This window comes from Candidatus Avelusimicrobium sp. (assembly GCF_051874775.1).
Classification (GTDB): Bacteria; Elusimicrobiota; Elusimicrobia; order Elusimicrobiales; family Elusimicrobiaceae; genus Avelusimicrobium.
The window spans coordinates 1-55,061 of sequence record NZ_JBJEGE010000028.1 but is presented as its reverse complement, the minus strand read 5'-3'; the positions used below and the strand labels follow the sequence as shown (position 1 = coordinate 55,061).

Genomic DNA, 55,061 nt, shown 5'->3' with positions numbered 1-55,061 from the left:
CAAATCCATGGGGGTACAGGACCCCTCGCTTGAAATTGAGCAAGAAAAAGAAATTGAGGAAGTATCCATACCCATTGCTACCGATCCGAGAACCCAGCCCGGCGACATTTGGCAACTCGGAAAACACCGTTTGATTTGCGGGGACAGCACAAAGCCCGAAACATTAAAACGCCTTATGGGCGACACTTTGGCCGATTTATTGCTTACTGACCCGCCATACAATGTGGACTACGAAGGGTCCAACGGCAAGAAAATTAAAAACGACAAAATGAGCCCGGAACAATTCGCGGCCTTTTTGCAAGAAGCGTTCAACACTGCGGCCGGACAACTCAAAGCCGGTGGCTCTTTTTACATTTGGCACGCCGACACCGAAACGGTAGCGTTTCGGTTGGCCTGCCGTGGCGCGGGGCTCTCCGTGCGCCAGTGCTTAAATTTGGAACAAAAACTCCCTCGTTTTGGGGCGGCAAGATTACAAATGGAAACACGAGCCGTGCCTTTACGGTTGGAAAGAAGGCGCCGCACACTATTTTGCCAAAGATTTCACTCAAACCACGGTCCAAGAACCTGTGGAGCCGAAAGACATCGCCAAAATGACCAAAGACGAAATGCGCGCGCTTTTAGAGCAACTATTGAGCCAGCCGAGCACGGTCATCGATGCCGATAAGCCCACCAGAAACGAGGACCACCCAACGATGAAACCGCTCAAACTTATTGCGCGCCTTATTCGCAATTCTTCAAAGAAAGATGAAAAAGTGCTCGACACTTTTGGCGGTAGCGGATCCACCCTTATTGCTTGCGAGCAAATGGACCGCTCCTGCTACACCTGCGAATTGGACCCGGTATATTGTGATGTTATTTTAACCCGGTGGGAAAATTTAACCGGCAAAAAAGCCGTTCGTTTGACGGGGGGTAAAAATGGCCTGTAAGCCCACAAAAAGTGGTGGCTACAAACTAACCACCGCGGTAATAAACCGGCTCCATGAAGGGTTTTTATGCGGGCTTACGATTACGCAGGCGTGCATTTATGCAGGTATATGCCGCGACACCTACTACGAGTGGATGAAGAAACGCCCCGACTTGGCAAAGAAGATGGAACTGGCACAACTAAACCCGTTTCTCGCGGCCAAGCGGACCATTATGCAGAACATGGGAAACCCCGATGTGGCTAAATGGTACCTCGAACGGAAAAGCCCGGATGAATTTTCCACCAAACAGGAAGTGGACCATACATTTAAAAACGCGCCCGTGATTATTGACGATATTCCCGTGGCGGAAAAGGGGAAATAACCCGCCGGAGGACAGCCAATGGCGGTAAAACTAACAGATTTAATCGGCCCTGCCTTTTACGAGGTATGGCAAGCGATAAAAGCCAAAACATATGTTCATTATTGGCTTAACGGTGGGCGGTCCAGTGGCAAAAGTTCTTTTATTTCGCTCGCTATTGTTCTTTTAATTATGCAGGATCCGGAAGCAAATGCAATTTGCTTCAGAAAGGTAGGCGACACCTTGCGCGACAGCGTGTACGAGCAAATCATTTGGGCCATTTCCCAGTTGGGAGTGTCGGACGAATTCTCGGCCACGGTTTCGCCCATGCAAATTACTTACAAGCGCACGGGGCAAAAAATACTGTTCCGCGGGCTTGATAAAGCAGAAAAAACCAAGTCTATTAAACTGCGGCGCGGATATTTTAAAATCGCCTGGTTTGAAGAATTGGCCGAATTTGCAGGGATAGAAGAAGTCCGCAAGGCAACACAGTCCGTTATGCGCGGGGGCAAAGATTATGTTTATTTTTATTCTTACAACCCGCCGATAACGACGGCCAACTGGGTAAACGTGGAAGCCGGACGCAGCCCTTCAAACAGGCTCGTCCACCATAGCACTTACCTGCAAATGCCAGCGGCGTGGATTGGCGAAGCGCAACTGTTGGAAGCGGAGCATTTGAAAAAAATCAATCCGCGCGCTTATCAGCACGAGTACCTAGGGGAAGCCACCGGAACAGGCGGAAGTGTTTTCCCAAACGTCAGAGCCCTAAAAATGACGGACCAACTGATTGCGACGTTTAGCAATATTCGTCAAGGCATTGACTGGGGATACGTGGCTGACCCGTTTGCTTACGTCAAACTGCACTACGACAAAACGCGGCGCAGCATTTATATTTTTGACGAAATATACGGCCTGGGGCTGACAAACCCAAAAGCCATACCGCTTGTAAAAGCAAAAGCGGATATCGGCGGATATATATACGCCGACAGCGCCGAGCCCAAGAGTGTGCAGGAATTCTGGGACGCCGGACTTTATGTTGCCGGCGCAAAAAAAGGCCCCGGAAGCGTAGAGTACGGGATTAAGTTTTTGCAGGGGATGGACAACATTTTTATTGACCCAGAGCGTTGCCCAAATGCGTGGCGGGAGTTTTCCTGTTACGAGTTGGAAAAAGATAAAAGTGGCGAGTGGAAAAGCCGACCGCCAGATAAGAACAATCATACCGTCGATGCAACATCTTATAGTCTTAACGACGACAAAGGGATATATGTTTAACAAACTAAAAAATAAATTTATGGCGAATTTGGCGGGACATTTGGCGCCGTTTTTGGCCCCAAAGTCAGAGGCTCCTGTTGTTTTGGAAGCCGACGTCACGCACGGACGACAAACCATCAATTGCGCGGATTACAGCGCGATGAACAAAGCAAGCCTGCTCACCCCGCAGGAAGCGCAAAACTTGCTGGCCCTTTCGTTCCAACGCACGCCGAAAGATTTTAAAGTAACCCTCCCGTCCGGCGCGTCTTACGCTATGGACGAAATGGACGGCGGGTGTAACCTTGCCACAAAAAGTATGTTCGGCATTGATGGCGTAGCCAACGCCATCGTTTATACATTTTTCGCCAAGCACGGGTTCATCGGGTGGCAATTATGCTCCATGCTTGCCCAACATTGGCTGATTAACCGCGCGTGCCGCATTCCGAACGAAGACGCGCTATCCTCCGGGTGGCAGTTGGAATGGCAAAAGGAATCCGACGAGGAAGTCCCTGCCGAAGAAAAAGCCAAACAGGACAAAATTCTTTTACAAGCAGTAGAAACGGCGAACCAAAAGTTCCACGTAACCGAAAAAGCCCTCCAATTTGGCGTCAACCGCTCCATTTACGGGCAGGCATTGGCGTACTTTGAAATTGAAGGCGATGACCCCGAAACGCCGCTAAACATTGACGGTATCAAACCCGGGTCATTTAAAGGGATTTCAATTGTGGAACCTTACTGGGCGTTCCCGGACTGGGGAGAAAACTCCATGACCCCCGGCACGCTTAATTTTTATCAGCCGGAATTTTACACCATTGGCGGAAAGAGAATCCACAAAAGCCGTCTGGTTACTAAACCCTTTGTGGCCGTGCCTGACATTTTAAAACCGTCGTATTACTTTGGCGGCATTCCGCTTACGCAAATGATTTATGAGCGCGTCTACGCGGCCGAAAAGACCGCCAACGAAGTGCCGGAACTGGCCCTCACAAAACGCATGCTAGTGGTGGACGCCAACATTAACGACATGATCGCGCGGCCGGACGCTTTCATCAGCAAAGCCAACATGCTGTGGCGCGAACGCAATAATAAAGGCGTGTTTTACAAAAACCCGCAGGAAAATGTCTCGCAGGTGGACACGAACCTGTCCGACTTGGACAATAACGTGTGGACGCAATACCAACTGGTGGCGGCCGTTTCTTCTATGCCGGCAGACAGACTGCTTGGCACTTCCCCTAAAGGGTTCCAAAGCACGGGCGAATACGAGCGGCGCACTTACGCGCAGACGCTCAAATCTTCGTACCAAGAAATCTGCTACCGCGAATTTTTGGAAAAAGCCCACGCCATCGTTTTAAAAAGCGAATTTAATGTGGCGGACCCGTTCTTGCTCAATTTTAACCCGATAGATACCCCGACGCAGGCCGAAAAAGCTCAAACGCAACTGACGCAAGCCAACCGCGACATCGCCCTCGTATCTGCGGGTATCATCAGCCCGGACGAAGCGCGGCAAGCGCTCGCGTCGGACAAAGAAAGCGGATATAGCAACCTGTCGCCCGAAGCGCCCGAGCCGGAAATGCCCGATTTGGACGCGTTATTGAAAGACGGGAACGATGAGCCCCAAGGTGAGGAAAAACCGAAAGATGACGGGGAAATGGGCAACGGCGAAGCCTCTGCCGCGGACGAGTGGAATGAAGCCGACCACCCGCGCAAGGATAACGGGCAGTTTGGCACCGGCAGCGGTGGGACGGAAGGTATTTCCAAAACGGAAACAGTTAAAAAAACGCAGGAAAAAGAAACAAACCAGCAAACCAATTTCTGGGACAATGAACAGAAAAAAGAAGATGCTAGTTCTCTTTTGGAAAAAGAAAGCACGCAAAAAAATATTGATGATATTCCATCTGTTAATTATAGAGAAGTTGCGCAAAAAGAAGCCGACAGATTATACTCTGCTACTGGGCTTGATTTGGCGGGTTTTGTACACCAATTAACTGCTGGGGGAATACGTCATATTTTTAAGTCTCACGGAGATGAACATACTGAAAAAGCACGTGGACAACTGCCCGTAACAAAAGAAGATATTTTACTTATTCCCAATATTACAGGGGATTTTGATGAAGTTGCATTGGCAAAAGAAAAATCCGAAGGGCGTGCTGTTCTTATTTACAAAAAAAAGATAGGGGATATGTATTTTTATTATGAGACTGTGGGCGGAAAGAAAAATAAGACTTTGCAACCTAAGACGATGTACAAACGAAAAGCAAAGTGAACGGATTTGATGACTGTTTATCAGTCCCCGGTATCCCTAACGCCCTAGGCGATTCACTTTGCTCATAAATAGTATAGCGAAAAAAGGCTTATTTTTCAAGGGGTTTTATGAAGCGCAGACAGGAAAAAAGAAACGTTATCGTAGGAACTGCCGTCCGGCCGAACGCCGGTATTCGCGCGTGGTACCGCGAAAAACTGCTCGCGCTTACCAAAGAAATGACAGACACCGTCCGCCGCAAAATGGCGCGGGTTTACGGCAAATATGAGGAGCAAATCCTACCCGCCAAAGCCGCCCAGGACGCCAACATCTCAAGCCGTGCCGCAGCCGAACTGCGCAAGCTGCAGAACGAGATAACAAAGCTATACGCCGAAAAGGCGGACCAGATAGCTAAAGGATTTGTAAGTAAGACCGAGCAGTACGCCAACCGCACCGTGCGCGAAAGCGTAAAGGGAATGGTAAAGCAGAACCCGTGGGTTGGCATAAGCGTAAATGGTAGCAAAATGACGCCCAGTATGGCGGCGGTAATGAAAGCGGAAATTTACAACAACGTAAATTACATCAAAAGCATTCCGGCCGAGTATTTCCAAAAGATAGCCGGCGCAGTATTCCGCAATATCGCCGAAGGCAAGAGCGCGGACGAAATAGAAAAAGCCCTGCGTTATACGGGCAAAATAGCCCAGCGTCGGGCCGAACTTATCGCCCGCGACCAGAGCCAAAAAGCATTTGAGTCCCTATCCCGCGAACATATGAAAGCGGCAGGGATTACACACTTTGAATGGGTGGCAACAGGCGGCGGATTGTATCCGCGCAAACTCCACCACACGCATTATACGCAGGGGGGGCTAAACCACGGGATTTTTTCGTTTGACGACCCGCCCGTTATAGATGAAGGATACACGCCGAAAACGCCGAGGGGAACGGCACGGCCGCCGCAAAGAGGGTTCCCCGGGGATTTACCCTACTGCCAATGTATCAAACGGCCGGTGTTGGTGTTGGAGAAAGGTCAAATTTTAGCATAAGGAGCAACCATGGGAAAGGAAATTGATAGAAGTAACTTCTGGCTTGTAAGGAACAACCCGATTATTAAAACGGGCGTGTTCCCTTATTTGGGCCGCCAAATTGGGCCGGAGTGCGAACCTGAAAAGATTTACAACGTCCTGCGCCCGGAAGAAGAACTGTTCAGCGATACCGCAATTTCTTCTTTTAATTTAATCCCCATTACGGTCGGGCATGCCCTCTTGGGCAGCAGAACGGAAGGATTTGTTCCGCCCGAAGAAAAAGGGGTGGACGGGACTACCGGCGAAAATTCCAAACGCCAAGGGGATAAAGTTATCAATGATATCAAACTTTATTCCGAACGCATTAAAGACGAAATCCAAAACGGAAAGAAAGAACTGTCCGCCGGATATTTCTGCGATTTCGTTCCGGAAAGCGGCGTATGGAACGGCCGGCATTACGACTTTGTGCAGCGCAACATTGCGGGCAACCATATCGCCCTTGTGGAAAAGGGGCGCAACGGCGCCGATGTGCGCGTAATGGACAGCGCAGAGGGCCTGCCGCGCGGAAACCGCCAGTTCGTCTGCGACGCTATGGACATTGAGGGAAAAATTGAACAACACGAGGGAGATATGAACAAACACGCAAACGATGCCGATTTAAGCAGTGAAACTAACGGGGATGGCGGTAAACACGCCGCCCCCAACAAGGAGAACGAAATGGATAAGAGAGAAGTCATCCGCGAGATTATGGCCATTTCCGCCAAACCCGTAACCGAATTTGAGGGCGGGGAAGAAGAAAAGGTGGAAGCCATCGCTAAACTCGCAGAAAAACTGGCTTACAACCCCAGTGAAGCGGGCGCCAATGACGCCTGCCCCGGCTCCAATCCGAAAGACGAGCCGAAAGGTAACGCATCTGACGAGGACGACCCGAAAGACGAACCCAAAGATGAACCGAAAGAAGACAAAAAAGCGGCGTCTTTGGACGAAATGGAAAAAGAACTCCTCGCCCGTATGGGTCGCAAAACCGAACTGGTTAAACGCTTGACCCCGATTATCGGCGCGTTTGACAGCGCGGCTATGACCGAAAAAGAAGTTGCCGCCTATGCGTGCGAAAAACTCGGCAAAAAAGTAGCCATGGACGAAGCCGTCAACTACTTAAACGGCTACTTGGACGCCTACAAACCCGCTTCTGCCCGCGTAACTTTGGGTGCTGCACCCAAATCTGCCGCGCAGGATGAAGCGCTGGAAAAATTTATGAAGGGAGAATAAACAATGTCCATTCAGAAAACTGTAAATAAAGAACTGGCGCTTGGCGTCCCCGGTAGCTTTTACGATGTTACCCCGCGGCGCGTTAGCGCATTTGTAACCTCCGCCAATGGTGAAGCGTTGCCCACCTTTGGGTACGTGGCCACCGCTGACGGAGAAAAAGCGAAAGTGGGCGGCACCGGCGCCGTTTTGGGCGTATTTGCGGACCCGCACAGTGCCCCCTTGTTCGGCGGCCTTGATGCGAGCCTTGCCGTTCGTGCCGGTTCCATTTTGCCGGTGGCGAGCTTCGGCCATATCCTCGTTGAAACGGAAGCGTCCGTAACGCACGACTCCTCGCTCCCCGTGTACAACACCACGACGGGTGCAATCAGCGCGGTAGCCGCCGGTTCTCCCTCTGCGGGGGACGGTTACGCGTTTATTCCGAACGCGAAATTCGTGTTTTTTGATGCCGATGCCGGCGGGGTTGCCGTCTTGGAATTAAACGGCTTTGCCAACGCCCCAGCGGCTTCTAAGTAAGGAGAACTAAAAGATGAAACCTACTGAAATTAGATTTGCACTGAAACCGGGCCAGTTCCGCCCTGGAAATGCTTTTGCGACCGACTCTTCTATTTCCATGGATACGCTCGCAAAAATCGGCGTCAGCGCCGACGCTGAAGCCTTAAGCCAGCTGATGGCTATCAACGGCAAAGGCTCCGCTATGGATGCCGCACCGGATATGATTACCACAGCCTCTACGATGACCCCTGTGCAGTTCCTGCAGTATTGGATGCCCAAAGCCATCGTGGCCGCTACCACCAAGCGCGACATTGACGATTTAATCGGCCGCGCTTCCGCCGGTTCTTTTGCCGATGCTGAAGTCGTGCAACAGATCGTGGAACTGACGGGTAAACCCCGCGGTTATGGCGACAGAGTCGCCGGTGCGTTGGCTGACTTTAACGTCAACTATGAAGCCCGCACCATTGTCCGCCACGAACTGGACATGGAAGTCGGCAAACTGGAAGAAGAACAGGCTGCTCGCTCCCGCCTGTCGGCCGCTGCTCTTAAACGTGAAGCGGTTCGCGTGGGCTTGGAAATTGAACGCAACTTAATCGGCTTTTACGGGTTTAACGAAGGCGTCAACAAAACCTACGGTATTTTGAACGACCCGAACTTGCCGGCTTACGTTACCGTTCCGACCGCTTCCGGCGGCACGACCACGTGGGCATCTAAAACGTATGACGAAATCACGGCGGACTGGCTGCTTGCGGCTTCCACCTTGCGTACGCAATCCGGTATGAACGTGGATCCGAACAAAGACGCTATCCGCGCGTTCGTATCTGCGGACGCGGTGCAGTATTTGGATAAACCGAATGCCTACGGTAAAACCGTCAAACAATGGCTCAAGGAAACCTTCCCGGGTCTGGAAGTTGTGCCTTCCGCTTGGCTCAACGACGCTAACGGCGGGCAAGACGTGTTCTACTTGTGCGCGGAATCCGTCAACGGTTCCCCCGTTGTCATTCAGCCCACGCAGGACATCATTCGCCTCATGGGTGTTTACCAGAAAGGTAAAACCTACGAAGAACAGTACGCCAACGCGACCGCCGGCGCTTTCGTCTTGCAGCCGATTGGCATCGTCCGCTACTCGGGCATTTAATCAAAGGGCGCGGAGCATTCCCCGCGCCAAGGAGTTTTTGATATGAAAACGATTGTATCTACGCTGTCTAACGACCAGAAATACACCATTTACAAAGCCCTTCCGGGCGGCGGTTTTGATATCGCCGGACAGGTGCTTATTAAAGGCGGCGCCAACGTGGCCGACAAAGTAACCCTGCGCGCTCCGGACGGGGGCGTGTTTACCCAGGTAACCGACGCAGAATACGCCATTTTGGAACGTTGCCCGCAGTTCTTGGCTCACAAAAAAGACGGCTACGTTTATGTAACGGCTGCTAGCGAAGAAGTCGCGGCGACCAAAGAAGCCAAAAAAGCCGTTAAGAACTTAAAAGCCAAAGACGAATCGGCCCAAATGACGCCGGAAGATTTCAAAAAGAACGGTAAGAAAGCCCCGACGTCAAAAGCGGAAGGAAAATAATATGAGCAAAGCCACCGTAACCCCGCAGGATATGAGAACCCGCCTGCCGGCATTTGCAGACCCCGAGAAATACCCGGACGGACTTCTGCAAACTATGCTGGACACGGCCACCTGCTACATCAGCGAGTACAATTGTGGACCGTTGCGGGATAACTGCCGCGTGCAGGCCATTTGCTTAATGGCCGCACACCTTCTCACTCTGCGCGAAAGAATGGCGCAGGGAGGGGAAAACGGCACTGTGGGAGCGGTGGCTTCTTCTTCGGTTGGCAACGTGTCCGTGTCTATGGTCCCGCCGCCGAATAAAGACCAGTACGACTACTGGATGAACCTCACGGGCTACGGCGCCGAACTTATGCGCTTGCTGGCTATTTTTGCAAACGGCGGCTTTTATGTCGGCGGGAGTTTTGAAACCGTGTTGAGGTAGAAAATGAAAATGCACGTCAAACGCACCGTAAACAAAGAGGCTTTAAAAAACCTCCTGGAAACCGTCAAAAAAGCCCGCGTTCAGGTGGGCTGGTCGGGCGAGTTGGCGCGCATTGTTTACATCCAAGAATACGGGGCCAATTTGCCCGGTGGACAGCCTTACACCATTGACGCAAAAGGCTATATGACATTTATACGCAAAGACTCGGAACTTGGACAAAAAGCCCTCAAAGCAAAACGCAGTGGAACGAGCGGAAATGTTAAACTCCGCCGCAAAAACCGCTATAACCCCAAACAGGGTATCGTGGGTCTGGGCGTAACCAAGCCCGCGCGTATTCCGGCGCGCCACTTGCTGGATAACACATCGGAAAACAACCGCAAAGGTTGGGCCGAGTTTTATGCGGAAATGGGCAAAAAAGTGGCAAAGGGGCAGGCAACCGCACTAGCGGCCATAAACGCCCTAGGCGTGCGCGTGAAAGCCGATATTCAGGCCGCAATCAGCGCAGGACAGCCGCCCAAGAACACGACCCTCACGGAAATGCGCAAAGGGTTCAATCACCCACTGCAAAGCAATAAAAACCAACTGGGCCGCGAAATACACGTGGACGCGGAGGTGGGCAAATGACCGTACCGTATAACTTGCTAGGAATCGCGCTCGGTGCTATCGGCCGGCAGACGTTCCACCTTTTGAAATGGAAAGGACGCACCGCCAACGCCGCAGGCCTTGCGCAGGATGAATACGAAGCGCCCGTGGCGTGCAGCGGGAGCATTCAAAGCGTACCGCAGGACGCATACGAACGATTGGGGCTTAATTGGGAAACCAACACCCGCCTTGTTTGGAGCGAAACATCTATGCGCGCAGAAAGCGGACAACAGGGGCCGGATTTGCTCGTTTTTGAAGGCAAGGTATGGTTCTGCCGCTCCAACACCCCGTGGGACAAATATAACGGCTGGAATCAAGTTATTGTGGTGGAAGCACCGCAGAGCCAACAGCACTACGCGGAGGGGTTATGATTAAAACGCAGAACCAAATTTTTACAGATTTAAAAGCCATTATTGAATCCGCCCTTGCCACGGCCGAAATTACCGGCTGGCTGGTGGCACAAAACTATAACCCCACGCAGGGCCACTGGAATCAGCCCTCCATAATTATGCACCGCGTCCGTACCGAGCAATATGGCGCCGTGGGCCAGCAGTATCGCAAAGAGGAAGACAAATTAGTTTTAGACGTTGTGGAAAGCAAGGAAGTAACCCTGCAAATTGACGCCATTTGCCCGCGCGATTTAACAGGAACGAACCAATGGGAAGCAGCAGACATTATCAATTTTTTACGCCGTTATTTTAGCGGCCCGTTTGGGGTAGCGGCGCTTAAAGAAAAGGGCTACGCCCTTGCGGAAAAAATCCGCGTGGTGGAGGAGCCCACCTTCCAAGACGAACACGACGTCATGGAGTACAACCCAAACTTGCAAATCAAATTGTTTTATACGGACATTCAAACACAAGAAGTACCCGCGCTGACCGCGGTGGAATTCAAAGGAATTAAAGGAGTGTAACATGGAAACCAATGGCAACATCAGCCAAAGCCAGTATGTAGCAATTACCTCCGGCGTAGGCGGAGCGTCCGCCGCAACGGAGAAAGAACTCATCGCGCGTCTTGTTTCCGCCAACCCCAAAGTACCGACCAATACGGTGCTTGAATTTGGCGACATTGACACGTTCGGTGCGTTTTTCGGAACGGACAGCCCGGAGTACGCCTTCGCCGCGCGTTATTTTGGATTTATTTCTAAATCCATCCGCAAACCGAGCAAAATCAGCGTTTTTAGAAACACGCTCCAGTCGGTGGCGCCGTTCATTTACCCGAGCCAAAAAGTAGCCGCGCTCGGACAGTTAAAAGACATTACGGACGGGGCCTTCATTCTATCCATGGGCGGCCTTACGTATACCGTAAGCGGTCTGGATTTCTCCACGGTGGCGGATTATGCGTCCGTCGCGTCTATCATCCAAACCGCCGTCCGCGCCAACACGGGAGGCGGGGAACTTTGGACCGGCGCAACTGTAGCGTTTAATACGAAGGACAGCGTCATCAGTTTAGTAGGCGGAGAGGTCGGCGACGCGATTATTGTGGCGCCCACGGCCGCCGAAACGGGAACGGACATCACCGCGCTCCTGGGTTGGAACGTTGCCACGGACCCGATTGTGTCGCAAGGCGTATCCGCGCAGAGCGTAACGGAACTGATGGCAAAGAACCTTAATTTGTCTAACAACTTTGGCTCTTTCCTGTTCCTTGAGGATTTGACGACCTCCCAGATTACCGAAGCGGCGCAATATACGCACAACCAGAACGTGCAGTTTAAATACATTCAGCGCGTCTTGCCTAGCAATTACATCGAAGTACAGCAAGCGGTGGCGGGATTTACGGGAGTGTCGCTCGTCTTTGACTTGTACGAAGACAACTCCTACCCTCACGCTCTGTCCGCCGCCATTTGGGCGGCCGCCGATTATAACGCCGTCAACGGAGCGCCCGGAGCAGAATTCCAAAAGGATGACGCTATCGCCCCGTCCGTTTTTGATGACGAAACGTACCAAAAATTAACGGGCCTTAAAATCAACTTCATCGGTCGCACGCAGCAAGCAGGTCAGCCGATTAGCTTTTATCAGCCCGGTTATTTGCAGGGTGCGGTGGAAGATGAAGGCGTGTTTATGAACGAAGTCTGGCTCAAAGACAAAATCGTAACCGCTGTACTCAACACGCAACTGGCCCTTGAAAAATGGCCCACGGGAGAGGACGGGCTGACCTTGTTTGACACGATCACCGAATCTATCCGCTCGCTCGCCAAAACCAACGGCGTAGTGTCCGTAGGCAAAACGCTCACGGACACACAGAAGGTGTACATCACCCAACTGACCGGCGACGCGAAAGCCTGGCAGCAAGTGCAGACACAGGGCGACTATATGACCCGATGGATTGCGCCCAAGCAAGTAAACGGCACCACGGTATACGTTTTGTACTACCGCTACATTTACGCAAAAGGCGATCAGGTCAGAAAGATTGAAGGCTCTGACATCTTAATTTAAGGAGAACTGTAAATGAATAACGTAAGCGCAACTGGAATCAAAGCGTTTTTAATCGCAAGCCACACGTTCCCCGCGGGCTTTTGGATTAGCGAATTCGCCGACGACCGCGACGCCGTATCGGTAGAAAATACCCAAGTAAACGAAACCGCCATGGGCCCCAACGGCGACATGGTCGTTTGGGGAACGCCGACCCCTATCGCCGTACAATTGGGCGTAATTAACGGGAGCGAAAGCGACGAAAACTTGCGCATTCTTTTTAATGCCAACCGCGTCGCCAAGAACAAAGCTAGCGTAAAGGACATCATCACGCTGACAGTTCAATACCCGGACGGTCGGAAGATTATCTGCAACAACGGCGTGCTCGTAAGCGGCCCGGCGTTGCCGACGGCGGTAAGTTCCTCCCGCATTAACGGAAACGAGTATGGCTTCCGTTTTGAAAACGTGATCTAAAGGAGCGCACACTATGGCCGAGTTTTTGGAAGAAAAACAAATCGAAGTAAATAAAGTGCCTTTTATTATTTCTAAAATCCCCGCGGTGGATGCGCGGGAAATTTTTAGCAAGTACACGTCCTCCAACATTCCCAAAGTGGGCGAGTATGAAGCCAGTGAAGCCGTAATGCTTAAAATGATGACCTATGTGGCGCGGGTAACGCCGGAAGGCGATAATATCCGCCTAACCACCAAGGCCCTCGTAAATAACCACGTGCCGGACTGGGAAACGCTCGTAAAACTGGAATGGGAGATGTTAAAGTACAACTGCTCTTTTTTTCAAAACGGCAAGGCCTCGGATTTCTTAAAGAGTATCGCCCGCCTTGCCGAGTCGAAGGGTACCGAAATGTTAGTGGGTTTATTGGGGCGATTGTCGCCAGTGGGCAAGCCACCCTCCACGAACTAAAGACGGTCTACACGCTAGAGGATGCCTACGATATGTGGGAAATCGCAGCGGTAAGCAAGTATAACGAATGGAAAATAAGCAAACATTTTTCCGATAAAGCCAAACAAGGAATACGAAAATGAGCGTACTAAATACCTTTGCTTTAGTCTTTGAAACCGAGGGCGACGAACTGACCTTAAAAAAGGTTCAGCAAATTGACGCAGCCGGAAAAAAACTGGAACAAACCAACAAAAAGACGGGTAAGTCAAGCGAAAAGGCAGGACAGCAGGCCAAGACCTCCGCGCAGCAATTCGCCGCGTTTAAGGGGGCTATTGCGGGAGCAATCGCGCCGGCTTTGGCCCTGGGGACGGTTTTGTCCCGCACGCTTAATTTTGCCGCGCAAGGGGAACAGTTACTATTCATGTCAAAGAGCGCCAACATGGCCGCTAACGAATTCCAAAAACTCGCCATAGCGTCAGAACGCTTCGGCGGTTCACGTGAGGGGGCGGCCGGAATGATGGCCGGACTGGCAAGCCAACTGCAAGCCTTAAAGTTCGGTCAGTCCGCCCCCTTGCAAGATGCGGCCATGATGTACGGGCTAAACCTCCAAGGCAAAAACGGCAACCTGGCCGAAGGAAACGAACTCCTGCGCAACGTGGCGCAGACCATGGAGCGGCTAGACACTTCCGCGCAGCTAGACCTGGGGCGGCGCATTGGGCTTGATGAAGCGACAATTCGCATACTCCAACAGGGAGTGGCAGCGTTTGACGCTGAACTGGCCCGAGCAGAAAAGCGGCGCGTTTTTACGGACGAAGACCTCAAACGCGCGCAGGAACTGGAAATGGCCTTGCGCGACACAAAACTCAGCTTGCAGGCGGTATGGGCGGAAATCGCGCGTTGGGTTATGCCCGCGGTCAAAGATTTAGTGGAAATGGCCGGGAGCGGGCTATCTTATATTTCCGAGCACGCAGACGTTTTAAAAGCGGCATTAGTGGCGATATCCGCCATTATGGCCGGGATTGCGGTCTCCAGTTTGGCCGCTTGGGCCCCGTGGATAGGAGCGGCCGTACTGGTAGGCGCAGTAGCCGCGTTGTTCGGTTTGTTTTACGAGGATTGGAAAGTATGGACCGAAGGCGGGAGTTCAGCCCTTGCGCCCATTTGGGAGAGTTTAGCAAAAATCGGCGACTGGTTCAAAGACGCGCCGGGTTGGGTGCAGAGGCTTATAACGACGCTTATAACTTCGTTAAAAGCCCTTTACAACCCGCTCGGATTTATTCAAGACGCCATATCGGCCATTTCGGACGGTTGGGATTTTTTAGTCTCGGCGTGGAATAAAGCCCCCGATATCTTTAAATCATTGGCCGGGAAACTGGCCGATTTCGGAGCGGCCAACGCACTCGCAATGGCGGACTCCAACCCCATGGCAGCGGTTGCGGGTGTGAGCACCGCTTATACAAATTACCGGAACAGCCAACAAACCAACACCTACAATTTATCGGTAACCGGGTCCAAAAATCCCGCTGAAGACGGTGCCGCACTTATGGATCATGTCCGCGGCGACGATTTCGCGGACTTTACAAGCGGACAGGAGGGATAACCCATGGCAGTGCAAAATTTAGACAAACTGACGTCCAACATTGACGGAATATCCCTGTTTAACATTGGGCTGAACGCTTACGGACAAATCAAACAAAACAAAAATGTGTCCGTTTGGACGCAGGGCGACAACCCGGAAGAAGTGCTTGTCGGAAACATTCTAAACAATACGAGCAAACTGGGGCGCGAAGCCGGCGAAATTTTGAGCCGTTCTTCGGTCATCATCAAGGCGTCTTTTTCGGAGCCTTCCAAACTTTGCACCCACCCCATAGAGAGCGGGGCATTGATAACGGACCATAAAGTCATTTTACCGCGTAAATGCACTTTGGAAATTGCTATGCCGGCGTATTTCCAACACACGGTAATTGAGGAACTGCGCAAATACTGTTTGAACAGCACCCCACTATCCGTCCATGACGTAAGCGGCGTATACAACAACATGGTAATCACGGATATGCCGCACGAAACAACCGCCAAAACCGCAGGGCGCCTGGTGTTTAACGTGCCGATGGAAGAAGTGGTGGTCGTTGCCCCGGTGTATGTGAAACTGACCAAAGAGCAAGTGAAAGCCAAAAAGCATGCGTCCACGGTCCCGGCCGGAGTAAAGCAAGGGAAAACGAGCATTCTGTCGGACATTCACAATAGCGAAATTATGCGCAAATTTTCACGATTTATCGGGGGGTTATTTTAATGCAACTAATCAATTTATCGGCCGCGCCCTCGCAGCAGTTCACGGTAGGCCTTAATGAACATAACTTTGATATAACCCTGCGCGACGTAGGCGGTATGTGCATTATGGACATTACTGTAGATGGGGACGTGTTAGCCCGCGCGCTTCCTGTTTTTCCCAATCAGCCCGTTATACCGTATCCGTATTTGGCGCGGTTTGGAAACTTTGTAATTTTTTCTGCAACGGACGACTATCCGACGTGGGAGATGTTGGGAAAATCGGTCAATTTGTACTTTTTAACGCCCGAAGAAATCGCGGAGGCGGCCAATGCCTAAGTTAATAGACCAACTTCCTACTCGCCGCGCTTGGGTGGATTTCCAAATAGAAAAGCCGGATGAAAAAGGAAACAACGCCAAGCGGATAGACGGCCTGAACGTGCGGTTCAATATCAGCAAAACACGCGGGCAAGTGCAAGGCCGCGCGCGTATTTCCATTTGCAATTTGGGCCGCCGGGACCTGGAGTATTTAACCACTTACATGAGCCCTTGGGTGGAACTGCAAAAAAGAAAGAAAATTCAATTGTTCGCCGGGTATGAAGGAAATACTGCGCTTTTGTTCAGCGGCGACATTTTAAAAGCGCTCCCCACGCAGCCTCCGGACGTTTGGCTTGAGTGCGAAGCATTGGGCGGATATTACAACAATTTGATTACGGAATCTTTTACGTTGCAAGGGCCGATCACGTTAAAACAAATCGCCCAGACGCTCGCCAAACGGCAGGGGCTGCTGTTTTCCTGCAAGGCGGACGCTTCCGTAGCCAACCAACAAGTAGATAATTTTTGCCATACGGGCGGGCTTACGAACTCCCTCAAAAAACTGAACGAACTGGGCCTTTGCGTGGCGTGGATAGAGGACGGCACCCTTTGCCTGGATGCCAAAGAGCCGGAATTTAAAGAGGGCGCGAATATGCGCGTCATCAGCGAAGATAGCGGGCTCGTAGGGGTTCCTGTGCCGGGGCCTTTGGGCGTGGACGTTACCGTTTTACTGGACCCGTCTTTAAAACTGGGGGAGCCGGTGGAAATCCGCAGTTCCCTTATGCCGAGCATTAACGGGGTATATTGGCCTTACAGCCTGGAGCACACCGGCGAACTGCGCGGCAACGAATGGTATACCAAACTAAAATGTCAGAGGTTCCAATATGCCTAAAATAAGCAAACCCGCTTTTAATCCCGCGATTGCCCAAACCGCGGCCGGAAAGCAAGAGCATATCTTGCGAGCCCTCAAAATGGGGCTTTATGTGGCCGCTCCCGCGTTTGTGGAGTCTTACGACCGCACGCTTATGCGCGCAACTATTCGCCCCGCTTTCATGGCAAAAAAGAGCAACGGCGAATCCGTAGCGCAGGACCTTTTATACCAAGTGCCCGTACGTTTTGGCGGAGGGGGCGGATATGCCGCCAACCTGCCGCTTGAAAAGGGGGACAGCGGGTGGATTATTTTCTGCGACCGCGACATTTCCAACTTTAAATCTGCGCGCTCCGTGCTTCCCTGCAACACCAACCGCATGCACGCGCAGGAAGACTCCTTCTTCTTGCCGGACGCTATGCAAACGGCGCAAATAGCGGGAGAAGACGCGGGACGCGCGGTGTTCCAAACATTGGCGGGCGACAACAAAATAAGCGTGGGTAAAACGGATATTAAAGTAACCACGACCAAACTGACTGTAAACGCTTCCCAAAGTGTGGAACTTAATACCCCGGCCGTAACGATGAGCGGAACGCTTACCGTAACGGGAATTATTACCTCTTTGGCAAACGTACTGGCGGCGAACGTCATGGCGGCCGGAATTTCGCTAATTTCCCATATTCACGGTGGCGTGCAGAACGGCGAAGGAACCACAGGAGAGCCCCAATGAAGACAATAGCAACCGACCAAACCAATGATATTTTTTTAACGCCAAGCGGCGACATTGCCCTGGCAACGGATGACGTTGCCACCATGCAAACCATCCGCCATGCCGTACTGACAAGCCGCGGGGAACTGCCGCTAGATCAACAGGCGGGCGTGCCTTATTTTAATACCGTATTCACGGACGCCCCGAATTTGGAAGTCTTCCGGCAAGAGGTACAGCGCGCAGCGGAAGCGGTGGAAACGGTCCGGAGCGTAGAAGACTTTTTAATGCAAGTGCAAAACAAGACGCTCAAGTATCAAATGCGCGTCAAACTAACTAATGGCAGCGAGGTATTAATCAATGGATGACTTGAACCAAAAGAGCGCCATGCAGGCGTATCAATTTATTACGGACCAAGGGGTCGTAGTGCCGGACACCGCCGCGATTAAAGAGCAGGTGGAGGCGGAATACAAAGCCGCCTTGGGCGAGGACTTGTCGCTTGACGCCAGTACGCCGCAGGGCCGCCTTATTGAGCAGGAAACGCTCGCACGCGCCACTACGCTGCAGCTTATCGCGCTTATGGCCAACATGATGAACCCAAACGAAGCCTTCGGTATGGGGTTGGACGCTTTGGCCGCTTTTAGCAATACCACCCGAAACGCTGCCGTACGCACCCGCGTACTGGTTCAAATGTCCGGGACGCCAAACACGTTAGTCCCCGCCAACACCACGCAGGGAAAAACGCAGGCGGGCGATGTTTTTTATTTGGAAAACGATATCCAACTGGACCGAAACGGCACCGCGCAAGCCTATTTTTTGGCGCAGGAAACGGGGCCAATCCCTTGCGAAGCCGGAGAATTGACGCAAATTGTAAGCGGACCGCTTGGGTTGGAAACGATTGTAAACGGTACAAACGGCGAAGTTGGTTCCGACCAAGAAAGCGACGCCAGCCTGCGTTTAAAACGTTTAGAGCAACTGCCGCAGGGCGTGGCCTTGTTGGAGGATTATATTTCTTCGCTTTCCAAAGTGCCGAACATTCGCGGATACCGTGCTTTAGAGAACTATACGAACGAAGCCAAAGAGGTGCAGGGCGTTATGGTGGACGCGCATAGCGTTTACATTATTGCAGACGGAGGCGAAGACCAGGCCGTAGCGGAAGCGATTTTCAAAGTCAAATCCGGCGGGTGCGGATACACGGGCACCACCACCGTAACGGTTAGCGACCCGACAAATAACATTGAGTACGATGTATCTTTTAACCGCCCCACGATCGTCAACTGCCAGGCGACCATTAAGGTAAAAATTACCGAAACGAGCGGCACCACTAGCGAAATTACGTCGGCGGTTAAAAACGCGGTGCTTTCCTGGCAGAACGGCGAGGTGGCAGGCGTGGAAGGACTCAACATCGGCACGTCCGTGTCCGCGTTTGAAATGGCGGCGGCAGTGTCCGACCAGTTGCCCGGGTTATTTATTACGGACTGCCAAGTAGGATTAAAAACCGGGACGGTCGGTTATAGCGTGCTGCCCATGCTGATTAATCAGCGCGCCGTTATTTTGGAAGACGACATCACGGTGGTGGTTCAATGACGACCGTCTATCATTTGGACCCAAGCCTAAACTTGGAGCAGTCTATCCTTTGGCAATATAACAATGCCAAAGCGCTCTCGGCTTTGATGAAAGCAAAAAGCGATTGGTACGAAGAAAACGTCTCCCAGTTTATCGAATTTTGGCGGACGCAAATGTTGTCTTTGGATAAAGCGGACGATTTTGCGCTTTCCGTTTGGGGCAAGATTTTAAATTTTAACCGCCAAATTTTACTGGAAGACGGAACCATTTACACGCTAAGCACCGAAGGGTACCGGCTCCTTTTAAAAGGGCAGTTTTTAAAAATGACGACCAACGGTTCAATCCCGGAAATGAACCGATACCTGTCGCTTTTGTTCGGCGCGCAAGGCGCCGCCTACGTGGTGGACAATTACGACATGACAATCCGTTATGTTTTTGAATTTTTGCCAAACGAGGAACAACTGTATCTTTTGAAGAACGTGGATTTTTTGCCCCGCCCGGCCGGCGTGCAGTACGAAATTTTGGTATTAAACGACGAGTTCTTGGGCTTTAAAGGAAGCGACATGCAGCCTTTTGACAGCGGCATTCTTTACAACCGCAAATCTTTAAGATAGGAGAGCAAACGATGAACACCCTGCAAAACCCCGAAGTTTTACAACTGCCCTTTGCCAATAACGGGCAGAAGAACGAAATTCCACTGGCACAATCGGACCCGAACTCCAGTAACGCCAGTTTGACTACCGGCTTTCCGCCGATTACGATGAAGCCCAAAGGGGACGGTGGTATTCCGCCGGAAGGCAAAGACTTTAATGGTGTCTTATACCTGATGTCCTCGTTTTATTTTGCTTTCCAAAACGGGTGGCTGCCCACGTTTGACGCAGCGGTCGCGCAAGCTATTGGCGGCTACGCCAAAGGCGCCATTTTGTGGCGCACGGCGGGCGAAAGCCGCCAAGCCTTGCAGAGCCAAAAGAATGACAACATGGATAACTTCAATGAGAACCCCGATTTTATCGGCACGAGCTGGAAGGCTATCTTCCCCGATTTGCAAACCATTTTAGAGAATATGCCTATCGGCCTGCACGTGGGGGATTTGCTTCCCAACATTGGAAACGAACCCCCGGCCGGCCGCATGTTGTGCAACGGCCAGCGGGTGACGAACTGCCAAACTTTGTACCCGGAGTTTTACGCTTACGTCTTGGCAAAAACATCCTATAAGACGGTGGCGGAATTTAACGCGCAAGTAGCCGAATACGGGCAGTGCGGATATCCGGCGGTTGACGGGGCGGACGTTATCTTGCCGCTTATCACGCGCCCGATTTCCGGCGTTAACAGCGTGGCGCAGGCGGGTATGGCGATACACGACACGATGCGCCCTATTACCGGTACTATGAGAATGGGCGGAGTAAATGGTGGGAACATAGGATATGTAATGACAGGCGCATTTGCCCAAGGCGACTACCGTGTAGGACCTGGCGGTGGCCAAGACGGAAGTGCATGGGATGCTGATACCAGTATATTTAAATTAGACTCTTCTCGATTGGGGGCAAACTATAGCGGAAGTGAGACCCGCGGCAAACAAGTGCTGTATCCGTATTGCGTCGTCGTTTACACTACCATACCGGACAAAGCCACCGTGGATGTGGATGAACTTGTTAAAATCGTCAAAGAAGAAAACCAACTGGGCGTGCAGACGCTCCCCGCGCAAAGCGGTACGATTGCATTAAAGAGCGGCGGCATTTACACCGGGGAGGTTACAGGCCCGACGGTGTTCCAACTGCCCGCCGTTACGGACACGAGCGTATACAACCAAATTATTGTCCAACTTGTAATCGCCAACGGCGCAACGGTGGATTTTGGCACAACGTATTATTTGGGCGAAGCGCCTTCCAACACCGCCGGAGCGTATAGCGTGATTTACGAGTATGACGTTATCGCGCAAAAATGGGCGGTCGGCAGTTTGTCCAAGCAGGAGGGCTGATATGGTCGCCAAATTTTGGATTAAACAGCTTTTAATCAAGCCGGACCCGTCTCCATACCTGCTAGCCAATAAAATGCCGGCTGTGCGGCTGTATGCGGGCGAAAACGAGCCTTTATACTGGACGAACCCGTCCCGCGTGATAGAAAACACGTTAAGCGGCAAGGCTCTCGGAACGTCGCCCTTTGTGTTGCAGTTTGCCGTCCATTCAAAAGCGATCACTGACGGCACGACTCAACTGCTCGACGCTCCTGGGCTTATGAACTGCATCGCGCAAGACGAAACGCTGTACTTCAAGTTTGCTTGGGAACTCCCGTGGTATTCGCTCGACAAGAAGTACCTCAAGAGTGGCTGGAACCCCGTGGCTTTAGTAAGTGATGGAACAAACATCACACTACAGGTTAACGAATACGTGAGCGTAATTTTGGACACTTCGCAAAAAATAGCCATGTTGGATTACACTCTGCACAGCGTAAGCGTAGACGGCGATCAGATTACAGGCGCAAGTGGTGGCTATGTGTCAGTTAACGGACTGGACGGTCTTAATTTTGGTACTGCGAACTCTTGGGAGATAGGTGCTTCGTTTGTATATGCTGCAGGAGCCTCAGGCCACAACGGAGTGTTTGGAACGCACACTAATTACTACGCGCCAGAGTTGGACATTGACCTTAGTACTAATAAGCTGTACGTGAATCTTAGTTCCACTGGAACGTCTAGAGACATAGCAGACTCTGCGTATGCCGATTTTATCTTGAGTCCAAACACTAGATACTGGACCAAACTTAAATTCACGGGCAGTGCTTACATCATCGCCGTATCTACTGATGGGGCAACATTCCAGGAGCAAACTGTAGTAAGCAGCTCTGCACGTGTGTATAACGGTGCCAGTCCTAATTTAGTTTTTATGAACAGGCGTATGGGTAACGGTCAGAACTATTGGCTAAAAGGCCCGCTATACACAAGCTACACAGACACCTACATTATAGCTGACGGAGTAGAGTATGGTAAAACATATAGCTATCCCATAACATATCCTCAGTTAACGGTCGGGCAAATATCTTCGCAGGTAGACTGGACGAAAGTCCGCAACATTAAGGCAGTAATCTTATAACAGGAGAAATAAACACTATGGCAAATGCAAAAGAATACAAAGACTTAACAGAAGCCGCAAGCATCTCGGACGATGCTCTCGTAGCCCTCGCCCAGCCTAATGCGCCGGAGCTTCAAACCTCTAAAGTAACTGCGCTTGCGGCAAAGGTGCAGGAAATCAATACCGACGGTCCGCTTGCAGAACTGGAGCTAGCCACGTCTATTGGTAAGCAACAATTAGCCGAAGCACTGACAGAGAAAGGCGTAGCTACAACAAGCTCTGAAACACTCGTGCAAATGGCAGACAAACTGAGAGGATTAACAACTAATGACGCGCTAACATTTATCAAAGGTTCCATTCTAGCTAGTAATAGCAATAGTTTGAACATTCCAACCGATATAAGAGATTTTGCTGTCCTTACTAATGTGCACGATCATTTTGTGGTGCACGCGGGTCAAGCATTACATATCATACCAAGAGGTAACTATCCCGATCTGCCTACTATGATAGGAGCCTCTGTATCTGATGTAGCCGCTCACAGTTACACTTCAACGACCGTTCGTATGGGAAGAAGTACGGACGGGAATACAATCGTAGTCGTGTACGGAACAAACACAGCTATGGACATATACGACATTGATTGGTCGGGAGACGCTCCAGTAATCTCCTATGTAAAGACTGTTACTATCCCATACTCATTATACTATTCGCAGTGGAAGCCTGGTATTACGAACGACAGAGAATTAGCCACAGCTGTAGACTCGAATGGTAACTATATGGGGCTATTCTTAGTCAACGATACTACGGTATATAAAAATAGCTCCAATGGCTTGTATATACAGTATTATTATCAGGACCAGATATATTTTGATATCAATGAACAAAAAGAAGGATACCTATACACAGCAGGTAACGCAAGCTCGTCTGGTGACTCAAGAGCTTACAAATCTACTAAAATCAAATATGTACCCACAACACCAGAAGCTACTGGAAGTATCACGATTGAAAATCCAGGACAACCGCTATATCCTATCGGTACTATAGCAGGGCCTTCAGCTTATCAAAGGTCTTCATTCATAGACTTTGATTCGGGGTTGCTGATAAGAACTTACTGTATAAACTACTATAACAATTACACAAGTTCACGCACAATGAGTGGACAGTTAAGTGTGCTTAACCTTAAAGACGAATCTAAGCCGGAAGCATTGACTACTCTAAACACTTATGCGTGCGCAGTAAATCCAGGTCAAGGCTCCAACTACGGGATCACTAACGCTGGCCTTTCATTTCAAAACAGGCCTGCCCTGTGTACATATGGATTTCCAGTAATAAAGAAATCAGATACAACCTGGCAACTAAGTATACCGCAGTTCGAACAAGACGAAATAGTATACGATAGTAGCGCAGGTGTGTTGTCAAGAACTAAAACCAGCTGTGCACTTGCAAATGATATGAGTGACTATAGGTTTGAAATTTTACTGTCCGCAAATACCAACGGGTATATGTATGCATACACATACGTCAGTTCTTCCTATTACGGACAAGCTAATGTGTTGGCAAAAGATGTGATCACTATGGTTCACTTAAACTTCAATGACACGCCTGTGGACTTGCCTATAACCGCAATCAAATCTAATGAAATAAACGGCTTAAAAACAGAAACCGTATCTGTTCCTTTGCCGGAATCCGACGCACAGGAGGGTAACTAATGGACCCCGCTAAAGCTAAAGAGTGGCTAGTATTAGCCGGCATTGTGGGCGGCGTGATTATGTGGTTCGCCACGATGTACGGCCTGCCGCCGCGCGTGGACCGGTTGGAAGAAAAAGTGGCCAGCCACGAGCGTATTTTAACCGAGTACGGCGTAAAGATAGACATTGTGCTTGATGATGTAAAAACTATCAAAAGCCTGCTGCTTAACCGACAAGGAGACAAATAATATGCCTACATTCAGCAAGACAAGTACGGCGCGGCTTGCCACGTGCCACCCCGATTTGCAGGCCGTCTGCCGCGAGTTAATCAAACAGTATGATTTTACGGTACTGGAAGGGCACCGCGGTGAAACAGCGCAAAATGCGGCGTACAACGCGGGCAACAGTCACGTGCGCTATCCGAACTCGGCACATAATAAGAATCCCAGTTTTGCGGTGGATATTGCGCCTTACCCGATTGATTGGGGTAATTTGGCGCGATTTCGTGAACTGATTTATCGCTTTGACGCTGTGGCCGCCGTGTTGCGCGGCCGCGGCGAAATCCAAAGCCACTTTGAATACGGGGCGTTTTGGCCGAACTTCAAAGACTATCCTCACATTGAGATAAAGGAGAAATAATTATGGAACATATTACGGGTGCTATTGCTTGGCTGAAAGCGAACTGGACCGATATTTTGGCCTTATGGGCGTGCATTATCGGCACGGCGGAAATCGTCGTCAAATGGACGGACAGCAAAAAGGACGACGAGGTGCTGGGAAAAATCCGTGCGGCCGGGGTGAAAGTCATCAGCTGGCTGACGAAATTCGGCTTTGAGCAACCCAAGGCCAAATAATGTGGGAAACATTATTAAAAGCGGTATTGACGGCGGGGGCGGTGTGGTGCATTGCCGCCCTGTCGGCCAAACTGGCGCGGAAATCCGCCGCGCTAGAACAAGCGGAACGGGAGGAAAAAGAACGTGAACAAGTGGACAATGTGCTGGATAGCGTGGGCCATCTTCCTGCTGATGATGTTCGCCAGCGGTTGCAGGACTGCACCCGTAAAAAGTAACGCGGCCATTTGCCAAATCCGCTTTGATTACGCAGACCCCGGCGTGAACGACCAGAACGCCCGCGCGTTGCTTTCTTTTTATTGTGCGTGCAATCCTAGCGCGGAGCCGTGCCATGGGCTGTAAATCGGCAGAGTTTAACCGATACTTCGGGGAACATATATGCCGCGAAAGCGGCGAGCCGTGCCGCATAGCGTGTTGGCATTGTTTCAAAAGGTGGGAACGCCCACAGGAGTAAGAGTTTAATATGAGCAAAGACGAAATCAAAACAAAAATTGAAGAACTGAAAAATGAAATGGCGGATTGCCACGGCACCCCGTGCGAGGTTTATTCCCGCGTTGTGGGATATTTACGGCCGGTGCAGGGCTGGAACAAAGGCAAGAAGGAGGAGTATGCCTTGCGCAAAAATATGAAAATCTCCTGCTGTTAAAAGCGAGCCATAAAAAGCCCCGGATTTTGCCAGGGCTTTTTTATTTTACGCAGATTTTATGCTGACTTTATGCTGACATTTTGCTGACACGGCTATCGCATATTGTCGCGCTTGTCGCGTTTATCGCGCTATAATCTCCACCGACGAGAAAAGCGCGTTTTTTTACTTTTTACGAGGGGGAAAGGCTCTCCCTCTGACAACTCCCGCCGGGGGTATTTCTTTTCAGTTTGCGCCATTTCGTTGTTGCGTCCGGGCTCGAATACTCCGGCGCATACGCGCCGCGGGGGCGGTATACTTCGCCCGTCCGCGCCTAGAACTGGCACAAATTGCTTTGAAATACACTCCGCGTTTGTGCGCGGATTTTATTTTATGTCCGGAAAACAGCAACTGCTTGCTGTTGGTTTAATATCCCATACTTTTACATAAACCCGCAATTTTGCTAAGGCATTCCGTTTTGCCGGGGTTTTCCGAATTATCTAACCAAACGATGTAATAGGAAGGAGCCTGCTGATTTAGTTGCCCCACATCCATATTCTTGCCGTTGTCGGCGAGACCATGCGTATCCCAAAATTTTAAATTGGCTTGTTCCCCGATAAACATATCTACGGCAAATTTATCACACCATAACATATAACGCCCGCCCCCAGTCGGGCAGCCCGGATATTCTATGTCCAACTGATTCCATAATTGCGGGTAATCCCCGTTTGCCATGTAATATAATTCCATAGCGTCTTTAAGCGTTTTTCCTGCCGTTTGCAACTGGGTGAAACGGCTTTTTGCCGCCGCTTTTTGGTACTGCGGCAACGCCACCGCCGCCAAAATACCGATAATGAGTACCACCACCAATAATTCAATTAAGGTAAAGCCCGACTGCTTCATTTTTTCTCCTTGTTCTGTTTTCGGGCAAACAAAAACGGCTGTTATATTTGAGCTAGTTAGGATAACCCAAATAATAACAGCCGTGGCCCCCGCCATATAAAAATATGGCGGGAAGCACTCGACAGAGTATACCCAAGGGATCAGCTCGAGCATACTCTGTCTAAAACGACTGTTTTTGGATCCTAACTATGCCGTTGGTATCCCAACAGCGCACCGTATTCCGCATACGGTTCCAAAAACAGAATTAAATTTTTTGTAAGCCGCGTTTAAGGCTTATTTTGTCCTTCCTGCTCCTTTTATGAGTATAATTTATTATAAAGAATTTATATCTGTTTGCCAACTTTTTCTAACCCAAAAAACACATTGTCCTCCAGCGGTGTGCGGGTTAGGTTGAATACAGAGGGGGAATTTATGGAAAAAGAGAAAAATTTTTTGCACGCAGTAGAAAACCGCCGTACGCGGTATGCGCTGACGGACCGCAGCCCTGTGTCTGACGATAAAATAGAGGAAATTATCCGCTTTGCCGTTAAATGTGCGCCCAGCGCATTTAATTCGCAGGGTGCACGTTTGGCGGTGCTGTTCGGGGCAAAACACCACGCCTTTTGGCGTTTAACGAAAGAGGCTTTACAAAAAATCGTACCGCCGGAAAACTTTTCGGCCACGCAAGAAAAACTCGCTTCTTTTGATGATGCCCGCGGCACGATTTTATATTTTGAAGATTGGGCTACGGTGGAGGGCCTGCAGCAAAAATTCCCTGCATATAAGGATAACTTTCCTATTTGGGCGTACCAGTCCAACGGAATGGTGGAATTTATTATTTGGGCCGCGCTTGCCGAAGCGGGCTTGGGCGCAAGTTTACAGCATTACAATCCGTTGGTGGACGAGGCTGTGCGGCGGGAGTTCGGCGTGCCGGAAAGTTGGAAGTTAATTGCGCAAATGCCGTTTGGCGCGCCGTACGCTCCGGCGGAGCAAAAGGATTTTATCTCCTTAGATGAACGTGTAAAGATTTTGAAATAATGGGATAATATTGGAGGGGGTAGATACAAAAATACAGCCAAACATCAGTTTGGCTGTATTTGTATGGTTTCCGGACTAGGACTCGAACCTAGAATGACTGGACCAAAACCAGTAGTGATACCATTTCACCATCCGGAAGTAAATTGTTTCATCACAGCTTAGCGGGATGAATAACGGAAATTTCTGTGCTGAACCCTTATTTTACTTCACTATCGCCTGCGGCGTTTCCTTCGTTATAATCGGAACTCACGTTTTGTGTCGCGCCTTGCGGATGATTTTTTAATTCCTGTTCGTATGCTTGCAAAACGTTCGCTTCTAAGTATTCCCGAAAATCCTGATTAATGGGGTGAACCATATCTTTGTGGGTTCCGTCAGGCAATTTACGGGAAGGCATACACAAAAAAACGCCTTTTGTTCCTTCCACTACTTTCATATTTCTTACAACGAAAGAATCGTCAAACGTCACACTTGCAAACGCCTTGAGGCGATCCTCTCCCATAAGATGTATCCTTATTTCCGTAATTTTCATTCGTTAAACTCCTATGAAATGTCGTAAAGAACACCGTCCGTTCCTTGTTTTGTAATTTACGTACCAAATTTTTTGCATCCTTTTCAGTTTCAACTAAAGCAAAAACCGTGGAGCCGGAACCAGACATTAAAACTGCATCTGTATTTGTTTTTCTCAAATCGAGCAGCACATTTCGTACAGAGTTTGTAAAAGGAACAACGCACTCCTCCAGCCGGTTGAATAACAAATGCTTCCAGCCGGCCAGCGAACTGGCACATCTTAGGTATGTTATTAATTTATCTAAATTAGAGCGATTTGTCAAGACCGTTTGTTGATCGGGCAATTTTAACCGTGCAAAAACCCCCTTGGTGGGCACAACCGTATTGGGGTAAGCGAGCACCAGCCACGGCAGCGGGCCGCCGGCGGGAACAGGCGTTAATTTTTCGCCGATGCCTTCCCCTTTTAAAAAAGTTTCCTCGTACATAAAAAGCGGTACGTCCGCTCCCAGTTTGGCACACGCGGGAAGAAGTTCGTTTTTATCTTTACCAAAAATTTCGCATAACGCCAGTATTACGCCCGCCGCGTCCGAAGAGCCTCCGCCGAGGCCCGCGCCGGTGGGGGTGTGTTTGTCGAGTGTCATGTCAATGCGGGCGGACAATTTAAAATGTTCCAAAAATGCGCGCGCGGCGCGGCAAGCCAAATTGGTTTCGTCAGGTTTTAGCATATGGCCTACGGGGCCCGTCAGTTTGAGCGTAATTTCGGTTTGCGGGGAGAGTTCGGCATCTATGCTTAACGTATCACCGAAATTAATTTTGGCAAACAGCGTGGCCAGCTCGTGATATCCGTCGGGCCGTTTACCGCATACCTCTAAAAATAAATTCACTTTGGCGGGGCAAAAACGCGTTATTTTCATCAGAATCCTCGTTCCGTATTGTGCACGAGCGCGCCCCAGTGGTATTCCTCCGAGGTTAACAGTTCGCCGGACTCTGCATATACTTTACGTAATCCTTCGCGCATACCGTCCACATAAAATTCTTCCAGCCGTACGGTGCCGTCCGTAAAGTAAGCCGTGCGGTCTCCGTCCAAGCATCCGGCCTTGTAGTTTTCCCGATACCACAAGCCTCCTTTGGGGAAGTAAAGCGTGCGTTCTGCGGTAAGTTTACCGTCCAAATATTGTTCCTTGCTTTCCAAGTTCCCGTTGCGGTAGTAAGTTTGACGTTCCCCAGTTAGTTTACCGTGGCGGAAATTTTCTTCTGCTTTTAAAACCCCCGAAGGATAATATACTTTGCGTGTTCCGTGCAAGAGGGCGTTTTGGTAGACACAGTCCGACCACGCTTTCCCCGCACTTTGATATTGGTAGTAATGTGCGTCTCCGTTCAGGACGCCGTCTTCATACGTTTCGCGCGAAAGTATTTCGCCCGTATCGGTATAGCGCACCATTTCGCCGTTTAATTTATTGTTGCGGTAAACGGCTTCCATAATGACTTGTTCGTTTTCGTTAAATTCTTTGACGTCTCCGTCCGGAATGTTCCCGAGCAGTTCCAAAATCGTTCCATTAGAGGCAATGGTTTCCTCTGCCACTTCTTTTCCCTGTACATAAAAGGAACGGCTCCCTTTTCCGCTTTTGACGGTAGTGCCCGCATAGAGCGGTGCCTCTTTTGGATCTTCCGCGTTATTTTTGGCGGCGTTGCGTGCCGCGACAGTATGGTTGGTTACATTGAGGAGCTTCCCGTCTTGATATAGTTCGCTGAAGGTGACGGAGTTATCTTGCAGGTTTATCACTTCCAGTAATCCGTCCGTTTTTCCGTTTTTTAGCGTTTTGATGGTTTTAGCAGTGACTTCGATTTGTTCCAATGTACCTTCGGGCAACGTGCCGGAGACGTTGATGACGTTTAGGTCTTTATCCAAAAATTCTTTAGCCAGCGGAATAGCCTTAAAATAGGTACGGCTGGTAGGGGTCACAATACAAATTGTTTTTTCTTTCATACGGAATTCTCCGATATATTTACACTTATTTTACAATACTTTACGGCTAAACGGCGATACACAGATTTGTCTGGCGCATAAAAAGCATTTGAAATTGGTTTTTAATGTGTTTTAACGCTTGACAGGTTACCGTTTGTCTGGTAACCTTTAATTATAGTACAGTATATACATATATTAAATTTTAAGGGGGAGTGTATGAGCGAAGTTGTTTTGACCGATGCCAATTTTGAAGAAGAAGTGTTAAAATACAAAGGAGTAGTAATGGTGGACTTTTGGGCCACTTGGTGTGGACCGTGCCGTATGTTGGCTCCGGTAGTGGAAGAAATTGCTACTGAATACGCGGGCAAAGCCAAAATCTGCAAGCTGGATACGGACCAGGCTCCCGACGCTTGTGCCAAATACCGTATTTCTTCGGTTCCCACTATTATTTTCTTTAAAGACGGACAAATCGCCGGACAAACGGTTGGATTACAATCCAAAGCCGCTTTGCAGGAAAAATTAAACGCCTTGTTATAAGAGGTATTATATGAACAAAATTATTGTTGCGATAGCAGTTGGTTTTTTTGCGTTTTGCGCGGTTGATTTACGCGCACAGACTCCGGCTGCAGCGGAACAACTGACCAGTGCGTCGTATGCTTCGATGAAGAAAGATGACGTGTATGTCATTATGTTTACGATGAGTGGTTGCGGCCCGTGCGTAAAAGCCAAAAAAATGCTGCTGCCAGCCTTGGTCAAAAAATACGAAAATGTTTCCAATGTACACGTGTATGTGTTCCCCGTAGACACGGACAAAGCCGCCGCGGACGGAACATATTTATACACACAGCTGGGCGTTTCGCAGGCACCGACGTTTGTTGTGCTGTACAATGATACGCCAATGTTTTCCCACAGCGGGTTTTCTCCGGACTCGCAAGCTAAACTGGAAGCGGAAATCAACTCCGCCGTCGACCGCGTAAAATAAGTGTTTTATCCCGCCCCGTTAACGGGGCGGGTATCTTATAACATATCCCATTTGTGTATGACCAATTTCCAGCCTCAATTTTTTTTAGTGGACGCCCATAATTTTCTGCACCGTAATTATCACGCGCTGCCGAAACTGACTACCTCCTCCGGCCAAGAGGTGGGTGCGTTGTACGGGTTTATGCGTTGGCTGATTAAAATGCTGCGCGAATATAATCCGGCCTACGCCGCCGTTTGTTTTGATTCTGCCGGCGGCTGTGCGCGGCGCAAACAGTTGTGGCCCGCTTATAAGGGTACGCGCAAAAAGCCGGACGACGCGCTCATCAGCCAGTTGAATTTAGCGCGCGGAATGGTGGAACGGCTGGGGCTGGCTATGGTAGCCAAGCAAGGAATTGAAGCCGATGATTTAATGGCTTTTTTGGCCCGCCGCGCCGCGCGCGAAAACGTGCCGAGCGTGCTTGCCACTACCGATAAAGACGTATATCAATTTTTAAATGATTTCATTCATATCTGGCCTGGCGGCGGAAAGGACGGTTTCAAGGGGCCGGAAGCTGCCAAAGAAAAATTTGGCGTAGACGTAAACTTTCTGCCCGATTATTTTTCCATTGTAGGCGATGCAGCGGATAATATCCCGGGGATAATGGGCGTCGGTCCCAAAAGCGCGGTGGACTTGATTGAAAAATTCGGACACTTGGAGGATATCCTCCGCGCCGCCCATAACGACAGCCCGGATATCAAGGCTTCCGTCGCCAAAAAAATCCGCGAACACGAGGGGGAGGCGCTGCTTTCCAAACAGCTCGTTGTGTTTGATTCCGATTTGGATATGGCGTTTGATTTAAACGATTACCGCGTCCGCACGCCGGACCGCGCGGATTTAGCCGCGCTGTTTGAACAGTACGAATTTAAAAATCTGCTTGATTTGTATGACGCGCCTCGCCGCCCGTCCGCCGTTCAAACGATGCAGACTCCGGCGGCGGAAATGACGCTTTCGGATTCGCTGAAAAAGGCCGAGACCGCGCCGCGCATATTTTTGCACGCGCAGGATGATTATTTACTTTTAGGGCTTAGCGAGGAGGAATTGTCCCTCACGCCGCTTTCGGAGGTGCGTCCGTGGGAACGCGAAGCACTTAAAAAACTGGTGGAAAATGATGCGGTGGAAAAAATCGGTTATGATTTAAAACTGACGCTTCGTGAGTTGGATATTAACGTACACGGACAGTTTATCAATTGTTTTGACGGACGCTTGGCACGCTACTTGTTAAATCCGTCGGCTGATTTGAGCTTTTCGGGTGCGTGCGCGGATTATTTTTCCGCCATTATTAATGACGAAGACCCATTAGAGCTGCTGCGTGCATACAACCGTTTCGGGTGGAAACTGCGGGAAATTCTGACGCAAAAATTAAAAGAAAGCGGGCAGATTGCTTTGCTGCGCACGCTGGAATTGCCGCTGATGATGGTGCTGTCCGATATGGAATTTGCGGGGCTGCGCGTAGATACGGGGTGGCTGGAAAGTTTTAAAGTATTGCTGGAGCGCGAAATTGAACGCTTGCAAAAAGACGTGGACGCCCGCGCGGGATATCCCGTCAACATCAACTCCTCCAAACAGCTGGGGACGCTTCTTTTTGAACAGATGCAAATTCCGCCCGTTAAAAAAACGAAAACGGGCTATTCTACCGACGAAGAAGTGTTGGAACAAATCGCGCAGACATATCCTGTCGCGCGCGACATTCTGGACTATCGCGCCAACGCCAAATTAAAGTCTACTTACGTGGATAATCTGCTTTTAATGGCGGACGAGAACGATAAAGTTCACTCGTATCTGGACCAAACGGGTACGGTTACGGGCCGCCTGTCCAGCTCCAGCCCCAACCTGCAAAACATTCCCGTCCGCACCGAAAAGGGCCGTTGGCTGCGTAAAGCGTTCTGCGCCGCGCCGGACAATATAATGCTGAGTGTGGACTATTCGCAAATTGACCTGCGCGTTTTGGCGCACGAAAGCCAGGATCCGGCGCTTATTCAGGCGTTTTTAGACGGGGGAGATATTCACACCCAAACGGCTTCGCAGATTTTTAACGTGATGCCTTTAATGGTTACGGACGAAATGCGCTCTAGTGCAAAAGCAATTAATTTTGGTATCATTTATGGACAGGGGCCGATGGGGCTTTCCCAAGCGCTGGGGATTTCTATGCGCGAGGCCAAAGAGTATATCGATAATTATTTTAAGAACTTCCGCGTTGTGCGCGAATGGATAGATGCAAACGTCGCGCTCGCCCGCCAGAACGGTTACGTTAAAACGATGTTGGGCCACGTGCGTTATTTGCCCGAATTTAATATGGGTATCGGATCTATGGCGTCTTTTGCGCAGCGTGCGGCAATTAACACTATTGTGCAGGGCGGATCGGCGGACATCATAAAAAAAGCGATGATTGACGTTTTCTCCGCTTACCGCGATACGGACGTGCAGATGACTATGCAGGTGCACGATGAGCTCATTTTTGAACTACCGCAAAATATTTTGGGCGAAACGGCCGCACGCATTAAAGAGTTGATGCAAAACGCCGTGCGTCTGCGCGTGCCGTTGTTGGCGGCGGCCAAGGCCGGTCCCAACTGGTACGATCTGGAAAAACTGCCTTTATGACGTTGCGCGTAAAAAATAAATTGGTGGCGGGGCTTACGGGCGGCATTGCAAGCGGCAAGAGCACCGCGCTTGCGTATTTCGCCGAAAACGGAGCGGATACCTTGTCCGCCGACGATTTGGTGCGGGAGCTTTACAAAACTCCCGCTGTGCAAAAACAGCTGGCCGAATGGTTCGGCACGTACGATGCGGCCCAAGTGGCCGAACGTATTTTTTCGGATGACAAAGCCCGTAAAAAACTGGAAGATTTTTTGCATCCCTTGGTGCACGATATGGCCGTCAGGCGTATTCACGCGTCGGCAAAGCCCTTTGTCGTGTTCGAGGTACCGCTGTTGTTTGAAGCGGGGTGGAATAAACTGACCGATCTTAATATTTTAGTGGTGGGCGACCCGCAAATGCTGGACGAACGTCTGGCCGCGCGGGGCCTCAGCCGCCAAGAGTACGAACGCCGTCGGTCCGTCCAAATGCCGGACAGCAAAAAAGCCCGCCTTGCCAATGTGCTGTTTTTTAACGGGGGCTCAAAAGAAGATTTAGGACTAAAAGTGCAGCGTCTTTGCCGGGCGCTGGAATATATTTATGGATTTAAGTAAGGAGTCTATACATTATGGAAGAAAATACCGCGCAGGAAAAAACCGCAAAACCCGCCAAAGAAACTAAGACGGCCAAACCGTCCGCAGATACGCCAAAAGCAGAAAGAACCCGCCCCGTATATGAACGCCGAACTCCGCAGCGTTGTGTGCAATCGGTACGTCCGTTAAATGCATCCGCCGCGCCCGCCCGCCCTAACGGTGCCAAACCGATGGACGCGCGCGAACTCAATAAACTCAGCGTGCAGGAACTGACCAAACTGGCCGTCAATTATAACATTGAAGATATTTCCGGTCTGCGCAAGCAGGAACTCATCGGCCGTATCGTTGCCGTACAGGCCAAACAAAACGGTTCTGTATACGGCGGCGGCGTACTGGAAATTCTGCCCGACGGATTTGGTTTTTTGCGCTCGGAAGAAAACAACTATCTGGCGGGAGCGGAAGATATTTATGTGTCTCCTTCCCAAATTAAACGCTTCGGTTTGCGTAAAGGCGATACGATTGAAGGCCTCATCCGTCCGCCTAAAGACAACGAACGCTACTTTGCCATGCTGCAGGTGCAAAAAGTAAATGGGATGGATTCCGATAAAATTTATAACCGCCCGCTGTTTGAAAACCTGACTCCGCTGCACCCTAACGAACGTTTTACGCTGGAGGTGGATAAATCCTCGCTTACCCAGCGCGTTATCGATTTGATTGCGCCTATCGGTAAAGGCCAGCGCGCGCTTATCGTGGCTCCGCCCAAAAGCGGTAAAACGATGATTTTGCAGGCGATTGCACACTCTATTGCCGAAAACTACAAAGACGCCGTATTAATGGTGCTTTTAATCGACGAACGCCCCGAAGAGGTAACCGATATGAGCCGCAGCGTAAAAGGCGAAGTCGTCGCTTCTACGTTTGACGAACCGGCTGACCGCCACGTGCAGGTGGCCGAAATGGTAATCGAAAAAGCCAAACGCTTGGCCGAACAGGGGAAAGATGTGGTGGTATTGTTGGACTCTATTACCCGTTTGGCCCGCGCGTACAACACGGTGGCGCCGTCCTCCGGCCGCGTGCTGACGGGCGGTTTGGAAGCCACGTCCCTGCAGAAACCCAAACGCTTTTTGGGGGCGGCGCGCAATATTGAGGAAGGCGGTTCGCTGACGATTATCGCCACGGCTATGGTGGATACCGGCAGCCGTATGGACGAAGTGATTTTTGAAGAGTTTAAAGGTACGGGCAACAGCGAACTGTGTCTGGACCGCAAACTTTCCGAACGGCGCATTTTCCCCGCGGTGGACATTAACCGCAGCTCTACGCGCAAGGAAAATCTGCTACTCTCGGAAGACGAACTCAACAAAGTGTGGATTATGCGCAAAGTGCTTGCGCCGTTAAGCTCCGTGGACGCGATGACGCTTGTGCTGGATAAGCTGTCCTCCACCAAATCCAACAAAGATTTCTTTAAACAAATGGAAATGAACGCGTTTTAGTTGGGTGGAAAAAAGAAATTTTTGCCCAAAAACGTCCGATTATGGTAAAATAATCTATATAGATTTTTGAAAGGAAGAATTAACAATGAAAGAAAACTTACATCCCAAATACGATTTTGTCGAAGTCGTGTGCGCCTGCGGCAATAAATTTACCACCCGCTCCACCGCCAAAACTTTAAAGCTCGACATCTGCTCCGCCTGCCATCCGTTCTTTACGGGCAAACAGAAACTCTTGGACACCGAAGGTATGGTGGAAAAATTCAACAAACGCTTTGCAAAAACCGAAGGCAAAACCTTGGTCCGCAAACCGAAAACCGAAGTAAAAGCTAAAGCCAAATTGGCGAAAAAACCGGTAGCCGCCAAAAAAGCCGCCGTCAAAAAAACGGCCAAAAAAGCGGAAGCCGCCGAAGCGAAATAGCAACGCTTTTTTTAAAGAGCAGACTGCCCACAAGGAAGTCTGCTCTTTTTCTTTTGTAATAAGGAACCGTTATGGATACCTCTAAATATATAGCCGAATTTAAACAGTTGGAAGAGGAGCTTTCTTCCGGCAATTTGTCCGGTCAGGACTTGGCCGTAAAAGCCAAACGCCACGCGTTTTTAAAACCCATTATTGAAAAAGAGCAGGAACTTAACGCCGTCCAAAAGGCCATTGCGGACGACCGCGCGATGATTGAAGCGGGTGAGGATAAAGAGCTTGTTAAAATGGCCGCTGAAGAACTGGCGGAACTGGAAGCCAAACTGCCCGTTTTGCAAAAAGAACTGCGCGTGCTTGTTATCCCGCCGGATCCGAACGATTCCAAAAACATTTATTTGGAAATCCGCCCGGGCGCGGGCGGCGACGAATCCGCGCTGTTTGCGGCGGAGCTCTTGCGCGTGTACCAGCATTTTGCGCAAACCAAAGGCTGGACGACGGAAATTTTGGAATTTACGCCCACCGGACTTAAGGGTTGTAAATACGTCAGTATGTTTATCAAGGGCGACGGCGCGTACTCCTGGCTCCGCACCGAAGCGGGCACCCACCGCGTCCAGCGCGTGCCGGATACGGAAACCGCGGGCCGCGTGCACACGTCCACCGTCACGGTGGCGATTATGCCGGAAGCCGAAGAAATCGACATCGAAATCCGCCCCGAAGATTTGGAAATGGAAACGTGCCGTTCCGGCGGCGCGGGCGGCCAAAACGTGAACAAAGTGGAAACGGCCGTGCGCATTATCCACAAACCTACGGGCATTGTGGTTTCCTGCCGCGAAGAACGCCACCAGGGCAAAAACCGCGAAAAAGCGATGGCTATGCTGCGCGCCAAACTTTACCAGATTGAAGAAGAAAAACGCAATAAAGAAATTTACGATGAACGCAAAGCGCAGGTGGGCACCGGAGACCGCTCGGAAAAAATCCGCACGTATAACTTTCCGCAAAGCCGCGTGACTGACCACCGCACCGATAAATCGTACCATAACTTAATGGAAATTATGCAAGGTGCGATTGACCCGATACTGGAAGATTTGCGCGCCTACCGCGTGGAACAGAAACTCAAAAACTTGCAAATCTGATTCACGTTTGTTTTTGTACCGCCGGACGGCGTTGTTTAGGCGCTTCCGGCGTTTTTTAAAGATTTTTCATTTATGCAACCCACCTTGGAAGAAGTTTTGGACGGAGCCGTTTCCCGTCTGGTCGCGGCCGGTTCTGACGAACCGCAGGCCAACGCCGAATGGTTACTCGCCAGTGCGCTGGGCGTTACGCGCACGCATTTGCTAGTTAACCGCGCGGAGCGTATTACACCCGAGCAGCAGGACGCATACGAAAAAATGCTCGTGCGCAAAGAAGCGGGGGAACCGCTTTCGCACATTGTCGGCTTTCAGCCGTTCTGCGGTCTTAATATTCACGTAACTCCCGACGTACTCACTCCGCGTCCGGAAACGGAAGAACTGGCGGACCTTGTCAGCGCGCGTTTTGAACATCGCGGCGCGTACCGTTTTTTAGATATGTGCACGGGCAGCGGGTGTATTGCCCTTGCGCTTGCGGACCGTTTTCCCAAAGCCGTTGTTACGGCGGCGGATATTTCCGAAAAAGCTCTTTTGGTGGCGCAGGAAAATGCCAAGCGGCTGCATTTGGAGGACCGTATTCGGTTTTTGCAGTCGGACGTGTGGGAAAACGTACAGGATACGTTTGATTTGATTATTTCCAACCCGCCGTATATCCCGTCTAAAATTGTGGACACGCTGACGCGGGAAGTTTTACACGAACCGCGCCTTGCGCTTGACGGCGGCGCGGACGGGTTAGATGTTGTGCGGCCGCTTTGTTCTTTGGCGGCGGACTATTTAAATCCCGACGGACTGCTCGCCTTGGAACTGTGCAAAGGACAGGCGGGCGCGGTGGCGCGGGGGCTTATGGAAATCGGCTGGAACGCCGAGGTAAAAAAAGATATAGTGGGGATAGAGCGGTTTGTGCTCGCCCAAAAAATTTAATTTTTTCTAGGAGTTGTTATGGACAGATTTTTAATTCGCGGCGGCAAAAAATTGCAGGGAACGGTGCGCGCCAGCGGCAGCAAAAACGCCGCACTGCCGATTTTGGTGGCTACTCTTCTTACAGACGAACCGTGTGTTTTGCGTCGTGTGCCAGATTTGCGCGACGTGCGCACCACACTTAAAATTTTGGAATACCTGGGTAAAAAAATAACGTACGAAAACGGCACGGTGACCGTTTCCGCCGATGGACAGCTTAAAAACAGTTTGCCGTATGAACTTGTCAAACAAATGCGTGCGAGCTTTTGGGTGGCAGGGCCTCTTTTGGCGCGTTTTTTGGAAGCGGAAATTCCGCTCCCGGGCGGGTGCGCTATCGGGGTGCGTCCGGTGGATATTCATTTAAAAGGATTTGAAAAACTGGGCGCGACGTGCGAAACCAAAGCGGGTAACGTTATTTTGCGTGCGCAGGAATTAGTGCCTTCTAAAATTGTACTGCGTTTCCCCAGCGTGGGTGCCACACAGAACCTGCTGATGTGTGCGTGCTTAATAGAAGGCGAAACGGTGCTTGAAAACGTGGCAAAAGAGCCGGAGATTGACGATGTAGTCGATTTCTTAAACAAAATGGGCGCGGATATTTCCGCCGATGATAAAGGCCGCCTCATAATTTACGGTAAAAAAACGCTGCACGGCACGGAGCACGAAGTGATGTCCGACCGCATTGAAAGCGGTTCCTATATACTGGCCGCTGCCGCCACCCGCGGAGATGTTACCGTTACCGGCTGCGTACCCGAACATAACGCTATTTTGCTGGAGGATTTACAGGAAGCCGGTTTCCCTCTTACCATTACCAACGATTCCGTGCGCGTACACGCTTACAATGGGAAGATTAAACCTATCCGCGTGCGTACCGCGCCGTACCCGGGTTTTGCCACCGACTTGCAGGCCCCGTGGATGACGTTAATGTGTTTTTGTTCCGGTACTGCCGAAGTGGACGAAGATATTTTTGAAAACCGCTTTATGCACGCGCCCGAACTGGTGCGTATGGGTGCGGAAATTGTGACGGAGAAAAGTGTCGCGCGCATTACGGGCATAAAAGAGCTTTCCGCCGCGCACGTCCAAGCGTCCGATTTGCGCGGAGGGATGGCGCTTGTTATCGCCGGTCTGTGTGCAAAAGGTGAAACCGAGGTGGAGCGTATTTACCATATTGACCGCGGGTATGAAAACTTGGAAGAAAAACTTACCTCTTTGGGCGCGCAGATCAAGCGGTATAATCCCGAAAAATGAATTTTGATATCGTATTTAATTACATTTTAAAACGCACGGGTGTGGATTACGGCTCGGGACCGGCTGGATTTGCGCGTCTTTTGAAGCGGTTGGGCAACCCGCAGGAAAAATTTAAAATTGTTCACGTAGCGGGAACGAACGGCAAAGGTTCTGTAGCGACAATGATGGCCTGCGCATTGGAATGTGCGGGGTACAAGACGGGGCTTTTTGTATCGCCCCATTTGATAAACCCCGTGGAGCGTATCCAAATTAACGGAATGCCCATTTCCAAAAAATCCTTTTCTCAGGTTGTTGTAGAGGTATTTCAGAAGGAAGAGGACGCGCTCAATTTTTTTGAAATTTTAACCGCCGCTGCGCTTGTTTATTTTGCGCGCAAAAAAGTAGACTATGTTGTTTTGGAAACAGGGCTTGGCGGGCGGAAGGATCCCACCAACGTGTGTACTGCCGCGCTGAGTATTATTACCGCTGTCGGGATTGACCATACGCAATATCTCGGCTCCAGTTTGGCGCAAATCGCGCGCGAAAAAGCCGGTATCATCAAAGCCGGCGTACCCGTTATCAGCGGAGCGATGAATCCCACCGTACGCGAAATTATCGCTAAAATGGCGAAATCTAAAAATGCTCCGCTGACATTTGTGGGGCAGGGCGAACCGTTTTGGGAATCGTCAGTGGATATATCGTCGGGGCGTACGCTGATGCGCACGGATGACGGCTCCGTTTGGCCGCTGCACGCCTTGGGCGCGCGCCAAACGCTAAACGCTTGTGTCGTATATCAGGCGGCCAAAACGCTCGGGTTGCCGGATTGCGCGGTAAAGAAAGCGTTTGAAATAGTCGAATTGGCAGGACGGTTTGAGATGTTTTGCAACGGTAAAAATACCGTTGTGCTTGACGGCGCACATAACCCTCAGGCTGTAGAACTTCTAATGGAGTTTTGGCGCAAGACGGCGCTTTCCGAGAATGCAGTGCTCTTGTGCGGGTTTATGAAGGACAAAGACTATAAAAAAATGCTCGCGCTTTTGTGTCCGTATTTTAAAACGGTTATTGTTACCGTCCCGCCTTCTGTGCGCGGCGCGGGGGAAGATGAAATCCGTGCCGCACTTGCCAAAAATGCGCAAATCGTGTTCGAGCCGGACTGGAAGAAAGCCCTTGCCCTTGCGCTTACACATAAAAAAACACTTTGTACGGGCTCTTTTTATCTGGTCGGCGCGGTGCGCGCAAGGCTGGAAAGCAAAGCGTTTAAACGCGTGTAAAACCGAAGTGTTTTTCCGTCAGAAAATAGGGTTGACACGCGCGCTCTATTGTGGTTAAATTTAGTATACGTATTTTTGCGCGGAGAGCCAGCTATGTCTTTAGACAATAACCAATTTGAAGGTCACGGGGATATCGCCCAGTTTTTAGAAAAATTTAAGGAGCAGTCTTTTTCATCTTCCGTTACGCCTGCCGGTGCGGATTTTGGCGAGCGATTAATCCCTTCTAAACCTTCCCAGTATGAACGCACATTTGAAAAACTGGAACAAAAAATTCAGGAATTGGAAGAACGCTTTGAAGCCTCCGCCAGCCAAAACCAAATGATTCTTTCCGAGCTTGCGCGTACGCGCGAAGCGATGGAACGCCAAAAAGATCGTGACATTTTTTTGGAACACATTTCCCAAACGATTGCCAATTTAAAAGCCAGCGTGGAAAATTTATCCCGTGTTCGTCAGGAACATCGCGTATCGTATCCGGAGCCGGACGTGCAGCGCGGGTTTGACGCTCCGTCGGTAAATCCGCCCCATACGGCTATTTACCATTACCAACCGGAAAATTACCGCACCGCGCAAGAAGAAAAAGCGCGGCAAGAACACGAAGAAAAAGAGCGTATTATTTCCAGTCTGCACCAAAAAGCTTCCCAGTTAAAAGCTGTCAACAGTGCGCTGGACAGAGAAATTAAAAAAGTGCAGCAGGAAAAAATGGAAGCGCTTAAAAAATCGGCTGAGCAAGCCAAAGAAATTTTGTCTTTGCGCGACCAACTGACCGCTGCTGAAGAACGCTTTAAATCATTTGATTTTGAAGGCCGCATTGTTTCTATCCGGCAGGAATATCAGCAAAAAGTGGATAGTTTGGAAACGCAGCTGCAGGAAATTTCTGACACATGTATGAAGCAGGTGGAAGAAATCGAATCGTTGCGTGCGGAAAACGTAAAACTCCACAAAGCGGCCGCGGAAAAAGAAGCCGCCCTTAAGCGGTTAGAAGAAAAAGAACGCGAGTTGCAGGCGCTTAAAGAACAAATGACCGCTTTGGAAGCCGACCACAGCCGCAGTGCGCAGGAACAACTGATTGCGTTTACGGAAAAATTGCAGTCGCTCCAAACTCAGCGCGACGAGCTTTCCGTCCAGTTTGAATCTGCCCGTATGGAGCTGGAGGCCGTACGGCAGGAAAAAGAACTGCTTGAAAAGAACTTTAAAGAATTGGTGGAAAAAATCAATGCCAATGACGCAGTGATTGAGGAACTGAAGCAAAAGATCGCCGTGTTGGGCCGCCAAAATGAAGACTTAACCCAGCAAAATGTGCGCTTGACGAACGAAAAAGAAGAACTTGCCCGTACCAACGGAGCGTTGGATGCACGTATGCGCGCTGCCGAGTTAGAAAAAGATTCTTTATCTGCCCAAAGCGCGTCTTTGGCGCGGGAAAAAGAGGCGCTGGAAGAGCAAACCCGCGTGTTAAGCGCAGAGAGAGCGTCTTTGGCGCAAAATTTACAGGCCGCACAGACGGCTGCAGAAGATTTGACACGCGAAAAAGCCGAACTTACCGCGCGCAGCGAAGAGCTTACCCGCCAAATGCAGGAATTGGCGCGCGAAAAAGACAATCTTTCCATACGATCCGAGGAGCTGCTACGCGAGAAACAACGGTTTGAAGAACAGAATCGCGCATTAAGCAGAGAAAAAAATTCTTTATCTCAAAACTTGCAAGACGTCCGCCGTACGGCGGAGGATTGGGCGCGTGAAAAAGCGGAACTTTCTTCCCGTACTGAGGAATTGGTGCGCGAAAAAAATGCGTTGGAAGCCCGTGCCAAAGATTTAAACCGTGAGAAAGAAAAACTATCTCTCCGTGCGCTTGAACTACAAAAGCAGGCGGAAACGTTAGCGGCGGAAAGGCAGGAACTCTCGAAAGAAAACCGTCAGCTGCGCAACCAAAGCGCGGCACTTTTGGCTGCCCGCTTGGTGCAGGAAAAAGAGCGCGCTAACAAAGAAGAAATGCTTCGTAAAGCGGCCCCGTTGAAACCTGCCGTCCCACAAGTTCCTTCCGCGCCCGCCGCGCCTCAAGACCCGAAGCAACCTATTTTACATTCAGATAAAGCGGAGCCAAAGTGGCCTGTCTCTCAAACCGAAAAGGAACAGGTTCCTCTTTCGGAAATACCCGTTTCTATGAATGCGCGGGCCAAAGCCTCCGTGGTGAGCGAGGCGGATTTGCCGGAGATCAAAGTGGCGGATCCTGTGCCCCAGCACGAACAGCTTTTTGACGGGGAAGATTTTTTGGAGAAAACGGACAGCTTTATCGGCCGTATGAAATGGTCCATTTTCAGAGAAGACAAATAACCCGCTTATCTGAGCCTGATATTTTTATCAGGCTTTTTAACAAAAAGGAAAAAATATGTCCCGTTTAAATGTAGTTGTCTTATACGGCGGTAAATCCACCGAACACGAAGTTTCCGTGCATAGCGCGCAGACGGTTTGCCGTATGCTTGCTGTGCATCCGGAAAAATACCGAATTTATCCCATTTTTATTGATAAACAAGGTTTTTGGTTTTTGCAAAAAGAATGTGGTTTTAGAACCCCGCAGGATATGCCCGTTACGCCTGTTTTGCGTGCGGATGCCAATGTAACTGCGCTGAACGGGTCGTTGTCGTTTAAGGCGGACGTATTCTTTCCCGTGCTGCACGGTACTAACTGCGAGGATGGTACAATGCAAGGCTTGTTGGAGACGCTGGGCGTTCCGTACGTCGGCTGTGGAGTGCTGGCTTCAGCTATGGGGATGGATAAGGAAATTTCCAAACTGCTTGCTGCACAGGCGGGGGTGGAAATCCTGCCGTACGTTACCGTTTCGCGCGGCGAAGCTTATGACAAGGCGGAACTGGAAGCGTGGGTAAAAGAAACGGGTCTGCCCGTTTTTGTCAAACCGGTGCGTTTGGGATCCTCCGTCGGAGTGCGGAAAGTAAAAAAACTGGAAGAACTGCACGAGGCCGTATCATTTGCCCTTCAATTTGATTCGGACGTGATGATTGAAAAAGGCATAGACCGCGCGCGCGAAATTTTCTGTGCAATTTACGGGGAGGGCGCGCATTTAAAAACCTCTGCGTGTGGCGAATTGCGTACGGTAGCGGGTGAATTTTTTGACTATAACGCCAAATATATTGTGGCTGGCGGGTGCGAAACCAATGTTCCGGCCAACATTGCGCAGGATACGCAAATCTGTATGCGGGACGACGCGGCGGCCGTGTTCCGCACGCTTCGCGCAAGCGGACTGGCCCGCGTGGATTTTTTAATGGATAAAGACGGACGGTATTATTTTTCCGAAATCAACACGCTGCCCGGAATGAGCGAAACAAGCCTTTTTCCGCAGCTTTTTGAAGCGTCCGGAGAAGATTACGGCCAAATTTTAGACGGCCTGATCCGTCTTGCGCTGGATGTTCGTGCGCGTAAGGACACGCTGGCGTTAAACAGATAATTATGAACGCGGTAAGCAGACGTTTTTTTGGATTAAACATATGGGTAAAAGTAATTTTTTTCTTTTGCCTACTAGGAATGTTTGCCAACATCATACTCGTTTGTCGTGATATTGCTGGCGATGGAGTTTTACTGCGGCTGCATGCGGGTTTTTTAGTATTGTATGCGTCGCAGGCAGCGTTTATTTTGGTGCACGAACGGTATGTGTGCGTGCTGACTGTTCTGCAGGGCGTGCTTGCTCTCTTGAGCAGTGCGGACTTTACGTTTGCACCGCTGGTGCGCGTATTCGGGCGTATGTATTTTCTGTTTGGTACGCCTTCTGTGGAAGGAATGAAAGCATATAAGTATGTGTTTTTTTCGCTTTGTTTTACGCTTCAGATGTTGAGTGCGTTTGCGCTGTTTTCGCTCCTGCCCAAGTATACGCCCAAGAAAAAAGAAACGAAAGAAATTCCCGCTTAAACGGCAGTATCGAAAATTTTTTAATTCCCCCGTGAACGGATTCGTTTGCGGGGGGTTTTATATGGTCATATTGTAGAGGAGGCTGATCGTGTTGTTCAATTTTTTGAAGGGGTTGACCCGTTTTTTTTTTTTGATAAATTGGGATTATGACTTCTTTTATAAGGGGGGATATATCCTATGTATCAAAAACGCGGATTTACGCTTATTGAGTTGTTAGTTGTGGTATTAATTATCGGTATATTGTCTGCGGTAGCGCTCCCGCAGTACACAAAAGCGGTGGAAAAATCGCGTGCTGTACAAGCGGTAGTGTTAGTTAAAAGTATTCGCGATGCGGCAGAAATATATTATATGGCGAACGGTACATATCCGTCCTCGATTGATGATTTGGATATAGAACGTCCCGCTATGGTAAAAGATTTTGAGTGGGATAATAGTGGGGAGTGGAAAGACGGGCGTTTTTCGTTACGGCATACTTCTGATCCTGATTATTATATTATTGCCAGCGGCGCGGAACGAACTTCTTCTGGTGTAGGTGTACCAATAGAGTTTCTAAAGGGAAAAGTTTACTGCTCTAGCAGCAATACGAAAGGCCTTCAAGTGTGCAAAAGTATTGGATCACGGAATATAGAGGGGGCAGGCGGGAAATTTTGGGAATTATAACAAATTGAAAATTAAAAACACCTCGGATATTGGCCGAGGTGTTTTTGCTTACAGATTATTTAAAATTTTGGTATTTGCGGATGACTTCGTCCTTAAATTCCAAAAATGTACCGTTTTTAATTGCTTCGCGCGCGCGTTCCGTCAAACGGATTAAAAAGCGGATGTTGTGTATGCTCATCAAGCGGTGGCTGGTCAGCTCGGCCGCGCGGTACAGGTGGCACAGATACGCGCGGGAATAGCGGCGGCAGGTGTAGCAGTCGCACTCGGGGTCCAGCGGTATGTCTTGCGTGCGGTATTCGGCGTTTTTAATGTTTACGCGTCCGCCGCTCGTCATAGCCATTCCGTTGCGCGCCACGCGCGTGGGCCATACACAGTCGAACATATCCACGCCGCGCTCGATGGAATTTAAAATTTCCACGGGCGTTCCAAGTCCCATAAAATAGCGCGGTTTGTTTTCGGGCAGATTTTCGGTAACGGTCAGAACGGACTCGTTCATCTGCTCCAAGGTTTCGCCCAGCGAAAGGCCGCCGATACAATATCCGTGCGTAGGCAGAGACGCCATATGCAGCGCGGCTTCCTTACGCAAATCCGGGAAGATAGCCCCTTGAATAATACCAAACAAAAGCGAATTTCCGACGGTAAACGAACCGTCCGCATTTTGGGTGATGTGCTGTTCGGGTACGGTGTTTTGATAAGCGCGTGCGGCGCGTTCCGCCCAGCGTTTAGTGATGTTAAGGGCTTCGCGCGCGTCGTGCTTGGAGGGCTCTTTGGCGTGGATACAGACGTCCAGCATCGTCCAAATGTCGGAGCCGATTTCGCTTTCAAATTGAATCACGTTTTCCGGCGTAAAGAGGTGTTTGCTCCCGTCGTGGTGGGATTGAAAGGTAACGCCTTCCTCTTTGATTTTGCGGAATTTGGACAAACTGTATACTTGAAATCCGCCGGAGTCGGTCAAAATGCTTCCGTCCCAGTTCATAAATTTATGGAGTCCGCCCATCTGCTGCAGGATTTTGGTCGTCGGACGCAGATACAGGTGGTACGTGTTGGAAAGCAGGCACGTTGCTCCGGCGTTTTTTAAATCTTCATCGGTAAGCGCTTTCACGCAGGCCTGCGTGGCCACCGGCATAAACACGGGGGTCTGCACCGCGCCGTGTTTGGTGTACAGCACGCCGGTGCGGGCTTTGGAACGGGAATCTTTGGCTAAAATATGAAAAGGAGAATTCATATTTATATTTTATCATATCCTGCTTTGGGCTTTGGTAGATAAAAACAGGAGTGTCCGTTTTATTTTGTCTGGATTTGAGGCTTGTTTTATTTATGTTTTTTTATTAAACTGAATAATGAGGAGAGGTTGGCTGTTTATAATTTGTAATTGTCGTGCACCTAAAAACGCTTCCACAACATTGGGGGACGATTTTGTCTAGCCAATTTTTTTTCAGAACCAAAACGCAGAAAGAGCAAATTCCCGCGTTCTTTTGGTGTTGTAAGAATACTGAGGAGGGATGTATGAAGAAGAGCAAGAAAGCCTTTACGTTGACGGAGTTGCTTGTTGTCGTCATTGTGATAGGGATATTATCCGCGGCGGTCCTGCCGAAATTTAATAAAGTAATTGAAACGCGTAAAACGACGGAAGCGGAAGAGCTGATGGCGTCCATACGCACGGAACAGGAAAAACGCTGTGCGTTGGACAAGCCGTATTTAACGGCAATGTCTGAAATGACGGATATCGTAAAGAACAACTATACGAAGAACTTTACGATAGCGTTAGTCTCCCGCGGGATAGAGGCGGAGAGTCAGGGGAAATATACTTACACGCTAAAAATGCCGTCATATGCTGACGGGCGTATTTGTTGTGAGGGAACGGGGTGTAATAAATTAAACAAGAACTATCCCACGTGTGATGAACTGCGCGGGAAAGATGATTACCACGAATCGCCTGCGGAGTGTGCGGGAGTTTCATCGGAGGAAGAACCGAGCGGCCCTTGTGATATAGACCCGTACAGTTGTGAATGTAACCCGAACCAAGAGAAATGTTGCGCGGAGGACGAGGTGTGGCAAGACGGAAAGTGCGCTCCGAAGCCGAAAGAGTGTACGGGGCCGAAACCGGCGACGAGTCAAGAGTGCAACAAATGCGGAACGCAGACCCAAACGGTAACGTGTGATACGACGACGGGCGAATGGGTGGAAGGCGGTTTTGGCGAGTGCAGTATTGACGATGAAACGAAATGCGAGGAGAACAGCACGTGTTTAGATAAATTCCGAGCCGAAGAATTAAAATCGTACTGTGCGCAGCACGGTCTTGTCCCCTGGGAGTATTTTGCTGACGACACGAGGTTGTCTCCGTCCAACTGCTGTCAAAGCTGTGAAGATGCCGGTGGTGTAATGGATAATGGGGAATGTGTATCTCCTTATTGGACGGCCGAACCAACGGAAAAGGTAGTCGGTATTCGTTATGGAAAGCAATATCCTACTGTTGCTTTGCGTAGTGATTTTTGGGGATATCCCGATGCGAGCGGGGGGGTAGGGGGTGTTGCACAGTATGGTCTCTATCCTGGCGGAATGGGCGGTGTTTGTGATTTCTCCGGTTATGATACAATAGCTATGACGACTCTCAGCAGCTTTGACAGCCAGGAATTCGAGAAGCGTTGCAACCAACGCTGTAGCAAATCCGCTGGTTCTTGCGATTATACAGCCTATGAGTTGGGTGATGACAGCTGGACGTCTATATATGATTCTACCCAACGCGCCGGTCAATCTGAAGCCGTTTGTTGCCTATATGCTAATGATAATAGAGGCGCTACTTTGGGAGAACTCGCAGGCTGTGTGGAGGATGATGATCCTATGTTTTCGTTTCAAGGCGAACATTGCGGCAATGAGACTGGCGGTCCGGGAGATGTGTGTTACCCTAGGTGTGGCCTGAATTATTCAAACTTGGTTCTCTCTTTTACCACCAACCAGATTAAAGAATTTCAAGATCGTTGTGCTGCTGCTAGAGCAATCAATAAGGCTCAACAAGGTAAATGCACTGCTAGCGGCATTCCGTCGGATGCCTATACGTCTTCTGGCGAAGAAACCTATAGCGAGTTACAGTGGATGCAAGGTAAAGCTCAACCTGAAGATTCCGATTGTAAGGTGGTTTTATCGAACAAAAGTATAGAAGTTTACGGTGCAGTTGTTCAAAAATGGGAATGCGTGAAAGATCCTTATGGAGGAAAACCCTTGTTTAATTAAGTTATGCCGTATATTCAAAACGGGCGGTTAGAAGCCGCCCGTTTTTTACATATATTTATTAAAATAAAGAATATGAAATTTCTCTTTCCTTTTTTGCGCCGTTATAAGGACTGTTTGCTGTTTGCCGCGTTGGTTATCGGTTACGGGGTCTGGGGGATAATGCGCGGGCAGGTGTCTACGTGGGATTTGATGAATTATCATCTGTACAACGCTTACGCTTTTATAAACGGCCGTTTTGGTACGGACATTATGCCTGCGGGCGTACATACCTTTTTAAATCCGTTGTCAGACGTACCGTATTATTTAATGATTAGGTATTTAAATGATTATCCGCGCGTGATTGCGTTTATTATGTCGTGTTGGAGCGGGGTGTTGCTGTTTTTGTTTTACAAATTCTGCGCGCTGGTATATGGGCGGAAAGAATGGCTGTGGACGTGTTTTGCAGCGGTTTTTGCGGCGGGCGGGTATATATTTGTGACGCAGACGGGGTCCCAAAATAACGACATTTTCCTGAATGCTTCCGCCTTGTGTGGCATTTATTTATTTTTCCGTTTTCTGTTTAGACACACGCGCAAACGGAGTTATTTGTTTTGGGCGTCGTTTATTGTGTGCGGCGTAACGGGCCTTAAATATACGCTGGCGTGCGTACCGATAGCGATGTTTGCGGTGCTGTGTGCGAATTACCGGCATCTGAAAGACGTTCGGGAAGATTTTGGGGCGTTTGTCTTGGGAGGCTTAACGGGTTTTTTGGTGACCAATGGGTACTTTGTGTGGCGGTTGTGGGAACAGTATGATAATCCGGTATTTCCGTTTTATAATAATATTTTTAAATCGACATATTTTGAACCAGAGCATTTAAAAGATATACGTTTTTATCCGCAAACGGTGGTGCAATGGCTGTTTTTCCCGTTTTTGCGCTTTTTAAAACCGGAAGGAATTATTTCGGAGATGGTAAAAGATTATCGGATGGCTGCGGGGTTTGTTTCCTATTTTATCGTATTAGCGGTATGGTTAAAAGGCCTCGGGAAACGGACGGGTTTGGAATGGCGTAGGATGGGGAGTTTGCTGTTGTTTATCGGGGTGTTGTATGGGGTGTGGCTGAAGACCTTTGCCATATTGCGTTATGTGATTATACTGGAAATGTTTAGCTGTTTGCTGGTGGTGTACGTTATTAAATTGCTGCCCGTGCGTAAGTGGATTTCCATCTGTTTGGCCGTATTGGGCTTTACGTTTTTAATGCAAACTGTCGCTAAGGAGGACTGGGGGGAAAGACGCTTTGCGTTTGCAGGTAAAGTCATTGACATTAAACCGGCTTTGCCAAAGGTGGAACCGAACGCGTTGGTTATTTTTTGGGGATCGCCGATGTCATTTTTAGCGCCGTTTTTTCCGCAGGATGCGGTTTTTATTGGGGGGATAAGGTATCCTTCTTATAATAATCATTTTTTTACAATCCGGCAGCAGGCTCGTTTATTGAATTTTTTGCCGGAGATTTATTTTAAACATCATTTTGATGAAACAATTAGGGAATGTATCCGCAAACATTCCGGCCCGATATATATTGTAAGCGTTCCATGGGAAATGATGCTCGACCCGCAAACGCTGGCCCCTTACGGCTTGGAAAAAACGGGTGAGCGGTGTCAGGTGTTTAACTCAAATCTGAATATTTATTTGTTCCGCGGCGCCGGCTGGACTGTGTGCCGTGTGCGGAAAACGTCTGCGGCGGTTATGGCGGGCGGAAACTGAAAATTCCCAAGCCTTTCAGCTTGCGGAATACACAATACATATTTTCCGGACGCTGTACGCCGCACGCTGTAATCCGCACCTTGCAGGCGGCACTCTGGAAATTTTTATAACATAAAAAACCTCCGATGAAAATCGGAGGTTTTTTGTCGTCTTTCGGTAAAACCGTTATTTAGCCAAGCTTTTCCACGCTTTGGATTCTTCTTTCAACGCTTTTTTTGCGTCTTTGGCGGCCTGTTTTGCCTCGGCTTTTTTGGCCTCAGCGGCTTTTTTGTCCGCTTCTTTTTTGGCGGCCGCGTCGGCTTTGGCCTGTTTCAAAGCCGCTTTATTGGCTTCTTCTTTGGCTTTGGCCTGTTCTTTTAATTCTTTGGCCTTGGCTTTGGCGTCTTCTTTGGCCTGTTTGGCTTTCGTTTTGGCTTCGGCTTTTTTAGCTTCGGTAGCTTTTTTGTTGGCTTCTTCTTTGGCTTTAGCCTGTTCTTTTAATTCTTTCGCTTTGGCTTTGGCGTCTTTTTTGGCTTGTTCGGCCTTGGCTTTGGCGGTTTCGGAGGCGTTAGCTTGTTTGGAAGCGTTTTCTTTGGCGGTTTTTACTTTTGCCGCGGCGTTTTCTTTTTTTGCCTGAATGTCTTTTCTCAGCGCGCTGACTTTAGACAAGGTGCAATTGTTGATGCAGGTAACATCTTCCTTAGTGCAGCCGCAGTCGTCGGCGGCGTAAGCGGCGGCGGTTAAACCGAACGCCAAAGCGAGTACGAGTACTTTTTTCATTACGTATTTTCTCCTTATAGTTTAAAAGTCTTACATATTATTTTACTAAATTGGCGCTAAATTCCAAATGCGGGATTTTAGATTACAATTCCGGTACGGGCCGCGTTTTTTGCTAAAATATAATTATGGAAAGCGTTGCCGTCCCGTTGTGGGTAAATATTTTATTGGGGATTATCGTCGTCAATCTGTTGGTTTGGCCGCTCGCTTCGCGCTGGGTGGAAAGCCATTTGGAGCTGTTTTTGCTGGGGGTTGGTGCGGCGGCGGTAACCGTCAGCGGCGGTTGGAGCGTGGATTTTTTATATGAAACGCTTAATTATCCCGTCAACGTGGCGTTTATCGTGCTGATTGTCAGTGTTATTTTTAATAATTATTCGCGCTATATTTTCCGCGTGTTATTTGCTTTTTTTAAAAAAATGGAGCCGCGCTACAGCTTTGCAGTACTCATTTTCCTGTTGGGGATGACTTCTTCTCTTGTTAGCGTGACGGTTTCTGCCTTGGTGTTGGCGGAAGTATTAAAAGTGGTCAATTTGGAACGGACGGCCACCGTGCGCATTACGGTGTTTGCGTGTTATGCCATCGGTTTGGGCGCGGTGCTTACGCCGCTTGCCGAACCGCTGGGGTTGATTATCAACAATGCGCTTTCCGTTCCGCCGCATAACGCCGATTTCTTCTTTTTATTAAAACATTTCTTTTGGTGGATTGCTCCTGCTGTTTTGCTTCTTTCCGCCGCGGCGGGATATTTTGCGCGTAATGCGGGAACCACGCTGCAAATGCATATTCGCGAAGATAAAGAAACCTACTCTTCTATGTTGCGCCGCACGCTGCATATCTATATGTTCGTGGCTGCACTTAATTTAATCAGCACGGGGCTTCGCCCGTTAGCACAAAGCACCATTACGCATTTAGGTGGTAAGGTGCTCTTTTTGGCGAATGCGGTTTCGGTTATTATCGATAACGCCACGCTTGCCGCCATTGAAATCGTCCCTTCTATTTCGATGAATGATTTGGTCTATATGGTCATCGGCCTTGCCGCGTTTGGCAGCATGCTGGTGCAGGGAAATTTGCCCAACATCGTGGCCGCCGAAAAGCTGGGTATTAAAAGCCGTGAGTGGGCATCCGTTGCTGTACCGACGGGGCTTATCCTAATGGGCGGTTACTTCATTATCCTTTCTGTTTGTTTATAGATATTCTCTGCTGCGCCGAATAGGCTTTTGGGCTCTTGTATTTTCCCAACCGTATGCGGCGCAGAACCCTCTCAACCGTGTATATATTATGGCGCAGAACTTAAAGCAAAGAGCTCCTTGTGTAAAGAGGTGCGGACGAATGGCTGTAGATCTAGGTCCCTGCCTAGGTTTTATCTAGGTCTAAAGACCCTGGCATTTTGTGCGCGGAACAGGGTATACTAAAAAAAAAGGAGCTTAATATATGAACAAGATTATTTCCATTTTGACGGTTGCGGGCTGTATGGTCGTATTGACGTCGAACTCGTGGTGTCAAGCCAGTAAAATTGCTACGCAGTTAATTAAAAAAATGCCTTCTTCCTCCGCTTTAGATATTTTGGGTAATCGTTTTACAGCAGGTGCTGCAGCAGCCAAGACGCAGGCTTATATAGAAAGAACCGCAAGAATGGTCACAATGCAGCATTCCCCTGTCGCACTGAATCGGAGCGAGTTTAATACTTTTATTGCCCACCGGATTACCCCTACTCCAATCTCCAGTTTACGGGTGCGTTTAGTGGCTCCTTCTTTGGAACAGACGCAGAAATCTGTCCAAGAGTATATGAACTTTTTTACGGATTTCAGAGCAATGCGCCAAGAGGTAGATCCTGTTTTGGGAAATGCTCTGTTGGAAAGAACTGATTTGTTAGAAACAATGCATCCCTCTCAGTTGGGCTATTATACAGGGCTTGTTCATTCAATAAACCTTCGCTCGAAGAAACTGCAAAAAACCTTATTCCCTACTGATCCTGCATTAGCAGAAGCTGAGACATATCTTAACTTCGCGGAGAGTAAATTTAACAAGTTCTATACGCCGGACATTACGCCTAAGGGTTCTGTGGTCCGTCCGTTTGTAGAGGAAGAATTTTGGATGGAATACGACTGGCATAAGCCCGTGCGGGATGGGACATTGACTGCGTTGCCGGAGAACGTCCATATGGCGGTGTTAAACGATACAGAAGATATTCTGAATATGTATAAGCTGTGGGAGAAGCAGGGGCGTTTCCCTGAGGGGTGGAAGGTGTCTACCTATTATGATACGATGAATCTGCTTAACGCTGTGAAATCCGGCCAGAAATTTGATTTGATTATATCTGACATTAACGTTCCTGGCGGCGGCGGACGATATTGCGTCCATTGTTTGCGTGAAATGGGTATAGAAACGCCGGTAATCGGGTGCAGCGGGTATACGCGCGACAAAATCGATTCCAAAGAATTGCACGATATTGGTTTTGACGGTTATATGTACAGCGACGATATGTTTGAAGAAGATGCCGGTTTTTCGACTTGGAAATCCCATGTCGGCAATTATTACTACTATAAAAGAATAGGTGGCTGGCCGCGCTGATTGTGTGCCGGCCCGCTCCGTTTTTTGGGAACCGTTTCTGTTCTTGACAGACCCCGCCGATGAAGTTATAATGGGGAAAACGGTTCCCGTTTTTTATTTCATGCGAATACAAGTCTTACCGTAGTTTGCCGGATGCAGTTTGCTGTGCCGTACGTTTCACCCACCGTATAGGAGAACTTATGACAGACAGATTCGAACCCGCCGCGCGGATTCTTAAAGACCATCAGTACGACAGTTCCAAGTTAATTCCCATCCTCCAAAAAGTGCAGGACGAATACAAATATCTCCCCGAAGATATTATGCGTTTTATTGCCAACGAGCTGGAAATTTCTCCCGCCAAAGTGTTTGGCGTAGCTACGTTTTTTGCGCATTTTGCCATTACGCCCAAAGGCAAGCACATTATCAAAGTGTGCAACGGCACCGCCTGCCACGTAAAAGGATCCTCTTTCGTTATCAACACCGTAAAAGATATTTTGAAATTAAAAGAAGGGCAAGATACTACGGAAGACGGTTTTTTTACCCTGGAATGTGTATCTTGCCTGGGCGCGTGCGGGCTGGCCCCCGTCATGGTGCTCGACGACGTCGTTTACGGGCAAATTACCCCGGCCAAAGCGGCCGAACTGATTGATTCCATCGTCAAAGCGGAGGCCCAGCATGGCAACTAAGAATATCGAAAACATCGCGCAGGAATATAATTCGGCGTACAAAAAAATTACGGGCCGCGTGGTTATCTGCGGCGGCACGGGGTGTATTGCGGGCGGTTCGTTAAAAGTGTACGAAGCGTTCCAAACAGAAATGGAAAAACGCAAAATCGGTTTTTGCCTGCAAATCACCAAAGACTGCCACGAAAATTATTTAAGCCTCAGCGGCTGCCGCGGTTTCTGTGCGCAGGGGCCGCTCGTGAGCGTGGGCGACATTTTTTACACCAAAGTAAAACCCGAAGACGTGGCGGAAATCGTCGAAAAAACGCTTTTAAAGGGCGAAGTGATTGACCGTTTGTTATACCATAATCCCGCCTGCGACAAAAAAGCCAAAACGGTGGAAGACATTCCCTTTTACTCCCAGCAGGAACGTATCCTGCTGCATGACTGCGGACGCATTAATCCCGAAGATATTAATGAATATATCGCCCACGGCGGTTACGCCCAGGCCAAACGCGCGTATACGGAAATGACGGACGAAGAAGTCTGCAAAGAAATGATTGCTTCCGGCCTGCGCGGGCGCGGCGGCGGCGGTTTCCCGACGGGTAAAAAATGGGATTTAACCCGCGTGGAACCCGGCCCGAAAAAATACGTCATCTGCAACGCCGATGAGGGTGACCCTGGCGCGTTTATGGACAGAAGCGTTATGGAAGGCAACCCCAACGCCGTACTCGAAGGCATGATGATTGCCGCGCGCGCCATCGGTGCCGATGAAGGTTATATTTACGTGCGTATGGAATATCCGCTGGCCATTCAGCGTGTGCGCACGGCTATCAAACAGGCCGAAGAGCTCGGCATTTTGGGCGAAAATATTTTCGGTTCCGGCAAGAATTTTAAAATCAACGTAATGGAAGGCGCGGGCGCGTTCGTCTGCGGCGAAGAAACCGCGCTTATCGCCTCCGTGGAAGGCAAACGCGGTATGCCCAAAATCAAACCGCCGTTCCCCAGCCAGTGCGGTTTGTTCGGCAAACCCACGGTCATCAATAACGTGGAAACGTTAGCGACCGTCG

At 49.6% G+C, this 55,061-nt stretch carries 59 protein-coding genes; 53 read left to right on the top strand and 6 right to left on the bottom strand.

Annotation, left to right across the window (positions count from 1 at the left end; translation table 11 throughout):
- Positions 1–455: 455 nt before the first annotated feature.
- The 32 genes from ACI351_RS06030 to nrdD all read left to right on the top strand — a co-directional run bounded on the left by ACI351_RS06030 (position 456) and on the right by nrdD (position 25,445).
- Positions 456–926: a DNA-methyltransferase gene (locus tag ACI351_RS06030; protein WP_439734349.1), complete on the top strand. Its 471-nt coding sequence runs from the start codon at positions 456–458 to the stop codon at positions 924–926.
- On the top strand, positions 916–1,287 hold the full coding sequence (locus tag ACI351_RS06025; RefSeq protein WP_439734348.1) for a hypothetical protein: 372 nt from the start codon (positions 916–918) through the stop codon (positions 1,285–1,287). The genes ACI351_RS06030 and ACI351_RS06025 overlap by 11 nt, the downstream gene beginning before the upstream one ends.
- Before the next feature lie 18 nt (positions 1,288–1,305).
- Positions 1,306–2,535 (top strand): PBSX family phage terminase large subunit, encoded by a 1,230-nt coding sequence (locus ACI351_RS06020; RefSeq protein ID WP_439734347.1) that lies wholly within the window; start codon positions 1,306–1,308, stop codon positions 2,533–2,535.
- Positions 2,528–4,774: an anti-CBASS protein Acb1 family protein gene (locus tag ACI351_RS06015; RefSeq protein ID WP_439734346.1), complete on the top strand. Its 2,247-nt coding sequence runs from the start codon at positions 2,528–2,530 to the stop codon at positions 4,772–4,774. Before ACI351_RS06020 ends, ACI351_RS06015 begins: the two co-directional genes overlap by 8 nt.
- A gap of 107 nt (positions 4,775–4,881) precedes the next feature.
- Positions 4,882–5,793 carry a phage minor head protein gene (locus ACI351_RS06010; RefSeq protein ID WP_439734345.1) on the top strand — a complete coding sequence of 304 codons (912 nt, stop codon included), beginning with the start codon at positions 4,882–4,884 and terminating at the stop codon, positions 5,791–5,793.
- A gap of 9 nt (positions 5,794–5,802) precedes the next feature.
- Positions 5,803–7,041 (top strand): DUF2213 domain-containing protein, encoded by a 1,239-nt coding sequence (locus ACI351_RS06005; protein WP_439734344.1) that lies wholly within the window; start codon positions 5,803–5,805, stop codon positions 7,039–7,041.
- A 3-nt stretch (positions 7,042–7,044) separates the two neighbouring features.
- Entirely contained in the window at positions 7,045–7,554 is a 510-nt protein-coding gene (locus ACI351_RS06000) for a structural cement protein Gp24 (RefSeq protein ID WP_439734343.1), read from the top strand.
- A 13-nt stretch (positions 7,555–7,567) separates the two neighbouring features.
- The gene (locus tag ACI351_RS05995; RefSeq protein WP_439734342.1) at positions 7,568–8,671 is read left to right on the top strand and encodes a major capsid family protein; all 1,104 of its coding nucleotides are present in this window, start codon (positions 7,568–7,570) and stop codon (positions 8,669–8,671) included.
- 42 nt (positions 8,672–8,713) lie between these two features.
- Positions 8,714–9,106: a hypothetical protein gene (locus tag ACI351_RS05990; protein WP_439734341.1), complete on the top strand. Its 393-nt coding sequence runs from the start codon at positions 8,714–8,716 to the stop codon at positions 9,104–9,106.
- A 1-nt stretch (position 9,107) separates the two neighbouring features.
- On the top strand, positions 9,108–9,530 hold the full coding sequence (locus tag ACI351_RS05985) for a DUF4054 domain-containing protein (protein WP_439734340.1): 423 nt from the start codon (positions 9,108–9,110) through the stop codon (positions 9,528–9,530).
- Positions 9,531–9,533: 3 nt separating this feature from the next.
- On the top strand, positions 9,534–10,154 hold the full coding sequence (locus ACI351_RS05980; protein WP_439734339.1) for a hypothetical protein: 621 nt from the start codon (positions 9,534–9,536) through the stop codon (positions 10,152–10,154).
- Positions 10,151–10,543, top strand: a complete 393-nt coding sequence (locus ACI351_RS05975) for a phage collar protein (RefSeq protein WP_439734338.1) — start codon at positions 10,151–10,153, stop codon at positions 10,541–10,543. The genes ACI351_RS05980 and ACI351_RS05975 overlap by 4 nt, the downstream gene beginning before the upstream one ends.
- A complete protein-coding gene (locus ACI351_RS05970) occupies positions 10,540–11,082 on the top strand; it encodes a phage gateway protein (RefSeq protein WP_439734337.1) in 543 nt (180 codons plus the stop codon). The genes ACI351_RS05975 and ACI351_RS05970 overlap by 4 nt, the downstream gene beginning before the upstream one ends.
- A gap of 1 nt (position 11,083) precedes the next feature.
- The gene (locus ACI351_RS05965; protein ID WP_439734336.1) at positions 11,084–12,604 is read left to right on the top strand and encodes a DUF3383 family protein; all 1,521 of its coding nucleotides are present in this window, start codon (positions 11,084–11,086) and stop codon (positions 12,602–12,604) included.
- Between the two features lie 12 nt (positions 12,605–12,616).
- Positions 12,617–13,054: a phage tail fiber protein gene (locus ACI351_RS05960; RefSeq protein ID WP_439734335.1), complete on the top strand. Its 438-nt coding sequence runs from the start codon at positions 12,617–12,619 to the stop codon at positions 13,052–13,054.
- 13 nt (positions 13,055–13,067) lie between these two features.
- The gene (locus tag ACI351_RS05955; RefSeq protein WP_439734334.1) at positions 13,068–13,499 is read left to right on the top strand and encodes a hypothetical protein; all 432 of its coding nucleotides are present in this window, start codon (positions 13,068–13,070) and stop codon (positions 13,497–13,499) included.
- 118 nt (positions 13,500–13,617) lie between these two features.
- Entirely contained in the window at positions 13,618–15,075 is a 1,458-nt protein-coding gene (locus tag ACI351_RS05950; RefSeq protein ID WP_439734333.1) for a hypothetical protein, read from the top strand.
- A 3-nt stretch (positions 15,076–15,078) separates the two neighbouring features.
- A complete protein-coding gene (locus ACI351_RS05945; protein ID WP_439734332.1) occupies positions 15,079–15,765 on the top strand; it encodes a phage baseplate protein in 687 nt (228 codons plus the stop codon).
- Entirely contained in the window at positions 15,765–16,079 is a 315-nt protein-coding gene (locus tag ACI351_RS05940; protein WP_439734331.1) for a phage baseplate plug family protein, read from the top strand. The genes ACI351_RS05945 and ACI351_RS05940 overlap by 1 nt, the downstream gene beginning before the upstream one ends.
- Positions 16,072–16,947 (top strand): baseplate hub protein, encoded by an 876-nt coding sequence (locus ACI351_RS05935; RefSeq protein WP_439734330.1) that lies wholly within the window; start codon positions 16,072–16,074, stop codon positions 16,945–16,947. Before ACI351_RS05940 ends, ACI351_RS05935 begins: the two co-directional genes overlap by 8 nt.
- A complete protein-coding gene (locus ACI351_RS05930) occupies positions 16,940–17,653 on the top strand; it encodes a Gp138 family membrane-puncturing spike protein (RefSeq protein ID WP_439734329.1) in 714 nt (237 codons plus the stop codon). Before ACI351_RS05935 ends, ACI351_RS05930 begins: the two co-directional genes overlap by 8 nt.
- Positions 17,650–17,997 (top strand): hypothetical protein, encoded by a 348-nt coding sequence (locus ACI351_RS05925; protein ID WP_439734328.1) that lies wholly within the window; start codon positions 17,650–17,652, stop codon positions 17,995–17,997. Before ACI351_RS05930 ends, ACI351_RS05925 begins: the two co-directional genes overlap by 4 nt.
- Positions 17,990–19,216 (top strand): baseplate J/gp47 family protein, encoded by a 1,227-nt coding sequence (locus ACI351_RS05920; protein ID WP_439734327.1) that lies wholly within the window; start codon positions 17,990–17,992, stop codon positions 19,214–19,216. Before ACI351_RS05925 ends, ACI351_RS05920 begins: the two co-directional genes overlap by 8 nt.
- Entirely contained in the window at positions 19,213–19,809 is a 597-nt protein-coding gene (locus ACI351_RS05915) for a DUF2612 domain-containing protein (RefSeq protein WP_439734326.1), read from the top strand. The genes ACI351_RS05920 and ACI351_RS05915 overlap by 4 nt, the downstream gene beginning before the upstream one ends.
- 11 nt (positions 19,810–19,820) lie before the next feature.
- Positions 19,821–21,173, top strand: a complete 1,353-nt coding sequence (locus ACI351_RS05910; protein ID WP_439734325.1) for a hypothetical protein — start codon at positions 19,821–19,823, stop codon at positions 21,171–21,173.
- A gap of 1 nt (position 21,174) precedes the next feature.
- Complete coding sequence (locus ACI351_RS05905; protein WP_439734324.1) at positions 21,175–22,281, top strand: hypothetical protein; 1,107 nt, start codon at positions 21,175–21,177, stop codon at positions 22,279–22,281.
- 17 nt (positions 22,282–22,298) lie between these two features.
- On the top strand, positions 22,299–23,969 hold the full coding sequence (locus tag ACI351_RS05900; protein ID WP_439734323.1) for a hypothetical protein: 1,671 nt from the start codon (positions 22,299–22,301) through the stop codon (positions 23,967–23,969).
- Complete coding sequence (locus ACI351_RS05895; protein WP_439734322.1) at positions 23,969–24,196, top strand: hypothetical protein; 228 nt, start codon at positions 23,969–23,971, stop codon at positions 24,194–24,196. The genes ACI351_RS05900 and ACI351_RS05895 overlap by 1 nt, the downstream gene beginning before the upstream one ends.
- A 1-nt stretch (position 24,197) precedes the next feature.
- The gene (locus ACI351_RS05890) at positions 24,198–24,587 is read left to right on the top strand and encodes a M15 family peptidase (protein WP_439734321.1); all 390 of its coding nucleotides are present in this window, start codon (positions 24,198–24,200) and stop codon (positions 24,585–24,587) included.
- A 2-nt stretch (positions 24,588–24,589) separates the two neighbouring features.
- The gene (locus tag ACI351_RS05885; protein ID WP_439734320.1) at positions 24,590–24,802 is read left to right on the top strand and encodes a hypothetical protein; all 213 of its coding nucleotides are present in this window, start codon (positions 24,590–24,592) and stop codon (positions 24,800–24,802) included.
- Positions 24,802–25,017 carry a hypothetical protein gene (locus ACI351_RS05880; protein WP_439734319.1) on the top strand — a complete coding sequence of 72 codons (216 nt, stop codon included), beginning with the start codon at positions 24,802–24,804 and terminating at the stop codon, positions 25,015–25,017. The genes ACI351_RS05885 and ACI351_RS05880 overlap by 1 nt, the downstream gene beginning before the upstream one ends.
- A 245-nt stretch (positions 25,018–25,262) precedes the next feature.
- Positions 25,263–25,445, top strand: a complete 183-nt coding sequence (gene nrdD, locus ACI351_RS05875) for an anaerobic ribonucleoside-triphosphate reductase (RefSeq protein ID WP_439734318.1) — start codon at positions 25,263–25,265, stop codon at positions 25,443–25,445.
- Positions 25,446–25,847: 402 nt separating this feature from the next.
- On the opposite strand, the gene ACI351_RS05870 is transcribed toward nrdD, so the two are convergent.
- Positions 25,848–26,324, bottom strand: coding sequence for a type IV pilin protein (locus ACI351_RS05870; protein WP_439734317.1), 477 nt, complete (start codon positions 26,322–26,324; stop codon positions 25,848–25,850).
- Positions 26,325–26,735: 411 nt separating this feature from the next.
- On the opposite strand from ACI351_RS05870, the gene ACI351_RS05865 reads away from it, so the two are divergent.
- Positions 26,736–27,341, top strand: a complete 606-nt coding sequence (locus ACI351_RS05865; RefSeq protein WP_439734316.1) for a nitroreductase family protein — start codon at positions 26,736–26,738, stop codon at positions 27,339–27,341.
- Between the two features lie 196 nt (positions 27,342–27,537).
- On the opposite strand, the gene ACI351_RS05860 is transcribed toward ACI351_RS05865, so the two are convergent.
- The 3 genes from ACI351_RS05860 to ACI351_RS05850 are packed head-to-tail and all read right to left on the bottom strand — an operon-like array spanning position 27,538 to position 29,835.
- Complete coding sequence (locus ACI351_RS05860) at positions 27,538–27,840, bottom strand: septation protein SpoVG family protein (RefSeq protein WP_439734315.1); 303 nt, start codon at positions 27,838–27,840, stop codon at positions 27,538–27,540.
- A complete protein-coding gene (gene ispE / locus ACI351_RS05855; protein ID WP_439734314.1) occupies positions 27,797–28,762 on the bottom strand; it encodes a 4-(cytidine 5'-diphospho)-2-C-methyl-D-erythritol kinase in 966 nt (321 codons plus the stop codon). Before ispE ends, ACI351_RS05860 begins: the two co-directional genes overlap by 44 nt.
- Entirely contained in the window at positions 28,762–29,835 is a 1,074-nt protein-coding gene (locus ACI351_RS05850) for a toxin-antitoxin system YwqK family antitoxin (RefSeq protein WP_439734313.1), read from the bottom strand. The genes ispE and ACI351_RS05850 overlap by 1 nt, the downstream gene beginning before the upstream one ends.
- 195 nt (positions 29,836–30,030) lie before the next feature.
- On the opposite strand from ACI351_RS05850, the gene trxA reads away from it, so the two are divergent.
- The 14 genes from trxA to ACI351_RS05780 all read left to right on the top strand — a co-directional run bounded on the left by trxA (position 30,031) and on the right by ACI351_RS05780 (position 45,052).
- Complete coding sequence (gene trxA / locus ACI351_RS05845) at positions 30,031–30,351, top strand: thioredoxin (RefSeq protein WP_439734312.1); 321 nt, start codon at positions 30,031–30,033, stop codon at positions 30,349–30,351.
- A gap of 10 nt (positions 30,352–30,361) precedes the next feature.
- A complete protein-coding gene (locus ACI351_RS05840; RefSeq protein WP_439734311.1) occupies positions 30,362–30,796 on the top strand; it encodes a thioredoxin family protein in 435 nt (144 codons plus the stop codon).
- Between the two features lie 57 nt (positions 30,797–30,853).
- Positions 30,854–33,433 (top strand): DNA polymerase I, encoded by a 2,580-nt coding sequence (gene polA, locus ACI351_RS05835; protein ID WP_439734310.1) that lies wholly within the window; start codon positions 30,854–30,856, stop codon positions 33,431–33,433.
- Positions 33,430–34,020: a dephospho-CoA kinase gene (gene coaE, locus ACI351_RS05830; protein WP_439734309.1), complete on the top strand. Its 591-nt coding sequence runs from the start codon at positions 33,430–33,432 to the stop codon at positions 34,018–34,020. Before polA ends, coaE begins: the two co-directional genes overlap by 4 nt.
- A 209-nt stretch (positions 34,021–34,229) precedes the next feature.
- Positions 34,230–35,486: a transcription termination factor Rho gene (gene rho / locus ACI351_RS05825; protein WP_439734400.1), complete on the top strand. Its 1,257-nt coding sequence runs from the start codon at positions 34,230–34,232 to the stop codon at positions 35,484–35,486.
- Positions 35,487–35,571: 85 nt separating this feature from the next.
- Complete coding sequence (rpmE, locus tag ACI351_RS05820; RefSeq protein WP_439734308.1) at positions 35,572–35,904, top strand: 50S ribosomal protein L31; 333 nt, start codon at positions 35,572–35,574, stop codon at positions 35,902–35,904.
- Positions 35,905–35,975: 71 nt separating this feature from the next.
- Positions 35,976–37,034, top strand: coding sequence for a peptide chain release factor 1 (prfA, locus tag ACI351_RS05815; protein WP_439734307.1), 1,059 nt, complete (start codon positions 35,976–35,978; stop codon positions 37,032–37,034).
- A gap of 72 nt (positions 37,035–37,106) precedes the next feature.
- Positions 37,107–37,949 carry a peptide chain release factor N(5)-glutamine methyltransferase gene (gene prmC, locus ACI351_RS05810; RefSeq protein ID WP_439734306.1) on the top strand — a complete coding sequence of 281 codons (843 nt, stop codon included), beginning with the start codon at positions 37,107–37,109 and terminating at the stop codon, positions 37,947–37,949.
- A gap of 18 nt (positions 37,950–37,967) precedes the next feature.
- Positions 37,968–39,230 (top strand): UDP-N-acetylglucosamine 1-carboxyvinyltransferase, encoded by a 1,263-nt coding sequence (gene murA / locus ACI351_RS05805; protein ID WP_439734305.1) that lies wholly within the window; start codon positions 37,968–37,970, stop codon positions 39,228–39,230.
- Positions 39,227–40,480: a bifunctional folylpolyglutamate synthase/dihydrofolate synthase gene (locus tag ACI351_RS05800; RefSeq protein WP_439734304.1), complete on the top strand. Its 1,254-nt coding sequence runs from the start codon at positions 39,227–39,229 to the stop codon at positions 40,478–40,480. The genes murA and ACI351_RS05800 overlap by 4 nt, the downstream gene beginning before the upstream one ends.
- A 93-nt stretch (positions 40,481–40,573) precedes the next feature.
- On the top strand, positions 40,574–42,805 hold the full coding sequence (locus ACI351_RS05795; protein WP_439734303.1) for a hypothetical protein: 2,232 nt from the start codon (positions 40,574–40,576) through the stop codon (positions 42,803–42,805).
- Positions 42,806–42,860: 55 nt separating this feature from the next.
- The gene (locus ACI351_RS05790; RefSeq protein WP_439734302.1) at positions 42,861–43,934 is read left to right on the top strand and encodes a D-alanine--D-alanine ligase family protein; all 1,074 of its coding nucleotides are present in this window, start codon (positions 42,861–42,863) and stop codon (positions 43,932–43,934) included.
- Positions 43,935–44,011: 77 nt separating this feature from the next.
- Positions 44,012–44,392 (top strand): hypothetical protein, encoded by a 381-nt coding sequence (locus ACI351_RS05785; protein ID WP_439734301.1) that lies wholly within the window; start codon positions 44,012–44,014, stop codon positions 44,390–44,392.
- Between the two features lie 177 nt (positions 44,393–44,569).
- A complete protein-coding gene (locus ACI351_RS05780) occupies positions 44,570–45,052 on the top strand; it encodes a type IV pilin protein (RefSeq protein WP_439734300.1) in 483 nt (160 codons plus the stop codon).
- A gap of 55 nt (positions 45,053–45,107) precedes the next feature.
- Here the strand turns inward: ACI351_RS05780 and tgt are convergent, their stop codons facing one another.
- Positions 45,108–46,277: a tRNA guanosine(34) transglycosylase Tgt gene (gene tgt, locus ACI351_RS05775; protein WP_439734299.1), complete on the bottom strand. Its 1,170-nt coding sequence runs from the start codon at positions 46,275–46,277 to the stop codon at positions 45,108–45,110.
- 281 nt (positions 46,278–46,558) lie between these two features.
- On the opposite strand from tgt, the gene ACI351_RS05770 reads away from it, so the two are divergent.
- Both ACI351_RS05770 and ACI351_RS05765 read left to right on the top strand, forming a co-directional pair.
- On the top strand, positions 46,559–48,283 hold the full coding sequence (locus tag ACI351_RS05770) for a type IV pilin protein (protein ID WP_439734298.1): 1,725 nt from the start codon (positions 46,559–46,561) through the stop codon (positions 48,281–48,283).
- A 72-nt stretch (positions 48,284–48,355) separates the two neighbouring features.
- Positions 48,356–50,026, top strand: a complete 1,671-nt coding sequence (locus tag ACI351_RS05765) for a hypothetical protein (protein ID WP_439734297.1) — start codon at positions 48,356–48,358, stop codon at positions 50,024–50,026.
- A gap of 165 nt (positions 50,027–50,191) precedes the next feature.
- On the opposite strand, the gene ACI351_RS05760 is transcribed toward ACI351_RS05765, so the two are convergent.
- Positions 50,192–50,785 (bottom strand): hypothetical protein, encoded by a 594-nt coding sequence (locus ACI351_RS05760; protein ID WP_439734296.1) that lies wholly within the window; start codon positions 50,783–50,785, stop codon positions 50,192–50,194.
- A 125-nt stretch (positions 50,786–50,910) separates the two neighbouring features.
- On the opposite strand from ACI351_RS05760, the gene ACI351_RS05755 reads away from it, so the two are divergent.
- The 4 genes from ACI351_RS05755 to ACI351_RS05740 form a co-directional block, all read left to right on the top strand.
- Complete coding sequence (locus ACI351_RS05755; RefSeq protein WP_439734295.1) at positions 50,911–51,969, top strand: DUF1646 family protein; 1,059 nt, start codon at positions 50,911–50,913, stop codon at positions 51,967–51,969.
- Positions 51,970–52,210: 241 nt separating this feature from the next.
- The gene (locus tag ACI351_RS05750) at positions 52,211–53,350 is read left to right on the top strand and encodes a hypothetical protein (RefSeq protein ID WP_439734294.1); all 1,140 of its coding nucleotides are present in this window, start codon (positions 52,211–52,213) and stop codon (positions 53,348–53,350) included.
- Between the two features lie 179 nt (positions 53,351–53,529).
- Positions 53,530–54,015, top strand: a complete 486-nt coding sequence (locus ACI351_RS05745; protein WP_439734293.1) for an NADH-quinone oxidoreductase subunit NuoE family protein — start codon at positions 53,530–53,532, stop codon at positions 54,013–54,015.
- Positions 54,005–55,061 (top strand): NAD(P)H-dependent oxidoreductase subunit E (locus ACI351_RS05740; protein ID WP_439734292.1); only part of this gene is annotated, 1,057 nt, incomplete at its 3' end. The genes ACI351_RS05745 and ACI351_RS05740, both read left to right, overlap by 11 nt.

What these genes read in the sequence shown, in the direction of transcription:
- ACI351_RS05860 (WP_439734315.1), bottom strand. Translation starts at nt 27,840, where the DNA reads ATGGGAGAGGATCGCCTCAAGGCGTTTGCAAGTGTGACGTTTGACGAT.
- ACI351_RS05885 (WP_439734320.1), top strand. Translation starts at nt 24,590, where the DNA reads ATGGAACATATTACGGGTGCTATTGCTTGGCTGAAAGCGAACTGGACC.
- ACI351_RS05965 (WP_439734336.1), top strand. Translation starts at nt 11,084, where the DNA reads ATGGAAACCAATGGCAACATCAGCCAAAGCCAGTATGTAGCAATTACC.
- ACI351_RS05850 (WP_439734313.1), bottom strand. Translation starts at nt 29,835, where the DNA reads ATGAAAGAAAAAACAATTTGTATTGTGACCCCTACCAGCCGTACCTAT.
- prfA (WP_439734307.1), top strand. Translation starts at nt 35,976, where the DNA reads ATGGATACCTCTAAATATATAGCCGAATTTAAACAGTTGGAAGAGGAG.
- ACI351_RS05865 (WP_439734316.1), top strand. Translation starts at nt 26,736, where the DNA reads ATGGAAAAAGAGAAAAATTTTTTGCACGCAGTAGAAAACCGCCGTACG.
- ACI351_RS05940 (WP_439734331.1), top strand. Translation starts at nt 15,765, where the DNA reads ATGCAACTAATCAATTTATCGGCCGCGCCCTCGCAGCAGTTCACGGTA.
- ACI351_RS06005 (WP_439734344.1), top strand. Translation starts at nt 5,803, where the DNA reads ATGGGAAAGGAAATTGATAGAAGTAACTTCTGGCTTGTAAGGAACAAC.
- ACI351_RS05785 (WP_439734301.1), top strand. Translation starts at nt 44,012, where the DNA reads ATGTTTGCCAACATCATACTCGTTTGTCGTGATATTGCTGGCGATGGA.
- ACI351_RS05995 (WP_439734342.1), top strand. Translation starts at nt 7,568, where the DNA reads ATGAAACCTACTGAAATTAGATTTGCACTGAAACCGGGCCAGTTCCGC.
- ACI351_RS05970 (WP_439734337.1), top strand. Translation starts at nt 10,540, where the DNA reads ATGATTAAAACGCAGAACCAAATTTTTACAGATTTAAAAGCCATTATT.
- ACI351_RS05795 (WP_439734303.1), top strand. Translation starts at nt 40,574, where the DNA reads ATGTCTTTAGACAATAACCAATTTGAAGGTCACGGGGATATCGCCCAG.
- tgt (WP_439734299.1), bottom strand. Translation starts at nt 46,277, where the DNA reads ATGAATTCTCCTTTTCATATTTTAGCCAAAGATTCCCGTTCCAAAGCC.
- ACI351_RS05975 (WP_439734338.1), top strand. Translation starts at nt 10,151, where the DNA reads ATGACCGTACCGTATAACTTGCTAGGAATCGCGCTCGGTGCTATCGGC.
- ACI351_RS06025 (WP_439734348.1), top strand. Translation starts at nt 916, where the DNA reads ATGGCCTGTAAGCCCACAAAAAGTGGTGGCTACAAACTAACCACCGCG.
- ACI351_RS05895 (WP_439734322.1), top strand. Translation starts at nt 23,969, where the DNA reads ATGGACCCCGCTAAAGCTAAAGAGTGGCTAGTATTAGCCGGCATTGTG.
- ispE (WP_439734314.1), bottom strand. Translation starts at nt 28,762, where the DNA reads ATGAAAATAACGCGTTTTTGCCCCGCCAAAGTGAATTTATTTTTAGAG.
- ACI351_RS06020 (WP_439734347.1), top strand. Translation starts at nt 1,306, where the DNA reads ATGGCGGTAAAACTAACAGATTTAATCGGCCCTGCCTTTTACGAGGTA.
- ACI351_RS05770 (WP_439734298.1), top strand. Translation starts at nt 46,559, where the DNA reads ATGAAGAAGAGCAAGAAAGCCTTTACGTTGACGGAGTTGCTTGTTGTC.
- ACI351_RS05945 (WP_439734332.1), top strand. Translation starts at nt 15,079, where the DNA reads ATGGCAGTGCAAAATTTAGACAAACTGACGTCCAACATTGACGGAATA.
- ACI351_RS05925 (WP_439734328.1), top strand. Translation starts at nt 17,650, where the DNA reads ATGAAGACAATAGCAACCGACCAAACCAATGATATTTTTTTAACGCCA.
- ACI351_RS05980 (WP_439734339.1), top strand. Translation starts at nt 9,534, where the DNA reads ATGAAAATGCACGTCAAACGCACCGTAAACAAAGAGGCTTTAAAAAAC.
- ACI351_RS05890 (WP_439734321.1), top strand. Translation starts at nt 24,198, where the DNA reads ATGCCTACATTCAGCAAGACAAGTACGGCGCGGCTTGCCACGTGCCAC.
- ACI351_RS05840 (WP_439734311.1), top strand. Translation starts at nt 30,362, where the DNA reads ATGAACAAAATTATTGTTGCGATAGCAGTTGGTTTTTTTGCGTTTTGC.
- ACI351_RS05765 (WP_439734297.1), top strand. Translation starts at nt 48,356, where the DNA reads ATGAAATTTCTCTTTCCTTTTTTGCGCCGTTATAAGGACTGTTTGCTG.
- ACI351_RS05760 (WP_439734296.1), bottom strand. Translation starts at nt 50,785, where the DNA reads ATGAAAAAAGTACTCGTACTCGCTTTGGCGTTCGGTTTAACCGCCGCC.
- ACI351_RS05920 (WP_439734327.1), top strand. Translation starts at nt 17,990, where the DNA reads ATGGATGACTTGAACCAAAAGAGCGCCATGCAGGCGTATCAATTTATT.
- ACI351_RS05990 (WP_439734341.1), top strand. Translation starts at nt 8,714, where the DNA reads ATGAAAACGATTGTATCTACGCTGTCTAACGACCAGAAATACACCATT.
- rpmE (WP_439734308.1), top strand. Translation starts at nt 35,572, where the DNA reads ATGAAAGAAAACTTACATCCCAAATACGATTTTGTCGAAGTCGTGTGC.
- murA (WP_439734305.1), top strand. Translation starts at nt 37,968, where the DNA reads ATGGACAGATTTTTAATTCGCGGCGGCAAAAAATTGCAGGGAACGGTG.
- ACI351_RS05790 (WP_439734302.1), top strand. Translation starts at nt 42,861, where the DNA reads ATGTCCCGTTTAAATGTAGTTGTCTTATACGGCGGTAAATCCACCGAA.
- ACI351_RS05955 (WP_439734334.1), top strand. Translation starts at nt 13,068, where the DNA reads ATGGCCGAGTTTTTGGAAGAAAAACAAATCGAAGTAAATAAAGTGCCT.
- ACI351_RS05905 (WP_439734324.1), top strand. Translation starts at nt 21,175, where the DNA reads ATGGTCGCCAAATTTTGGATTAAACAGCTTTTAATCAAGCCGGACCCG.
- ACI351_RS05910 (WP_439734325.1), top strand. Translation starts at nt 19,821, where the DNA reads ATGAACACCCTGCAAAACCCCGAAGTTTTACAACTGCCCTTTGCCAAT.
- ACI351_RS05880 (WP_439734319.1), top strand. Translation starts at nt 24,802, where the DNA reads ATGTGGGAAACATTATTAAAAGCGGTATTGACGGCGGGGGCGGTGTGG.
- ACI351_RS05950 (WP_439734333.1), top strand. Translation starts at nt 13,618, where the DNA reads ATGAGCGTACTAAATACCTTTGCTTTAGTCTTTGAAACCGAGGGCGAC.
- ACI351_RS05935 (WP_439734330.1), top strand. Translation starts at nt 16,072, where the DNA reads ATGCCTAAGTTAATAGACCAACTTCCTACTCGCCGCGCTTGGGTGGAT.
- ACI351_RS05930 (WP_439734329.1), top strand. Translation starts at nt 16,940, where the DNA reads ATGCCTAAAATAAGCAAACCCGCTTTTAATCCCGCGATTGCCCAAACC.
- ACI351_RS05745 (WP_439734293.1), top strand. Translation starts at nt 53,530, where the DNA reads ATGACAGACAGATTCGAACCCGCCGCGCGGATTCTTAAAGACCATCAG.
- trxA (WP_439734312.1), top strand. Translation starts at nt 30,031, where the DNA reads ATGAGCGAAGTTGTTTTGACCGATGCCAATTTTGAAGAAGAAGTGTTA.
- ACI351_RS06015 (WP_439734346.1), top strand. Translation starts at nt 2,528, where the DNA reads ATGTTTAACAAACTAAAAAATAAATTTATGGCGAATTTGGCGGGACAT.
- ACI351_RS06000 (WP_439734343.1), top strand. Translation starts at nt 7,045, where the DNA reads ATGTCCATTCAGAAAACTGTAAATAAAGAACTGGCGCTTGGCGTCCCC.
- ACI351_RS05900 (WP_439734323.1), top strand. Translation starts at nt 22,299, where the DNA reads ATGGCAAATGCAAAAGAATACAAAGACTTAACAGAAGCCGCAAGCATC.
- polA (WP_439734310.1), top strand. Translation starts at nt 30,854, where the DNA reads ATGACCAATTTCCAGCCTCAATTTTTTTTAGTGGACGCCCATAATTTT.
- ACI351_RS05870 (WP_439734317.1), bottom strand. Translation starts at nt 26,324, where the DNA reads ATGAAGCAGTCGGGCTTTACCTTAATTGAATTATTGGTGGTGGTACTC.
- prmC (WP_439734306.1), top strand. Translation starts at nt 37,107, where the DNA reads ATGCAACCCACCTTGGAAGAAGTTTTGGACGGAGCCGTTTCCCGTCTG.
- ACI351_RS05960 (WP_439734335.1), top strand. Translation starts at nt 12,617, where the DNA reads ATGAATAACGTAAGCGCAACTGGAATCAAAGCGTTTTTAATCGCAAGC.
- ACI351_RS05750 (WP_439734294.1), top strand. Translation starts at nt 52,211, where the DNA reads ATGAACAAGATTATTTCCATTTTGACGGTTGCGGGCTGTATGGTCGTA.
- ACI351_RS06010 (WP_439734345.1), top strand. Translation starts at nt 4,882, where the DNA reads ATGAAGCGCAGACAGGAAAAAAGAAACGTTATCGTAGGAACTGCCGTC.
- ACI351_RS05985 (WP_439734340.1), top strand. Translation starts at nt 9,108, where the DNA reads ATGAGCAAAGCCACCGTAACCCCGCAGGATATGAGAACCCGCCTGCCG.
- ACI351_RS05915 (WP_439734326.1), top strand. Translation starts at nt 19,213, where the DNA reads ATGACGACCGTCTATCATTTGGACCCAAGCCTAAACTTGGAGCAGTCT.
- ACI351_RS05800 (WP_439734304.1), top strand. Translation starts at nt 39,227, where the DNA reads ATGAATTTTGATATCGTATTTAATTACATTTTAAAACGCACGGGTGTG.
- rho (WP_439734400.1), top strand. Translation starts at nt 34,230, where the DNA reads ATGGACGCGCGCGAACTCAATAAACTCAGCGTGCAGGAACTGACCAAA.
- coaE (WP_439734309.1), top strand. Translation starts at nt 33,430, where the DNA reads ATGACGTTGCGCGTAAAAAATAAATTGGTGGCGGGGCTTACGGGCGGC.
- ACI351_RS05755 (WP_439734295.1), top strand. Translation starts at nt 50,911, where the DNA reads ATGGAAAGCGTTGCCGTCCCGTTGTGGGTAAATATTTTATTGGGGATT.
- nrdD (WP_439734318.1), top strand. Translation starts at nt 25,263, where the DNA reads ATGAGCAAAGACGAAATCAAAACAAAAATTGAAGAACTGAAAAATGAA.
- ACI351_RS05780 (WP_439734300.1), top strand. Translation starts at nt 44,570, where the DNA reads ATGTATCAAAAACGCGGATTTACGCTTATTGAGTTGTTAGTTGTGGTA.